General features: G+C 30.3%; 74 protein-coding genes and 2 pseudogenes (1 of these 76 running past the window's edge). 11 read left to right on the top strand and 65 right to left on the bottom strand.

The window, feature by feature from the left end; genetic code table 11:
• From L3B96_RS04630 to L3B96_RS04615, 4 genes are all read right to left on the bottom strand, one after another.
• A protein-coding gene (locus L3B96_RS04630; RefSeq protein ID WP_077831685.1) for a nicotinate phosphoribosyltransferase crosses the window boundary here: on the bottom strand, positions 1–1428 show its 5' portion. The gene continues 42 nt to the left of window position 1, outside the view; 1428 of the gene's 1470 nt are visible here — the first part of the coding sequence; the start codon lies at positions 1426–1428; its stop codon lies beyond the left edge, outside the window.
• An 11-nt stretch (positions 1429–1439) separates the two neighbouring features.
• A complete protein-coding gene (locus L3B96_RS04625) occupies positions 1440–1979 on the bottom strand; it encodes an isochorismatase family cysteine hydrolase (protein WP_238859003.1) in 540 nt (179 codons plus the stop codon).
• A gap of 446 nt (positions 1980–2425) precedes the next feature.
• Positions 2426–3226 (bottom strand): ribose-phosphate pyrophosphokinase, encoded by an 801-nt coding sequence (locus L3B96_RS04620; RefSeq protein WP_238859002.1) that lies wholly within the window; start codon positions 3224–3226, stop codon positions 2426–2428.
• 69 nt (positions 3227–3295) lie between these two features.
• Positions 3296–4189: an NUDIX domain-containing protein gene (locus L3B96_RS04615; RefSeq protein WP_238859001.1), complete on the bottom strand. Its 894-nt coding sequence runs from the start codon at positions 4187–4189 to the stop codon at positions 3296–3298.
• A 754-nt stretch (positions 4190–4943) separates the two neighbouring features.
• Between L3B96_RS04615 and L3B96_RS04610 the strand changes: the two genes are divergently transcribed.
• Positions 4944–5807, top strand: coding sequence for an SAM-dependent methyltransferase (locus L3B96_RS04610; RefSeq protein ID WP_238859000.1), 864 nt, complete (start codon positions 4944–4946; stop codon positions 5805–5807).
• Positions 5808–6589: 782 nt separating this feature from the next.
• Here L3B96_RS04610 and L3B96_RS04605 read toward each other — a convergent pair.
• Positions 6590–7924 carry an ATP-binding protein gene (locus L3B96_RS04605; protein ID WP_238858999.1) on the bottom strand — a complete coding sequence of 445 codons (1335 nt, stop codon included), beginning with the start codon at positions 7922–7924 and terminating at the stop codon, positions 6590–6592.
• Between the two features lie 381 nt (positions 7925–8305).
• Here L3B96_RS04605 and L3B96_RS04600 point away from each other — a divergent pair, with 381 nt between their 5' ends.
• From L3B96_RS04600 to L3B96_RS04585, 4 genes and pseudogenes are all read left to right on the top strand, one after another.
• Complete coding sequence (locus tag L3B96_RS04600) at positions 8306–9160, top strand: ABC transporter substrate-binding protein (RefSeq protein ID WP_238858998.1); 855 nt, start codon at positions 8306–8308, stop codon at positions 9158–9160.
• A 192-nt stretch (positions 9161–9352) separates the two neighbouring features.
• Positions 9353–9655, top strand: a complete 303-nt coding sequence (locus tag L3B96_RS04595) for a spore coat associated protein CotJA (RefSeq protein ID WP_077831691.1) — start codon at positions 9353–9355, stop codon at positions 9653–9655.
• A gap of 9 nt (positions 9656–9664) precedes the next feature.
• Positions 9665–9928 (top strand): spore coat protein CotJB, encoded by a 264-nt coding sequence (locus L3B96_RS04590; protein ID WP_039771905.1) that lies wholly within the window; start codon positions 9665–9667, stop codon positions 9926–9928.
• 6 nt (positions 9929–9934) lie between these two features.
• A pseudogene (locus tag L3B96_RS04585) lies at positions 9935–10126 on the top strand (manganese catalase family protein); the annotation flags it as partial.
• A 585-nt stretch (positions 10127–10711) separates the two neighbouring features.
• Here L3B96_RS04585 and L3B96_RS04580 read toward each other — a convergent pair.
• Both L3B96_RS04580 and L3B96_RS04575 read right to left on the bottom strand, forming a co-directional pair.
• Positions 10712–11158, bottom strand: a complete 447-nt coding sequence (locus tag L3B96_RS04580) for a hypothetical protein (RefSeq protein ID WP_238858997.1) — start codon at positions 11156–11158, stop codon at positions 10712–10714.
• Between the two features lie 354 nt (positions 11159–11512).
• Positions 11513–11692, bottom strand: a complete 180-nt coding sequence (locus tag L3B96_RS04575) for a hypothetical protein (protein ID WP_236894696.1) — start codon at positions 11690–11692, stop codon at positions 11513–11515.
• 598 nt (positions 11693–12290) lie between these two features.
• Here L3B96_RS04575 and L3B96_RS04570 point away from each other — a divergent pair.
• Entirely contained in the window at positions 12291–13022 is a 732-nt protein-coding gene (locus L3B96_RS04570; protein ID WP_238858996.1) for an NPCBM/NEW2 domain-containing protein, read from the top strand.
• A gap of 40 nt (positions 13023–13062) precedes the next feature.
• On the opposite strand, the gene L3B96_RS04565 is transcribed toward L3B96_RS04570, so the two are convergent.
• The 42 genes from L3B96_RS04565 to L3B96_RS04365 all read right to left on the bottom strand — a co-directional run bounded on the left by L3B96_RS04565 (position 13063) and on the right by L3B96_RS04365 (position 43037).
• On the bottom strand, positions 13063–13749 hold the full coding sequence (locus tag L3B96_RS04565; protein WP_238858995.1) for a hypothetical protein: 687 nt from the start codon (positions 13747–13749) through the stop codon (positions 13063–13065).
• 4 nt (positions 13750–13753) lie between these two features.
• Positions 13754–14134 (bottom strand): hypothetical protein, encoded by a 381-nt coding sequence (locus L3B96_RS04560; protein ID WP_238858994.1) that lies wholly within the window; start codon positions 14132–14134, stop codon positions 13754–13756.
• Entirely contained in the window at positions 14131–14970 is an 840-nt protein-coding gene (locus L3B96_RS04555; RefSeq protein ID WP_238858993.1) for an AAA family ATPase, read from the bottom strand. The genes L3B96_RS04560 and L3B96_RS04555 overlap by 4 nt, the downstream gene beginning before the upstream one ends.
• Positions 14971–15135: 165 nt before the next feature.
• Positions 15136–15921: a GH25 family lysozyme gene (locus tag L3B96_RS04550; RefSeq protein WP_238858992.1), complete on the bottom strand. Its 786-nt coding sequence runs from the start codon at positions 15919–15921 to the stop codon at positions 15136–15138.
• A gap of 59 nt (positions 15922–15980) precedes the next feature.
• Positions 15981–16421 (bottom strand): hypothetical protein, encoded by a 441-nt coding sequence (locus tag L3B96_RS04545; RefSeq protein WP_238858991.1) that lies wholly within the window; start codon positions 16419–16421, stop codon positions 15981–15983.
• Between the two features lie 15 nt (positions 16422–16436).
• Positions 16437–16673 carry a hemolysin XhlA family protein gene (locus tag L3B96_RS04540; protein WP_077853697.1) on the bottom strand — a complete coding sequence of 79 codons (237 nt, stop codon included), beginning with the start codon at positions 16671–16673 and terminating at the stop codon, positions 16437–16439.
• Between the two features lie 77 nt (positions 16674–16750).
• Positions 16751–16900, bottom strand: a complete 150-nt coding sequence (locus L3B96_RS04535; RefSeq protein WP_238858990.1) for a hypothetical protein — start codon at positions 16898–16900, stop codon at positions 16751–16753.
• Between the two features lie 44 nt (positions 16901–16944).
• Positions 16945–17487, bottom strand: coding sequence for a hypothetical protein (locus tag L3B96_RS04530; RefSeq protein ID WP_238858989.1), 543 nt, complete (start codon positions 17485–17487; stop codon positions 16945–16947).
• A gap of 126 nt (positions 17488–17613) precedes the next feature.
• Positions 17614–17787, bottom strand: coding sequence for a hypothetical protein (locus L3B96_RS04525; RefSeq protein WP_238858988.1), 174 nt, complete (start codon positions 17785–17787; stop codon positions 17614–17616).
• Positions 17788–17821: 34 nt separating this feature from the next.
• Positions 17822–18103: a hypothetical protein gene (locus L3B96_RS04520; protein ID WP_238858987.1), complete on the bottom strand. Its 282-nt coding sequence runs from the start codon at positions 18101–18103 to the stop codon at positions 17822–17824.
• A gap of 14 nt (positions 18104–18117) precedes the next feature.
• Positions 18118–19569: a phage tail protein gene (locus L3B96_RS04515; protein WP_238858986.1), complete on the bottom strand. Its 1452-nt coding sequence runs from the start codon at positions 19567–19569 to the stop codon at positions 18118–18120.
• Positions 19569–20183: a putative phage tail protein gene (locus tag L3B96_RS04510; RefSeq protein ID WP_238858985.1), complete on the bottom strand. Its 615-nt coding sequence runs from the start codon at positions 20181–20183 to the stop codon at positions 19569–19571. Before L3B96_RS04510 ends, L3B96_RS04515 begins: the two co-directional genes overlap by 1 nt.
• Positions 20173–21228: a baseplate J/gp47 family protein gene (locus L3B96_RS04505; RefSeq protein WP_238858984.1), complete on the bottom strand. Its 1056-nt coding sequence runs from the start codon at positions 21226–21228 to the stop codon at positions 20173–20175. Before L3B96_RS04505 ends, L3B96_RS04510 begins: the two co-directional genes overlap by 11 nt.
• Before the next feature lie 43 nt (positions 21229–21271).
• Entirely contained in the window at positions 21272–21709 is a 438-nt protein-coding gene (locus L3B96_RS04500; protein WP_238858983.1) for a DUF2634 domain-containing protein, read from the bottom strand.
• Positions 21709–22050: a DUF2577 family protein gene (locus L3B96_RS04495; RefSeq protein WP_238858982.1), complete on the bottom strand. Its 342-nt coding sequence runs from the start codon at positions 22048–22050 to the stop codon at positions 21709–21711. The genes L3B96_RS04500 and L3B96_RS04495 overlap by 1 nt, the downstream gene beginning before the upstream one ends.
• Positions 22051–22062: 12 nt before the next feature.
• Entirely contained in the window at positions 22063–24102 is a 2040-nt protein-coding gene (locus L3B96_RS04490) for an NlpC/P60 family protein (RefSeq protein ID WP_238858981.1), read from the bottom strand.
• A 10-nt stretch (positions 24103–24112) separates the two neighbouring features.
• Positions 24113–24739: a LysM domain-containing protein gene (locus L3B96_RS27405; protein WP_238858980.1), complete on the bottom strand. Its 627-nt coding sequence runs from the start codon at positions 24737–24739 to the stop codon at positions 24113–24115.
• Between the two features lie 14 nt (positions 24740–24753).
• Positions 24754–26577: a hypothetical protein gene (locus L3B96_RS04480; protein ID WP_238858979.1), complete on the bottom strand. Its 1824-nt coding sequence runs from the start codon at positions 26575–26577 to the stop codon at positions 24754–24756.
• 11 nt (positions 26578–26588) lie between these two features.
• Positions 26589–26744, bottom strand: coding sequence for a hypothetical protein (locus tag L3B96_RS04475; protein WP_238858978.1), 156 nt, complete (start codon positions 26742–26744; stop codon positions 26589–26591).
• Between the two features lie 23 nt (positions 26745–26767).
• A complete protein-coding gene (locus tag L3B96_RS04470; RefSeq protein ID WP_238858977.1) occupies positions 26768–27169 on the bottom strand; it encodes a hypothetical protein in 402 nt (133 codons plus the stop codon).
• Positions 27170–27185: 16 nt separating this feature from the next.
• Positions 27186–27611: a phage tail tube protein gene (locus tag L3B96_RS04465; RefSeq protein WP_077845006.1), complete on the bottom strand. Its 426-nt coding sequence runs from the start codon at positions 27609–27611 to the stop codon at positions 27186–27188.
• Between the two features lie 16 nt (positions 27612–27627).
• Positions 27628–28713 (bottom strand): phage tail sheath C-terminal domain-containing protein, encoded by a 1086-nt coding sequence (locus tag L3B96_RS04460; RefSeq protein ID WP_238858976.1) that lies wholly within the window; start codon positions 28711–28713, stop codon positions 27628–27630.
• Positions 28714–29148 carry a DUF6838 family protein gene (locus L3B96_RS04455; protein ID WP_238858975.1) on the bottom strand — a complete coding sequence of 145 codons (435 nt, stop codon included), beginning with the start codon at positions 29146–29148 and terminating at the stop codon, positions 28714–28716.
• A complete protein-coding gene (locus tag L3B96_RS04450; protein ID WP_238858974.1) occupies positions 29145–29549 on the bottom strand; it encodes an HK97 gp10 family phage protein in 405 nt (134 codons plus the stop codon). The genes L3B96_RS04455 and L3B96_RS04450 overlap by 4 nt, the downstream gene beginning before the upstream one ends.
• On the bottom strand, positions 29549–29887 hold the full coding sequence (locus L3B96_RS04445) for a hypothetical protein (protein WP_238858973.1): 339 nt from the start codon (positions 29885–29887) through the stop codon (positions 29549–29551). The genes L3B96_RS04450 and L3B96_RS04445 overlap by 1 nt, the downstream gene beginning before the upstream one ends.
• A gap of 12 nt (positions 29888–29899) precedes the next feature.
• Positions 29900–30229, bottom strand: coding sequence for a head-tail connector protein (locus L3B96_RS04440; protein WP_238858972.1), 330 nt, complete (start codon positions 30227–30229; stop codon positions 29900–29902).
• Positions 30229–30351, bottom strand: coding sequence for a hypothetical protein (locus L3B96_RS27170; RefSeq protein ID WP_275297093.1), 123 nt, complete (start codon positions 30349–30351; stop codon positions 30229–30231). The genes L3B96_RS04440 and L3B96_RS27170 overlap by 1 nt, the downstream gene beginning before the upstream one ends.
• A 43-nt stretch (positions 30352–30394) precedes the next feature.
• The gene (locus L3B96_RS04435; RefSeq protein ID WP_238858971.1) at positions 30395–31348 is read right to left on the bottom strand and encodes a hypothetical protein; all 954 of its coding nucleotides are present in this window, start codon (positions 31346–31348) and stop codon (positions 30395–30397) included.
• A gap of 36 nt (positions 31349–31384) precedes the next feature.
• On the bottom strand, positions 31385–31975 hold the full coding sequence (locus L3B96_RS04430) for a DUF4355 domain-containing protein (protein ID WP_238858970.1): 591 nt from the start codon (positions 31973–31975) through the stop codon (positions 31385–31387).
• Positions 31976–32122: 147 nt separating this feature from the next.
• Positions 32123–32503 (bottom strand): ABC transporter ATPase, encoded by a 381-nt coding sequence (locus tag L3B96_RS04425; protein WP_238858969.1) that lies wholly within the window; start codon positions 32501–32503, stop codon positions 32123–32125.
• Positions 32504–32530: 27 nt separating this feature from the next.
• Positions 32531–32695: a hypothetical protein gene (locus L3B96_RS04420; protein WP_238858968.1), complete on the bottom strand. Its 165-nt coding sequence runs from the start codon at positions 32693–32695 to the stop codon at positions 32531–32533.
• Between the two features lie 24 nt (positions 32696–32719).
• Positions 32720–33040 carry a hypothetical protein gene (locus tag L3B96_RS04415; RefSeq protein ID WP_238858967.1) on the bottom strand — a complete coding sequence of 107 codons (321 nt, stop codon included), beginning with the start codon at positions 33038–33040 and terminating at the stop codon, positions 32720–32722.
• A 38-nt stretch (positions 33041–33078) separates the two neighbouring features.
• Positions 33079–33333 carry a hypothetical protein gene (locus tag L3B96_RS04410; RefSeq protein WP_052482812.1) on the bottom strand — a complete coding sequence of 85 codons (255 nt, stop codon included), beginning with the start codon at positions 33331–33333 and terminating at the stop codon, positions 33079–33081.
• A gap of 5 nt (positions 33334–33338) precedes the next feature.
• Positions 33339–34619 carry a minor capsid protein gene (locus L3B96_RS04405; protein ID WP_238858966.1) on the bottom strand — a complete coding sequence of 427 codons (1281 nt, stop codon included), beginning with the start codon at positions 34617–34619 and terminating at the stop codon, positions 33339–33341.
• Positions 34612–35937 (bottom strand): phage portal protein, encoded by a 1326-nt coding sequence (locus L3B96_RS04400; RefSeq protein ID WP_238858965.1) that lies wholly within the window; start codon positions 35935–35937, stop codon positions 34612–34614. The genes L3B96_RS04405 and L3B96_RS04400 overlap by 8 nt, the downstream gene beginning before the upstream one ends.
• A gap of 14 nt (positions 35938–35951) precedes the next feature.
• Entirely contained in the window at positions 35952–37745 is a 1794-nt protein-coding gene (locus tag L3B96_RS04395; RefSeq protein WP_238858964.1) for a terminase, read from the bottom strand.
• 59 nt (positions 37746–37804) lie between these two features.
• Positions 37805–38473 carry a hypothetical protein gene (locus tag L3B96_RS04390; protein WP_238858963.1) on the bottom strand — a complete coding sequence of 223 codons (669 nt, stop codon included), beginning with the start codon at positions 38471–38473 and terminating at the stop codon, positions 37805–37807.
• A 482-nt stretch (positions 38474–38955) separates the two neighbouring features.
• Positions 38956–39504 (bottom strand): terminase small subunit, encoded by a 549-nt coding sequence (locus L3B96_RS04385; protein WP_238858962.1) that lies wholly within the window; start codon positions 39502–39504, stop codon positions 38956–38958.
• Between the two features lie 17 nt (positions 39505–39521).
• Positions 39522–40232 carry a hypothetical protein gene (locus tag L3B96_RS04380; protein ID WP_238858961.1) on the bottom strand — a complete coding sequence of 237 codons (711 nt, stop codon included), beginning with the start codon at positions 40230–40232 and terminating at the stop codon, positions 39522–39524.
• A gap of 270 nt (positions 40233–40502) precedes the next feature.
• Positions 40503–40949 carry a hypothetical protein gene (locus tag L3B96_RS04375; RefSeq protein ID WP_238858960.1) on the bottom strand — a complete coding sequence of 149 codons (447 nt, stop codon included), beginning with the start codon at positions 40947–40949 and terminating at the stop codon, positions 40503–40505.
• An 8-nt stretch (positions 40950–40957) separates the two neighbouring features.
• A complete protein-coding gene (locus L3B96_RS04370) occupies positions 40958–41308 on the bottom strand; it encodes a hypothetical protein (RefSeq protein WP_238858959.1) in 351 nt (116 codons plus the stop codon).
• 346 nt (positions 41309–41654) lie between these two features.
• Positions 41655–43037, bottom strand: coding sequence for a DEAD/DEAH box helicase (locus L3B96_RS04365; RefSeq protein ID WP_238858958.1), 1383 nt, complete (start codon positions 43035–43037; stop codon positions 41655–41657).
• 107 nt (positions 43038–43144) lie between these two features.
• On the opposite strand from L3B96_RS04365, the gene L3B96_RS04360 reads away from it, so the two are divergent.
• Entirely contained in the window at positions 43145–43504 is a 360-nt protein-coding gene (locus tag L3B96_RS04360) for a hypothetical protein (RefSeq protein WP_238858957.1), read from the top strand.
• Here L3B96_RS04360 and L3B96_RS04355 read toward each other — a convergent pair.
• The 16 genes from L3B96_RS04355 to L3B96_RS04280 all read right to left on the bottom strand — a co-directional run bounded on the left by L3B96_RS04355 (position 43501) and on the right by L3B96_RS04280 (position 53864).
• Positions 43501–43785: a VRR-NUC domain-containing protein gene (locus tag L3B96_RS04355; protein WP_238858956.1), complete on the bottom strand. Its 285-nt coding sequence runs from the start codon at positions 43783–43785 to the stop codon at positions 43501–43503. The genes L3B96_RS04360 and L3B96_RS04355 overlap by 4 nt on opposite strands.
• 2 nt (positions 43786–43787) lie before the next feature.
• Positions 43788–46214 carry a virulence-associated E family protein gene (locus L3B96_RS04350; protein WP_275297092.1) on the bottom strand — a complete coding sequence of 809 codons (2427 nt, stop codon included), beginning with the start codon at positions 46212–46214 and terminating at the stop codon, positions 43788–43790.
• Positions 46215–46288: 74 nt separating this feature from the next.
• Positions 46289–46435, bottom strand: coding sequence for a hypothetical protein (locus tag L3B96_RS04345; RefSeq protein WP_170816451.1), 147 nt, complete (start codon positions 46433–46435; stop codon positions 46289–46291).
• Between the two features lie 44 nt (positions 46436–46479).
• Positions 46480–46785: a hypothetical protein gene (locus L3B96_RS04340; protein WP_238858955.1), complete on the bottom strand. Its 306-nt coding sequence runs from the start codon at positions 46783–46785 to the stop codon at positions 46480–46482.
• A gap of 10 nt (positions 46786–46795) precedes the next feature.
• The gene (locus L3B96_RS04335) at positions 46796–47053 is read right to left on the bottom strand and encodes a hypothetical protein (protein WP_238858954.1); all 258 of its coding nucleotides are present in this window, start codon (positions 47051–47053) and stop codon (positions 46796–46798) included.
• A 1-nt stretch (position 47054) separates the two neighbouring features.
• Positions 47055–49022, bottom strand: coding sequence for a DNA polymerase (locus tag L3B96_RS04330; protein WP_238858953.1), 1968 nt, complete (start codon positions 49020–49022; stop codon positions 47055–47057).
• 4 nt (positions 49023–49026) lie between these two features.
• Positions 49027–49584 (bottom strand): DUF2815 family protein, encoded by a 558-nt coding sequence (locus L3B96_RS04325; protein ID WP_238859189.1) that lies wholly within the window; start codon positions 49582–49584, stop codon positions 49027–49029.
• A 200-nt stretch (positions 49585–49784) separates the two neighbouring features.
• On the bottom strand, positions 49785–50936 hold the full coding sequence (locus L3B96_RS04320) for a DUF2800 domain-containing protein (RefSeq protein ID WP_238858952.1): 1152 nt from the start codon (positions 50934–50936) through the stop codon (positions 49785–49787).
• Positions 50936–51412: a hypothetical protein gene (locus L3B96_RS04315; protein ID WP_238858951.1), complete on the bottom strand. Its 477-nt coding sequence runs from the start codon at positions 51410–51412 to the stop codon at positions 50936–50938. Before L3B96_RS04315 ends, L3B96_RS04320 begins: the two co-directional genes overlap by 1 nt.
• A 42-nt stretch (positions 51413–51454) precedes the next feature.
• Positions 51455–51751: a hypothetical protein gene (locus tag L3B96_RS04310; RefSeq protein ID WP_238858950.1), complete on the bottom strand. Its 297-nt coding sequence runs from the start codon at positions 51749–51751 to the stop codon at positions 51455–51457.
• Positions 51751–52014: a hypothetical protein gene (locus L3B96_RS04305; RefSeq protein ID WP_238858949.1), complete on the bottom strand. Its 264-nt coding sequence runs from the start codon at positions 52012–52014 to the stop codon at positions 51751–51753. Before L3B96_RS04305 ends, L3B96_RS04310 begins: the two co-directional genes overlap by 1 nt.
• 34 nt (positions 52015–52048) lie before the next feature.
• Positions 52049–52276, bottom strand: a complete 228-nt coding sequence (locus L3B96_RS04300; protein ID WP_238858948.1) for a hypothetical protein — start codon at positions 52274–52276, stop codon at positions 52049–52051.
• A 12-nt stretch (positions 52277–52288) separates the two neighbouring features.
• Positions 52289–53074, bottom strand: coding sequence for an ORF6N domain-containing protein (locus L3B96_RS04295; protein ID WP_238858947.1), 786 nt, complete (start codon positions 53072–53074; stop codon positions 52289–52291).
• Complete coding sequence (locus tag L3B96_RS04290; RefSeq protein WP_238858946.1) at positions 53067–53234, bottom strand: hypothetical protein; 168 nt, start codon at positions 53232–53234, stop codon at positions 53067–53069. The genes L3B96_RS04295 and L3B96_RS04290 overlap by 8 nt, the downstream gene beginning before the upstream one ends.
• A 142-nt stretch (positions 53235–53376) precedes the next feature.
• Positions 53377–53628 (bottom strand): hypothetical protein, encoded by a 252-nt coding sequence (locus L3B96_RS04285; protein ID WP_041896193.1) that lies wholly within the window; start codon positions 53626–53628, stop codon positions 53377–53379.
• The gene (locus L3B96_RS04280) at positions 53625–53864 is read right to left on the bottom strand and encodes a helix-turn-helix transcriptional regulator (RefSeq protein ID WP_041896191.1); all 240 of its coding nucleotides are present in this window, start codon (positions 53862–53864) and stop codon (positions 53625–53627) included. Before L3B96_RS04280 ends, L3B96_RS04285 begins: the two co-directional genes overlap by 4 nt.
• A 236-nt stretch (positions 53865–54100) precedes the next feature.
• Here L3B96_RS04280 and L3B96_RS04275 point away from each other — a divergent pair, with 236 nt between their 5' ends.
• The 4 genes and pseudogenes from L3B96_RS04275 to L3B96_RS04260 all read left to right on the top strand — a co-directional run.
• Positions 54101–54643: a helix-turn-helix transcriptional regulator gene (locus L3B96_RS04275; RefSeq protein WP_238858945.1), complete on the top strand. Its 543-nt coding sequence runs from the start codon at positions 54101–54103 to the stop codon at positions 54641–54643.
• 25 nt (positions 54644–54668) lie between these two features.
• Positions 54669–55133, top strand: a complete 465-nt coding sequence (locus tag L3B96_RS04270; protein ID WP_238858944.1) for an ImmA/IrrE family metallo-endopeptidase — start codon at positions 54669–54671, stop codon at positions 55131–55133.
• Positions 55134–55160: 27 nt separating this feature from the next.
• On the top strand, positions 55161–56840 hold the full coding sequence (locus tag L3B96_RS04265) for a recombinase family protein (protein ID WP_238858943.1): 1680 nt from the start codon (positions 55161–55163) through the stop codon (positions 56838–56840).
• Positions 56816–56977: pseudogene (locus L3B96_RS04260) on the top strand (manganese catalase family protein); the annotation flags it as partial. The gene L3B96_RS04265 and the pseudogene L3B96_RS04260, both read left to right, overlap by 25 nt.
• Positions 56978–57038: the final 61 nt, after the last annotated feature.

Here is a 57038-nt window from a genome sequence, read left to right as displayed (position 1 = left end):
ATAATCTTTAATCAAGTTTCCATCCTTAAAAACAACTTCTAATAAATTGTCTTTATACTCCTCCTGCTCTTTTAAAGTAAGCTCGTCCTTATAAAGGATATCCTCTCCCTCCTTGTATACATAGCACATTCCTTTTTGAGATTTTTTAAAGTTTCCTGTGTCAGTTTTAGGATCTTTAAATATGAATTTTTCTTCTCCATTTATTACTGCATGAGTTGCTTTAAGAGCAAATCCAAAGGTATCACGAGTATTATATTGATAGGTGTAAGAGCCAATTCCAAAAGTACAATTGCTTACTGCAAATCCTTTTTGTGCAAGGCATCTGCAGATTTCTTCGCACCTTTCAACTGTGATGCTATCACCATAAATTGTTCCTATATGTGAATCTAAAACTTTATATCCTTTTGAATTAATTTCCCCACCAAATATATCCCACAAAAGTTCAACAGTTCCTTTATATGCTGGACTATTATGTGGTGCTTCACTATCACCACAGATTATTTTAACTGGATCTCCACTATCTCCTCTGATTACTACCTTTCCATCTCTATTTAATATATCCTCTTTTAATATTGGAAGGATATTAGTAATGAGGTTCCAATAATCGTAGGTATCTGAAACTATACTTATAACACCGCTTGGAAATACTTCATTAATTAATCTCTTATAAGCTTTAAGTTCATCAGTTCCATAAGTGCACATTACACTATGCTCAGTTGATGGGGTTCCAAGTCCAACTATTTCATTGTCAATATTACAGTTATAATAATTTTCTAGATAAAGTATTGATGATATTGTTGCAGTTAAGTCAAATGAAAGTAAATGCCCTGCACTGCTAACCTGTGCACTTTCAATTGAGCTAAATCCTCTCATGCTAAAGTCACCGCAAGCTTTTTTTACATCACCATTTTCAACAGTTAGATCAAAATACTTTAAAGCAATTTCTCTATATCTATATGCTATTGTTGCACTTGTCATAGGCTGCCATATATTACAGCTCATGAAAGTCTCCAAATAATTCACAAGCCAAGCAAATTCATCGTGAGTATTAGTGATTTCAATCATAGGTGTTTTTATATTTACTCTTGTTCCTTCTTGGACTGCTTTTATTTGTATAGGCAAATAACCTAAATCATGCAATTTTTCTATGTGAGCTGTATCTGCTGCGATGCTTCCCATTGTTCTAGATATCACTCTCTTATATTCACTAATAATTTCATCCTTAGGAATGGCGAAAAAATTTTCATCAAAATATTCTATTAAATATTTTTTTATAAAAGATTGAAGCCCAAACATAACTACTTTATCCATGTTTTCTTTTCTAGACATTCTTGGAGTCCAATAGCTTACAAGCTTTGTCATTCCTTCTGCATAGCACATATGATGTATTGTCTTATAAAAATCAGTTAATAATAATGGATCTATCATCTATATCCCTCCTATCTTGTAACTTTAACCCCTAGTGATTCAATTACATCTAATGCTTTGTCATGAAGACTATCATCAAAACTTGCACATAAGGTTCCATCTACACTTAAGTCTGCATTTATATACTGAGATTGAAATGTGACCACATTACTTATTACACAAATGTTCGTTACAACTCCAACTAACTCTATTTCATCTATATCATCACCAACATCCTTTGATATCTTTAACATGTCTGCTGGCGCTATTCCAAAAGAGTTTTTATCATAATGAAAAGTATTCTCTACGCCCACAAATTCTTTTAACTTTCCATAAAGCTCATGACCTTCAGTATTTATATAACAATGAGGTACAGGCAGACTCTTTCCTTCCCTTGTTTCTAAATAATTCTCAAAATGAGTATCATAAGTGAATAAAACCTTATCGCCATTTTTCAAATATTTTTTTGCTTTATCATAAATGCCTTGTTCTAAAGTTTCTGCTTTCTTAAATCCTAAAGCTCCATCAACAAAATCTTTTTGATAATCTATAACCACTAATAATTTATTCATAATCGTCTCCCCAGTCTCTATAATTTAATTTTAAAAATAATCTGATTATTTTTATGTTGCAATTCACAATTCACAATTACGGCTAAAATTCTTGCAACATTTTTAGAATTATCCTGAAGAATTATTTTTGCAATATATATCACACTGAAAACACCGCAAATTGTTAACTTTTTATATTTTTTTCTTTAAAAATATTTTCACTTTTAACTCCTTAAGCTTTTTCATTGTTAAAAATGTAAATTCTTAAATTCTTATATTCCTTTATTCTTAAGTTCTTAAGTTCTTACATTCTTATATTCTTTCATTTTTAACTTTATTTTAGATAAAGAACTTAAGAATTTTATTTATACTTTGCACTAAATATCATAATAGAAAGTAGAAACATTTTCATAGTCCTGTGAAATAACAATGTTTCTCCTTTCGGTGGATTATTGTATAAGTCTAAGTTATACAATAGAGGATATTTCAAGCTTCTCATGCTCTTTAGATAAAATGCTGTTAGTAGTAAATACCTTAGTAATTAAATCAGTCTTTAAAATTTCTCCATTAAAAATTGTATCTTCACAATGTGTTACTACCAAATAAATCTCAGAAGCCCCCATTTCTTTAAGCTTTTTAGCTGTTAAAATAAATGTTCCACCCTTAGAGCATAGATCATCTACAATAATAGCTTTAAATTTTTTACTTTCTACAGTTCCGTTTATTTCAAGCTTATTTATAAACCCTGTTTTAAAATCTCTTTCTTTGTTTGCAGTTAATATTTTTTCATATTGAATTTGTTTACCATATCTTTTAGCTGCACCTGCATCTGGATAAACTAAGTAAACTGAATCTTTCTTATCATCTACTTTTTCTAATAAATTTTTTGCTAATATTGCGGACATATTTATAACTTTAACTCTATCGAGCAATGCCACACATACATCTGAATGTGGTTCATAAATTGATACTTCTTCAAAATTTAAATTATTAATAAGTCTGCATAAATGCTTTAGGGTAAATACAGTAAACCCTTCTGTTCTATCCATTCTGCTATAAGGCATATAAGGAATTATAAGATTACATTTAATATTTAATTCATCCAAATGATCCTTTAAAAATATCAAATGAGTTATATCATTATCACTTTCAAATTTGAGTTTAATGTTATTTACCCATTCTTTAATGTTTAACTCTTGGCTGTTTATTAAACTTTCCCCATTAGGAAACTTTTTAACCTCTATTTCTTTGTCATTTAAAAAAATCATTTAATTATCCCCTCTCATATAAAATCTCAATTCTCTATCATTAAATTTTATTAATAACTTACATTTAGTCTAAAAATTGTGCTCCCAGTTTTCATTAAACTTAAATACTTTAGCCGGTCTAAAAGGTTTCCCCTCTATTTTTTCATCAGTTTCTATAATCATATCTTCCATTTTTCTTCTAAAATTCAAGATTTCTCTTCCCATTATTGCTTCATATACATTTTGAAGTTCCTTAACTGTAAATAATCTAGGCAAAAGATTTAGTGCAATTGGCGTATATTCTATTTTATTTCTAATTCTGTCTACTGCATAATCTATTATTTTATAATGATCAAAAGCTAATTCATTATTACTTTCATTTAACGTCTTATAACTATTTTCCTTTTTCCTAAAAATAGTTCTTTCTATTTTTTCTATTATTTCATAATTAAATTTTATTTCTTCATCTTCACTTTCAAATTTTAGAATATATTTATTTATGGTATGCGTCTCATCTTTTTTAGAATCAACTAAATTTTTTTCTACCCAAAACCACTTTGATTCTTTCCTATCTTTATAATCACCAAATCTAATATCTTCTTTCGATATTAATGCTATATTTCCTATACTTATTACTCTCGTTCTTGGATCTCTATTAACTTCTCCAAAAGTGTATAATTGCTCAGTATATACATTATCAATTCCTGTTTCTTCCTTTAGTTTCCTTAACGCCCCCTCTTCCAAACTTTCATCATTTTTAACAAAGCCTCCTGGAATTGCCCACTTTCCTTTATAAGGATAATCATCTCTTTTAATTAATAAAACTTGCATTCCCTTCTTTGGTACTTTTCTTGAATTCTCTTCTATCTTATCACCAGTTGTAAATATAATAATATCATTTGTAACACTTGGCCTGTCATAAATATTTACATCATATTCACTTAAAAATTCTCTTTCATTTTTATCTAATAGTTCTTTATTCAACTTACCCACCTCTATATATTAGAAAATTTATTTTACTTACTATTTATCATTTAGATAATATCAATTTGATTCTATGTATTAATATTAACTCCATTAACTTTATTTGTAAATACCTTTTTGAAAAATAATTATGGATAAACAATGTATAACTTAGACTTATGCAATAATCCGCCGAAAGTAGAAACTTTGTTATTTCACAGGACTATGAAAATTTCGCTGAAAGTACTAAATTGCAGGTTGCACCACTAATGCTTGCTCCCAATTTCATTGTGACAAGCATTAGTTGAACAACCTACAATTAAGAGCTTTTAACAGCTCATTTTCAATGCCTGTTGCATAAAAATATTTCTACTTTCTAGTATGGTATTTATTGCAAAGTATAGATCAAATTCTTAAGTTGTTTATCTATATAGATACCCCAACTTGGACCCGAACTTATGCATATAAATTACCAAAATCATAAATATTTTGATTCCGAAAAGCAATGTAGCACACTCGTATATCAAAATAAAAGACTTAAAAATAGAGAGCAGATGTATGTATTCTTGAGTGATATTTTGTAACTTATGTTATAATAAGTGCTATTAAAAAACTATAGTCTAACAAATAATAGTAATCTACTATTACGTCATTATTACATAAAATGAAAGAAAAATTAGCATCATAGTATTAATTGATAATAACTTTTAAATCTTTAAAGCAATTTCACTAAATAAAATCATAGTGCTTTATTAAGTATAAGGAGGTGCATATTATGGCAAAAGCAGCAGGTAAAACAGGTTCAGGCCCAATATCAATTGTAGCTATAGAACAATATTTTCCACAAGAGGAACGCATTATCGTGGATAACTTGGCACATCGATTAATACCTTCTGGCGGAGTCTTTTTAAAGATAATGCGTATTAATTCAGTCAGGAATTGGATGGTTAGAATAACCGAAAAAACATTCCCAGGTCTCTGGAGTTGCATGATGTGTAGAAAGAAATATATAGATGAAAAATTAATAGATTCAGTTAATGATATCGAAGCGGTAGTGAATTTAGGCGCTGGATTTGATACTCGATCATTTAGATTACAAGAACTGTCACACGTTCCTGTTTGGGAACTAGACCAGCCTAAAAACATTGAAACTAAGAAAACCCAGCTTGATAAGATATTCGCAAGCATTCCGTCAAATATAAAACTCGTATCAATAGACTTCGACCATGAAGATATAAGTACCATATTGTCTTCTTATGGATACTCAATATATAAGAAGACATTTTTTATATGGGAAGGTGTTACGCAATATTTAACTGAAGATGGAATTAGAGCAACTTTTGACTTTCTTGCTAAATCTGCACCAGGTAGCCGTCTTGCTTTCACTTATGTTCTTAAAGATTTTATAGAAGGCCGCAATATGTATGGATGGGATAAGATGTATAAAGATTATGTAACAAATAATATCTGGCTTTTTGGCATGGAGCCAGAAACATGGCCAAATTTTCTTAAAGAGTATGGTTGGCAAGTAATTGAGGATATAAGTTACGAGGAAATAGCTCAGAAATATGTTAAACCTACTGGCCGTAAGCTTGCTTCAACTCCAGTAGAGAGAATGATTTATGTAGAAAAGTTATAATGGTTTTCTACTAAATTTAGCCACTAAACTTTTGATGATTTTTAAGGCTATATCTCAACATTATATTGAAATATAGCCTTATAGGTAATTCAACTTATTAGATGAATATATTTACAAAGTTACTAAGACTTAAAGTCGTATCTTCACTAGAAATCATAAATATATTTGTGGAGAAAACATTTGAAAGTGAGCTGTTAAAGGTTCTTAGCTTTTCGGAATCAAAATATTTATGATTTCGGTAAGTTACCACATAAGTCTAGTGTTAAAGTTGGATATCCATATTTAAGAAATAAAAATGAAAAAAACTTTTTTACAAGTTTTATTATACTTACAATACCTTAACATTAGCTTAATGAAATTCCAAAAATATTATCATCATATAGGTTGCAAAAATAATTCTTAATCATAGTTCTAAAAATCTTGCAATAATTTTAACCATAATTGTGAATTGTGAAATGTGCATTGCTACAGATACTTTCTAATTATGTAGTTAATTTACTTATCACAGAATAATAAATAAATGTATAAATTAAACCCGTAAGGGCAATAAATCCTAAAAAGTACTTTATTAATTTCAATACTTTTGACATAAATCTAATCCTTTCACTTTGTTATTATTTTAGTGATACACAAAATATCGTTTTACTATTATTTTAATGATACATCAAAATACCGTTAGTTTCAGAAAATGTTAAACTTTATTTATAAATTTATTCAAACATTTTTTATAGCATTCTAATTTTATCTAAGTCAATATAGCACTATATGAAAACTTAATTTAATTAAATCAACTCGAACTGTTTAACTGATATATTTTCAACATTTCTTGTTATTGGTAGCTTCATAAAAAATGTTGTTCCCTTACCTAGCTCTGTGTCAAACCATATTTTACCCTTATGAATATTAGTAATTGTATGATAGACCATAAACAAGCCAAGTCCTGTTCCTCCACTTCTTCTAAAAGAAAAAGGTTCAAATAAAGTCTCATTTATTTCCTCTGGAATTCCCCCAGCTGTATCTTTAATTATAATGAGTATGGAATTTTTATATTTTTCAGTTGTAACTTCAATTGACCCACCAATATCCATTGCTTGAATTGCATTGTTTATAAGATTCTCTATTGCCCTCTTTAAAAGCTTCTTTGATATGTTCGCATATTCATCTACATTATCTACCAATGATAACTTTATATTTTTATGATTGCAAATAGGCTGAAAAGAGTTTAAAACATCTTTTATTAGAGGAGTTACCTTCTGTGGTGTGAGCTCTTCTGGTTTAAATATACTTAAAAGTTCCATTACCATATCATTCATTTCGTCAACTTGATTAATTATTCTATTAAAATAATTGTCCATCCTAGCTTTATCTGAAGTTGCTATGCCAAGCTGACCTAATCCTCTAACTACAGATAGTGGATTTTTAAGATCGTGAACAGCTGTTGCAATTAATTCACTTGTTGCAGCTAAATTGATTCCAGTTGATGTGTTACTAAATTTATCATTAATATATTTCATGGCTGTCTCAATTGAATTTATACAAGCTATAAAAGAGTGTAATTTTACCGGATTCATATGTTCAACTGGAACACTTATTCCAATTGCCCCTATGACATTTTCATTATTTATAATTGGCACGCCTATACATCCACACTTACAATCAGGCATACCATAGTGTTCTGCCCCATAAACCAAAATTGGCTGACCCATTGCCAATGCAGTGCCTATTCCATTATTCCCAATATTTTCTTCTGACCAATTTACCCCAAGAGAAAAACCTTCTATTATTCCACCCAGTTCTTCAGTCTTTTCTCTAAACTCAATGATCCATCCATCATTATCTGATAAAGCAATTATGTGTGGAATATTTGCTAAACTCATAGATAGTGAATCCATATACAAGTTTGATATTTCTGTTAATTTAGAGTTTTCCTTTTTCTTTTTTTCAACATCTCTACTTGATAAAAACTCAAATTTCACTTCCTTAGGATTCATTCCTAACTTCTCGCATCTTTTCCATGACTCTAATGTAATTTGTCTCGCTGTTGGATTTTCATTTATAGTCGATATAAAATCATCCCAAGATGAGAAATCATTGCTTATTTCTACTAGACATTTCATTCGGACTTTCACCCCATATATTTATTGTTTGACTATAAGTCAAATCTATTATTATTTATTATTCGCTAATCAGATTTAAATTCCTCTTTTTCAACAAAATAATACATTATAAGATAAATAATTTCCTAGAGTTATGATTTGTTTATCTATATCATAACTATTTATTGAGATTTTTACCACCCTTTATTATACCTTCTTTTTCTTAACATAACCTTAATTACAAAAAATCTTTTGATTTAATATATATTCCAAAAATATTTAAAGACTCTTAGTCTTAATCGTGAATTATACATTTTAAATTGCAGCATATATATTATAAGTCTCTTTAATGAATAAATTTATATTAAGTTAAGATAATAATAAAAAGGAGAAATTTAGTATATGAAAATTCGTAAAAAATTGCTTGTTCTTGTTATGTTATTAATGATTATTATTCAATTAATATTTTGTGGCGCTAATATACCGAATAATGAAGTATCAAAAGATAGATTAGAAATAATAAAAGAAAAAGGTGTACTGGTTGTTGCATCTTCAAATGATATTCCATTTGCCTTCATAGATCCAAGAACTAAAGAATTTACTGGAATTGATGCAGAAATAATAAGAGAAGCTGCTAAAAGGCTTGGAATAAACAAAGTAGAAATGAAGCAAATTCCATTTAACGATTTATTAAAACAATTAAATGCAGATGATAGCATAGATATAGTAGCCGATGGAATGTATGTTACAGATGAACGAAAAAACGAAGCATTGTTTACAAACATATTGTATAAAGAATCTGAAGCAATAATCACCCCTAAAGTATCAAAAATTGTCTTTAAGGAAGATTTTAAAAATGTTGTAATAGGTGCACAAGTAGGAACAGCTTTTTTAGATCTAGCCAATAAATGGAAGGTAGAAGGTGTTGTCAAAGATGTAGTTTCATTTAAAAATCAAAATGATCTATTATCAGCAGTAAGTACTAAAAAAATAGATGCCGCAATAACTGATTCTATTTTTGCTTCATATATGATCTCTCAAAATAATTTATATTTGAAAGTATTACCTCCAACAGATTATACTCCTGAATCCCCTGGTAAGATAGCTGCCGCTGTTAGGAAAAATGATATTACTTTAGCAAAAGCAATAAATGAAAAAATAGATGAAATGAAATATGATAAAACAATTCCTGAAATACTCGAAAAATACGGTTTAAATAGCGATTACTTTGTTTCAATTAAAGATAGTCATATTTAACTAAAAGAAGAATAAGGCAGTGATTAGTTTTTTCTAACTATTGCCTTTATTTTTATACCATGATTCTTCATAAACATTTTAAGACAATAAGTATCAAAAATTCAAAATATATTTTATAAATTATCACATTATTTCATAATACGCATAAGATACTTATATAAATGAACAACAAATGAAGGAGTGTTAACCCTTATGTACAGACGCGACGATGATGACTGTATGTGTAAATCAAAAGAATACTCAAAAGAATATTCCAAAGAGTATTCAAAAAAATACGAATATGCACGCGCATATATATTACCTCAAAAATATGAAAATTTGTATTCTTGCAAAGAAGGGTTTGTAAAAGGAACAATATTTAAAGACCTTTACAGACCATATAAAAAACAACATGATCATAAAGCCTATGATTGTGACCATGATCATCATGAACATGAGCATGAACATGAAAATGAATATGAATTTGAATACAAGAAAATCAAATACGAGAGGTGATATAATATTATGAACCAACGAGACATGCTAAATAGTATAAGAGTTTATCAGTTTTGTGCTGTAGAGCTAAACCTATTCCTCGACAATTTTCCTGAAGATAAAAACGCTAAAGAAGATTACAACAAGGTATCTTGTAAGTTAACTGAACTAATTAGCGCATACGAAAAAAACTTTGGTCCATTAACAAACTTTGGATCTGCATATGTAGAAAATCCAAAAGCTTGGGTAAGTACACCATGGCCTTGGGAAAATTGTAGCAGGGAGGAGGAATAAGAGTTTATGTGGTATTATGTAAAAACATTAGAATATCCAGTAAATCTAAAATGCAAAGATCTTAATATGGCAAAATTATTGGTAACCCAATATGGTGGTCCTGATGGAGAATTAAGTGCTGCCTTGAGATATTTAGATCAACGCTATACTATGCCAACTGGAAAATCAAAAGGATTATTAACAGATATAGGAACAGATGCTCCTATTACCTAAATGCAAAAATATAAATCTTATCATTCCTAAAAGAAAAAAGATAAGTACATACTTAGCAAGATAATACATGTAAACAATGTTAACATAATTTCTCTATATATGTATATACGCGTATTAGGCATATATGTATATACGTATATATGCCTATTTATATAAATAATAATATATAATATAATTATGTTCACATTGTACACAACAACACTTTAATGATTGATATGACTTATCTTGAAGTGTGAACAAAGGAGTGAACAACTCAAAAAATTTTGTTTACATTGTTCACTCTCATATTAATGTGTTAAATGTTTTTCTGTTCACACTAAAAAAGCTAAATTTTATTTTTAAATTTTTTTTGATCTTAGTTCTTCATTATAAGTCCAATAATTGTTTCTTTCTGTACAATAGCGCATCTAATGCGGATCTTCATAAATTTTATCCTCTTTAGTTTTCATCCCTAATAGATAAAATAAACTTTCTAGAATGAAATCATCTTTCCCCACTTGTGTGGAAAACTTAATTCTTTGATAAATCCATTTATTCTATCTCACATTACGTATTTAATATGTTCTTTTCTTATTTCACATCTATACTTAGTATTTCATATTTCTCTCCACCATTATAAAATTTTATTCCTACTGCCCATGTTTTTCTAACCATAGCTCCCATATAATTTTGAGAATCAACATAACCTCCTACTACCCAAGTCGTTCCCTCTTCATCTTCACTATATAATTCTGATTTGATATCTTCTGAGTTAAATATAAAACTTGGAAACTTTGCAGTAGATGGTGAACTCAAATATTTTTCAACTTCTTTTTCCGAATACTTTATGGCTTTCATCCTCGTTACCTCCATCATAATTTTGCCATAATTCATAAAAATAGAACCTAAAATACCTATGCAAAATATGAATACTAAAACAATATTTCTGATACTTTTATACTTTTTCTTCTTATTTGTTTTTACTTTTGTTGACTTTCTCCAATCTTCTTTTGACATCATTTCTATTTGATTTCCCATAGCATTACTACCCCCTGCCCTTTTTATATAATAATTGTATATTATTTGGTATCTTTGTCAAATATAATAAGAAATAAATTATGAGGTGTAGTATGAAAGAAAGTTGTATTCGAATGGATTTAGCAGTAATTTTAATGTTATTATTCATTAGCTTTAATATATATTTTTTAATGTTGTCCAAATAATATGATTGCTCAAACCTAGAAATTATACACACAAAAAGAGATAGCACTCTCATTATTTTTGCTATCTCTTTTTATATTTATTTTTACTCTTGAATTAAACATTCCTTATAGGTATAATAAAATTGCAAAATGGACTGGTGGTGACTTAGGTCGCTGCCTTTTTTATGTTCTATAACTCTTTTCTTCTTTCTTCTATTAAATTTTCTAATTCCTCAATATCTTCTAACGTTGCTTGCTTTTTGATAAAGCTTCTAGCCGTAGATCTATTCCTTAGATACCTAGCTTTCTCTCTATTTTCTTCTTGCCAACGTTTATTCGCTTCTGTTTGTGGGTTCTTCTTTTCTTCCAATTATAAATACCTCCTTATTTATATAATAATATTATCAACGTTACTAAACTTATTCCTATACTTATAATGCTTAATGCTAGAGTCAACTTTTGAATTTTATTCATATTCTCTACCTCCTTAATATTATTTATGCTATAATTATTAAGAAGAAACTTTGGGAGCGGAAGGGCTTTACCCTTCCTAGTGTTTACTTGTGTAATGCAATTACTAGATTTATTATAGCTATCACTAAGTTTGTCAAGACTGTTATTAGCTGTATTAAATCTTTTGCATCTAGTCCCTTAGGTTTCTTCTTTTTTCTTGCCATTTCCTCACCCCTTTCTATACTTTTATTATACTATCGATAGTATAATAAGTCAACGTATTTTTGTATTTTTTTCATAAATTTAGGAAATAAATTTGTAAAAAAATAAAAGATAGACCAAGTATCTTTACCTAATCTACCTTTATTGGTGTTTTCTAATAATATAATGGATATAATTATAATAACATGCCATTATAGAATAATCCATATTAATTGCATTTTTCCTCCTATTGTATATAAAGGTAAAACATTGTAAAATTTAAGTAAGTTAATAATTTTATAGGGGGATTTAAATTGAAAAAGTTAATTATTAAAAGCTTAATTTCTATTTTTATTACAACGAGTATAATAGGTATGTTACAAACTTCTGCAAGCGCTGCTTGGAAACAAGATAATACCGGATGGTGGTATACTACATTTACCACACCTTACTATGCTTTAGGTTGGAAACAAATTGATAATAAATGGTACCATTTTGATTCTAATGGTTATATGGCTCACGATACTATAGTTGATGGATATCCAATTGACAGTACTGGTGCTAGACAGGCAAAAACTTCTGGAATTTGTTATTGGGGCGCTGATTTGTTACATATGGATTTCCATTCTAATCTATCAGGATCATATCGATATTCTGACCCAATATTTAATATTGTTAATCCTCAGTACTTTCCAGATACAGTACTTGACAACTTGAATAATGAATATACTAATTTTCTAACTTTGTACGCTACTACAAATGATTCATATTCTTATATTGAGTTTCCTTTAAATGGTCAATACAAAAAATTTAATGCTAAATTAGGTCTTACTAAAGATTATCAAAGTAATTTGGAAGATGGTTTAGTTAAAATATCTGTTGATGATAAGGACATTTATAAAACAGATATTTCATCTGGAGATATGTTAAAAGATGTGTCAATAGATCTTACTGGTAAGCAAAAAATCAGATTTTACTTCCAGTTAAATAAAGTCCACATTTATGGAGCTCAAATTGGATTCTTTAATGGTCAATTTATAAAATAATCAAAAAAAATAAGTAGTAGTTGGATTTCTCCTGCTACTACTACTTTTCTATTTCATTTATTTTATTTTTAAAATGTTTAAATAAATTATTTCCAATTAAGAATTCCAACTGCATATATTGTCTGTAATATAGTGAATCAATTTTGTAGATATCTACATCTATACTAAATTTCACTATTTTAATTAATAACGTTTTAATCTTTAGTATCAACTTTTTCAGGTTTTTTTCATTCATTTCATCAGATTCAAGTATATCTTTATAAAATAAATATACCGATACATTAGATCTCAAATTGCTATGCACATAATCACATGCAATTGAATACTCTCCTTTTATATAGGCAATAAACTCTTTATTATTATTGTTAATGTTATATTTATCTTCAAACAGTTTAAATATAGCATTAACTCCAGTTTCATCGTTATCTTGCAAATCTAGCATTGCTCTAATATAATTCTCTATAAAAGAACGGTATAATTGATAAAAATTAATTACTGAATTATTCGTTAAAGAATGAATAATCATCAATAAATCATATATCATATGATTTTTATAATACATATTAACTGAATCGCATTTGATAAAAAACTGTTTATTAAATAATATCAGTTTAATAATATAAATCAAATCATTTTCTAATGGCAATTGTTTCTTTGAATTTAAGAGTGATATATATTTTTTATATTCTTCTTTGATTTTATTTATTTCATCATATTCATTTAACATATATCTACAATCCCTTTAACCAAATATTTAATTTATCATTTGCATTTTTCTTTTTATTTTTATTTGCTTGTCCAGAATCACTTATAATTGGCTTTAAATATTTAATTAAATTAATTCTCATCTCATTCGCTTGCTCATTGTCGAGTTTCAAAACATATTTAGCAATTTTGGCAGATAGTAAAGTTCTTGAATTTAATACATATTGTAGATATTTAAATCCAAACACTTCCTCTAAGAAAGGATTTATATCTCTATTGTAGTGGAAAATTTCTTTTGAATGAATAATACAATACACTATCCCAATAAATTCAGAATGCTCTAAGTTGCGACTCTCTAATTTAAGTAGTACTTCTTTTATGTTTAAAGGATTTACTATACTGTTCATTTTATCTCTATCCTTTCTAAAAATTCATCACATATAACTTCGATATCTTCTCTTGATTTTTTATATTTTGAAGCTATATTTCCTTGCAAACCAACCAATAAGTCTCTTACCCATGTTGTCTTTCCTCTGAAAAGACCAATATTGTTAACTATATCATTATCTTCAAATGCTTCTTTCAATAAAGTAGTCTTACGGCTTTCGTCACTAACCATCGTATACACAATTCCTAATGGCTTAATCCCCAAATCATTATCACTTTCTAGTCTATCAATTACTTGCTTTAAAAGCTTTATTCCTAACATAGAGTATCTATCTATTCTATTCGGTACTAAATAAAAGTCTGATGCTATAAGCGCTGAATCTGTATATAGAGATATTGTTGGTGGACAATCGATTAAAATAAAGTCATATTTTTCTCTTAATTTATTATCTTTAATAAATTTTTTTAACCTTCTTACTTTCCCACCATCTCTATTTGTATCTTCAAAAATAAGATTAATTGTTCCTGGTATTATGTCTATATTATCATCTAGTTTCACTATAACCTCTTCTGGTCCAGGTAACACTGGTTTTTCTGCAATTGTATTTGGAGTTTCAAAAATCTTTCTTACATTTTTTGTTTTATAATATTCATTTAAATATACCTCTCCCAGATTATATTCATCCATTAAAGATTGTGTTGTATTAAATTGAGGATCCATATCTATATATAATATTTTTTTATTATATTTCTCTTCATGAGCAAGATATTCTCCAATACCTAAGCATAATGTAGTTTTCGCAACTCCACCTTTCATATTTATAAAAGAGATTATTTTTCCTGATTTAGTACACATAATATTTAACTCCTTAGTATTATTTTATTAATTAAAATTAATTTTGAAAACAGATTTTCTCTATTAATTTCTTCTTATATAAATTATTAATTCTCTCCAAAAGCTATTTTTCCTTTATTTTAGACAAAAAATAAAGGGCATAGGATTACTCCCATGCCCTAAAAACTATTTTATATCAAAAAACCAACTTCCTAGTATATCTTTTAACTCCAAGCATTTGCTCATAGGTAAGTTTTGAGTTTCAATCCAAATTCCCTTTTCATTTGAATTTGCATAAATACGAATATCTTTAAAATATTCTTGCACATATTCCATATCTACACCGATAAAACTTCCATCCCCTCTATATCCGTTTGGAAGATAAGTAGTTCTTACATATCCAGTAGTTTTATTTAATATTCCTTCATTAAACTCATTCATATCGCAATCAGTACTTATTCCAATTACTGATCCTGTTTCAGAATATTGGTGCCCCACTCTATTAGTAAAGAAATTAGAATTTAATTTCCATGGAGTATTGTTATAGTTTGCTTCCCATAGTGGGTAGCCAGCGATTCTGTTATCTAAGTTATCCATAAAGCTAGTGTAAGTGTAGATGCCAATTTGCATATTAGACAACTCTTTGAATTTAGCAATAAATCTTAATACATAATCCATTAGTCCATCAAAATTAGTTTCTACATCTAGCATCGGAATGAGATCACTAGCTTTATCCTTTATAGCATTATAAAAACTGTTAGCCTGAGTTTCTGGCTCACTAGTTCCAACTAGAAAATGATAAAATCCTGTTTTTAATCCTGCATAATGTGCATTTGAATAATTAGTATCTAAATAACTATCTGTAAATGTTGTTCCTTCTGTAGCTTTAATATAAACAGCCTCTACTCCTGCTGCCTTTACTTGGTTAAAATTTATGTTTCCATTATGATTACTTACATCTATGCCTTTCATTCATATCTTCCTTTCTATAATAAAAAAATAAGCACAACCTCTAAAGGCCACTCTAAAAACTACGCTATTGTTTGTACTGCATCTGTACTTCCTGGTGTAACAACTAAAGCTTGTACTTTGCTTAATTGTTCTGTTAATACTGCTAATTCAGCTTTTAAATTCATGTTGTCATCTTGTAATTGCTTAATTAGTTCAGAATTATCTACAACTGCAGCTTTCCCTTGATTTATTTCACCTGCTATTGCTTGCCTAATTTCTGCTACATCATCTTGGCTTAGCTCTGGAAACTTAGCTAATAACAATTTATCAAATTCATCTGCCTTAGATAATACTTTTTCTTCTACAGTTTTGCTTATTCTAAAATTCTCATCTACTATGTTCCAAATAGCCTTACCTACAGTAATATAATTTTTATTCTTTAATATTACTTCTTCCACTCCACTTTTAACTAATTTACTCTCTAATACCTTAATAATTAACTTTAATGCTGTTCTTATCATTTTACATACCTCCAATTACTTATTAAATATTCCTGTTTGGACTGCGTAAAAAAAGAAGCTTATTAAGGCTCCTCCAATTGCAGTTATAAACCACTTCATCATACTGGTTAAGTTTTTAAGATTTTCACATAAGTTCTTAAGCTCTGTCTTTAGTTCTCTTCCATCCTGTTCAAGCTTATCAAGCCTATCTCCATGATTATTAAGCCTTTTGTCATGAGTTTCTATTTCATGCCTGATTAATTCTTCATTCATATTACACCTGCCTTATTTCAGAATTCTAATATAGGAAATGACAATAATTAAAGACTTTCAGTAAGTCTTTTTCATGATTATTTAATATCTCTAAATTTTATTTTTTTACCGAGTTTATTTTCAATTTGTTTCTTAAAATACAATTTTCCAGAAACGTCATTCCATACAATCATTAACAGCAAGGTTATTGCAATTGTTACAATCATTGTAATAAATATCTCTAACACTCAGTTACCTCCATAATAAAAAGCATTCTTATTGAAGAATGCCTCTAAAATTCTTTTATTAATTTTTTTATCTTTTTATTTCTGTGATTAATTCCCGTAAAGTAGGCTTTTTTTACGCCAACAAATTCATTAATAATTTCTCTATCAATATCTCCATCAACATTGAATTCAATTATTTGTTTTGGGGGAATATTAATAATTGTTATATCTTTAGTTGATGTATGAAATTGTGTACGTTCTGTTAATTCTGAATTATGCAAATTTAAACATATTACTTTACTTTCTAATTCAAATTCTATACTAACATCCCTTAATATCTTCATAATTTCTGAATTGTTATAAAGTTGCATTCTCATTTTAAAATTACCATATTCGGCTTTAGCCGCATCTTCTATAACCTCCATATCATATTCTTCTTGATTATACCTATGATATTTAATCTCATAATCATAAAAATAAAATTGGATTTTACCGAGATTTTTTATTAGCTGTGTTGTAATAAGAGTTGTAATTACACCAAATATAGAACCTAGTAATGTTCCAAATATTCCTTGAAATTTTGAAATAAAAGCAATTAAGTCATCCATATTCTTACCACCTCATTACCTTTATTTCGATATAAATTTCTGATACCCTTTTTAAGCAACCTAAAATAACCCTAAAATTCCTGCTTCCTGATCACATTTCAAATTTATTTACTACTTCCTATTTTCCTATGATGCAGTGCTTTCTGTAGTTGAATCTTCCATAGCTCCCATATCTACAAGAACTAATTTCACTTGTTCTTGTAGATTTAAAAGATTAGGAACATCCTTATATTCGTAAGTGCCACCTACTATTAATGTTACCCATACTTTTACGCATCCACTGTTTTTATTAAATTGCATTCTAAACACTCTCCCTAAAATTAAATTTATTGTACTAAGCATTAGTAGTTTCCATAGTTGCTACTATGCTTGTTAATTCTGCATTTGCTTGTATTAAACTTTCTATTTGTTCTTGTAATTTTTCTATGTCTGTTTTAGGAGCATCTTGAATTATTGCTACAGGTGGATTAGCACTAGTATCAAGACCTGATAGTGTTTTACCATCAGGCACTTCTACTACAAGACTATGTAGCTCACCTTCAGGTATTTTAAAATCAGTCCCAGTCATTTGTACAAATACATTATTTAAATTATCATAAATTATTAATCCTTTCATATTATCCCTCCTCATTAATAGATAGCAAAATAATAAACAGTCCCATTGCTAACGATAGTTTTAATTGTAAAACCAGTGGTAGTTGCATCTAAAAAATCACCATAATCCCCCCTAGCTCTTGTAATCCAACTGTCGTGTGCTACGCTTGGCGCAGATACTTCTCCACCCATATAGGCGTTTAAATTCGGCAATACAATTCTCATTTGTGCCATAGCACCCGATTGATTATTAGGTACAAACCATCCCACATAATAAAGTGGTTGATACCCTAAACTCACACTAATTTCAGAGCTTATAAAGCTAGTGTCTTTGCCAGATATATTTATAACGTAAGTTCCTACACTAAATTTGTAACCACCTAAACTTTGTATTGTTGCTTGTCCTACTAAATTAATTCCACTTGCACTACTAAATACTTTGCCTGACACGACATCATTAATTGTGGCATTTCCTGTTACTGGCGCTATAGTTTGGACTCCACTTAAGTATTGTCCACTTGCAATTGTTTGTGCAATTGTACTAGGATTATAGGTTTGTGCGGATTTTGTAGTTATGCTTTGTGTTATTTTTCCTCCAGTAGTATAACCTAACGGAATAGTAAAACTCCCATTTATAGGCATACTATAATTTATAGCTCCATTATTAGGCATTGTTCCGACTAATCCTGTATCATTATCATTACTGAATTTTTTAGTTGCTAGTACATGAGAAACATCAGCGTCACCCTCTGCACTAGCTTTGATAAAAAAACAATCACTTATCGAGTTATACCATACAGTATATGCTTTATCTTTAATAAAATTTGGTGGTGTAGTTGTTCCAGGTTTGTATACTGATTTTCCATTTATTTTAGTGGCAACTCCACCATTACTTCCACTTGCTATAAAAGTTATTGGATATCCATTTACTAGCGATCCTCTAATTGTAAGTGTTAGTGCTGTAGCCGTTCCACCTGCTATTTGATACACCATATCTGACAATTGTGTATTAATATCTGCTCTTAGTTGCTCAACTTCTGACTTCTTAGCAAATATTATTGTTGGATCTACTTTGAGACTAACAGTGCTAGTATTCGAAATTGCTAATACCAAGTTTAAAAGTAATTCCTTTGTTGAGCCATCTGCAATCACAGGTTTATAAGTTTCAGCACACTTACATATTCCTAACATATTTCCTTCTTCATCAAAGGCCCCATATTCCCGTATAGTAAATCCTCCGACTGTTGAAGGTATCATCACCTCAATATTTATCCAATTTGAGTTCTCCTCATCAATTTCAACATGATTTATATTACCTTGCCAAACAACATTTTTTAAATCTGTTTGATCTTCAGTAGGATCGTAGTATGAGCCTCCGCCATCACCTACCTTCATTATCGAAAAATTAATTTTTGTTCCAAGCCCAACACTATTAGCAATTTTTGCTTTTCCTATATTAGTCAGCAAGCTATAGAATTTCTCTGACATTAAATCGCCTCCTTAGGATATGTTTTTATTTTCTCTAAACTAGAAGGCTGGAATGTTGGAACATAATAGTCTAGTTTAGATTCTATGTCATTCGGTGTCCATGGATATGTTTTAATAATTTCTCCTGAAAATCCAGCTAATGCAATATACATATTAGATTGAGTTACGGCCATCAAATTATATGCTACTCCTAAATGAGCTGGTTTTAATTCTTCAATAATCTCCATAAGATCCTGTAAATAATTATGAAATCCACTATAACTTTTTAACAATAAGTCAAAATAGTACTGTGGACCATATTCTGTAATTGTTGTTTTATCAACAAAGCTATTACATATACCTCTAATTACTTCTTTTGTTGTTGTTCTTGTGCCTCGTTTCTTAGCTCTAATTCTATTTCTTCTATTTTCATAAGTATCGTCTATTACTGTTTTAAGTCCGTATTCCTCTTCCCATATTGATAAGCTCCATGTGGCAGTATCTATAAAGCATTGATTTATTAAATCTTGTATATCATTATTTATGCCATCAACTTTTTCTTGTTGTGTTGAATATATTCTGCTAAATATTTTTTCATTACACAAAACTGGTGGTACATATTCTCTAAGTAACATTAAACATCACCTCACCTAATACAGGTAACTGATTATCAGCTATAGGAATATTTACAGTTGAAGAATTTATGGATACACTTGTACAATCATCTACTCCAGTAGCACTTAGAATTAATGCTCCTATCTTCATTATACTTATCTCTTTTAATTTCTTAGGTGACGACACAACGTTCTTTAAATAATCAGATACTATACTTGATATATTATTTTTTAAAGTATTAGAATCATAAGTAGACGAATCAAACTCGATTTTCGCACAAATATTTAATATAAGCTCCTCTGCTGAAACTACAGTTACTATCGGACCTATAGGTCTTTCTTCTTCAATATGATCATATACAGCCTTTATCAAATCAGCACTTGCAGCTCTATAATTACTATTTGTAATAATCACTTTAACAGTACCATTACCATTTAATCCATTGCTTTTATCCCATAGTGGAATAACATCAGCACTGCCAACACCAGTTACCTCAAGAGCCCAATTTTTGTAGTGATATTTATTTCCACTGGTAGCTGGAGTTTGTACCTTAGTTAAATATCTCTGATATAATGCTTCATAGGTTTCATCATCATAACCATTATCAATTTTTGATTCATTAGTAACTCCATATATCCCTTCATATTTAACTGGTAATAAGCTAACATCTCCAACATTAGCATTATATTTGCTTCCCTTATCACTTGCTATAATTCCTGTATATCCTATGCCGTCAGAATTGATTATTACATCTGATTGAGTTAAATATGTTATTCCGAGTGCTGTTGAAACTAATACTCCACTTGGAAGTCTTGAATTTATTTTCCCAGTAATTTTAATAGTTCCAGTAGCTGTAGTAGCAAGCTTTTGCTCTATCCCCATTTCTAAGCATCTATTTTTTAAATCATCATAATAACCATTTTCTAGCGCACTTTTAGCAAATACTCTTTTAGTAACTTCATCTAGCATTAAAGATTGATAAGATAATTCATAACATGCTGGCATAAGAGCTGCATATATAAGACTATGTTCCGATGTATCAACGTCTGTTATTGTACTCGTCATTTCTTTATAATAATCTTCTGCACTTTTATAGAAGGGCATTTTATCACCAACTTTCTTCCTTATTATAGGAACCATAGATAGAGTTTATTGTAAATTCTGTTGTAAATATATCTCCATTTTGTTCAACACTTATATTATTTATGGATGTTACATACATGCCATCAACTAATGCCTCATTTAATATTGATTGAATATTTTTATTTACGTAAGTAATATCTTTTCCCATTAAACTTTTAAGGTTATTGCCTTCATTAGGATAAATCAAATACCTTCCCTTTTGAATTTTTAATGCTAACCAGCACCTAACTTTTACAGCTTCAATTCCGTCAACTATATAGAACTTTCCTTTTTCATCAGTTAAAATTTCACCACTATCAAAATCAATCGCATATTCTTTTAACAAAGGTAGAGATTCTGATTTAGTTATTACATTTTTGCTTTTATTGCTTGCTTGATTATAATCACTTGGGAAAATACTCATTACATTCCTCCTATCTTACATAAAACTAAATATTTCTTTTTATTTAGTTTTACTAGTGCAACTAAATCATCTTGATTTAATTCCGTTTTTAAAAAAATAGAGCCATTAGAAATAGTAGTTGTACTACCTCCAATAGTTCCTGTTAAAACATGAAATTCTCTTGTATGATCTAATAAATTAGGATTTATGTATAAATTATCTTTGAACAAAGATAATTCTCCATTTATAATCTCTAACGGATTTACTGAAACAATTCTTCCTATCTCTATCTCTTTTACATCAATAGCATTTTGGGATGCTTTTTCAACATGTTTTATCCATTTTTCTTCCCATTTAACCACTTAACCATCTCCTTAATGTGTACTATCATATACTCCGTCAAAAAACATTCTAACTCTCGCAGCACATCTTTTTGTTAGCCCATCGGATACCGAACCATTTGCGTGATTCCAACTTAAAATATGGTTTGCAATAGTATTTTTATCTTCGCCATTAATGATGGAATTCCATGTATTGCCTCCTATCAAATCCCCTGTTCCATTGTTATATCCTATATCTAACAAACAATCAAATTGATTTTGTGGCAATGATACATTATCTTTATCCAGTGCATTTTTAATTGTTTTAGCACATTTATTCACTTCTTCAGTCAACCATTTAGTCGCTTCTTCTTCCGTACAAGTTCCTTGTGCAACGGCACCTGGATTAGCTTTCTGAGTAGTCCCATATCCTATAGTTAAGTTTCCATACCCATCATCTTCAGCTGGAGATACAAACTGTTCCCATCCCTTAATAAATTCAATAAGATTACTTGATGCAAGATCACTAGCCGCACCATCTGAACTTGATTCAGTCTTCCACGCACTATCTGGAACAACTCTTATTACTTTAGCAATTTTATTTCTATTCAAATCAGATATTTTTACAACATCCCCTGTTTGTGGAGAGTGTATAACCTTGCCATTACCTATATAGGCTTGAACGTGGCCTTTATGCGGAAATACGATATCACATGCTCTAAGATTATCAGGAAAATCACTAGTCACATCCTTTCCTTCGGTCATCATGATTTCTGTTTGTGGATATAAATTACCATCACCTGACTTTATTTCAAGCTCACTTGCAAATTGATTATAAACATAAGCTATATATCCAGAACAGTCCATACCACCATCAGCTGGAGATTTTCCCGCCCATTTATAAGCTAAACCTAAATGTCTCTTTAACTCAACAATAATTCTATTTACTAAATCACTTGATGTGCCAATATTATTGGAATTACTATCTTGTTTCTCTTCAATATCTGTCCACTCAGTTAAATTTTGATTTTTACTTGGTGATAGAGTTAATTTACTTATAAATTTAAATTCTTTATCAAATTTGCTATTCTTAGCCCAGCTCCATTCACTTGAAACTATATACATGAACTTATCATAATAATTAGTCCCTGGAATCTTTACCATTACTCCATAAGCTACTTGATATCCTATATCACCTATGCAAGTGACTTCAAGATCTTCTGATGGTTTACCTTGTACATTTAACTTTTGGTTCCCTTCCGCTTGTGCTTTTATTGCTTTTGTATCATCATCATCTACCTCAATATTTTCCTGAATGGTGCCAAATCTCTTGATATCGTCATCAGGTAAAGATATTGCTCCACCTTTCCCAATCTCACTGTATACTTCACCATTGGTCTTATGAAATTCAATAGTTGTAATCATGTTTTGCATTGATTCGCTTATTTCATAATCAATCAAATTACCATCTGCTGAATTCTTAGATGTTGGAGATTGTATTGTTAATCCACTATAATACTTATCTGCCTCAGTAATAGTAAGTGTTGATCCATCACCCTCTGTATGCATGTAATAATAAACACCAGATTTAGCCTTAGTAACTTCGCTATATATTGCATACAAAACCTTTGAAGCTGGTTTATTTTTAACCAAATGACTATCTATAATAATATTTCCATTATCACCAAGCTCACTATCGATTTGATAACTTGCTCCAAGAGACTTATAAATATCTATTAATGCATCCCTAACTGATATTTTACTAAAATTTCTAGTTATATTAGATTTACAAACCCACCATGTATAGTCATAGCAGTTTACTGATAATGTTTGAGCTTTACCTTTTAGATTTGTATCAATAACTTTTCCATTAAAGATTTGAGTTTCTTTATAAAATAAAGTTACTAAATCTCCCATCTCAATATTTAAAGCCAATAATGAGGCTGATAATGTTGCATATGGTACTTCAAAACTCAACTCTGCAGCAATTTGGCTAAAACTATTAGATAATTTTATTGACGTACAATAATCTTGTATATAATGATAATTCGCTGTATCATTCCACTTCCGTACTTGTAATTTTAGATCATTCATAATACAAACCTCACAATTTCAAACTTTGTCCAGCAGTTATATCTAATGGATTCTTAAGATTATTATTATTCATTAAATAACTCCACTTTGTACTATCCCCATATATCTTTGCAGCAATAGTTATTAAGGTATCTCCTTCAGCTACATAATAAGTATCACTTCCATAGCTAGCTGCAATTGCAGCACTATTAACAGAACCTTGGTATTCTACGTTTAATTCTTTATGTTCTCTAAAATACAATGTATAATAAACATTCTTACTTCCATTCCTTTCTTCATGATCAAAGCCTACTATTTTGCAGTAATATGCATTTAAAGTTTTGCTAGCAGTATAATATTGAAATTCAAGTACCTGCTCCTGTTTCATCCACCTAGACAAAACTTCAACATAATATTCTGGAGCATACTTTATATAAGAAACATCAAAACTATAATTATTATTTTCATATGGGAAAAAGCTCTCACATGTCCAAGTATCTAACTTAACATTTGATCCTGAATCTATTTCCCCAAATCCAAATAACTCTTGAACGTTAGTGGACATACTTTCTTTAAATTTAGGAAAAGGCGTGATAGGTAATACAATTTCTAGATTTTCAGCAAAACTTTTAATCCATACCCTTCTTAAATCACTCACATTCTCACACCTTTCTAATCATCTAAGTTATTTCTTATTTGTGAATGTTTATCTATTCTCTTTACTGCTTCCTCCATGAATTCATCAATATCGGCAGTTTTTTCAACTTTATTAATATTAAAATTAACCTCAGTTTTATTATTAGATTGATTACTAGCATTTGTTTTTGTTATAGCTCCACTTTTCATCAAATCACCTGCAGTAGCAAACTTGACATTCGAATTATCAGTTATTAATGTTTTACCATCCTTACCTCCATACCACTTCAAGGTGCTTGGATCAACATTTTCATCTTGCTTATTAAATATATCGTCTGGGCTTTTAATTCCTAGTATTAACTCCCAACCTTTTTTGGCCTCATTAAAGAATTCCGCTAAAGCATTTGAATTCTCATCCCAGCCTTTTTGCAATTCTTCTCCGAAAACAGGAATTTTACCTATTAACCAGCTAAGACCTCTGTTTAACATTCCATCTGGAGAAAGTAATGATTTTAGCACTAAAAATCCACCAGCCGTTGCTAAAACACATGGATTTATTCTAACTAGTAATGTTCCCAAAGATTCAAGTGCTCCATCTTTTCCAAATTCTTTAATTAAACTGCCAACATTACTTACTGTACCTGCTACTTTCCCTAATCCCCACATACCTATACTAAGTTTTATCAAACTCGATGCAATTTCCGGATGCTCCATTAAGTAACCAAATCCAGTTGAAATTGCTCCACCTATATCTCCAAGAGCATTTGAAATTTTATTAAAGTTTTCACTTCCAGCAAATGAATCCATTTTGCTAATAAAATTTTGCATTCCATTTATAAATTTCTCAAATAATGATCCACTCTTAACACTTCCATCCTCAGCAATACCAACTAATTCGGCTAAAGACTTCTTTAGATTTCCAGTCATAGTAGATAACTTTCCACTGGCAGTTTGACTTAACTTATCTGTCATTCCAGTATAATTTTTATCTTTCATATACTGTCCAAATACTTTTGCTAATGCATCCTTGTCTGTAATTTGTCCTTGCTTATTATCAAAAGCCTTCATACCATTATCTTTTGCAAACTTATCTAACGTTTCACGTTTAATTCCAAATTGGGTCATACGTTCCCATTGGCCATTTATCATATCTGCATAAGCCTCTGTGGCTGTATCCATGTTTTGCCCCATAGATTTAAATGTTGCTCCTAAATCTGACATCATAGTCATCATTTTTTTACTATCATCTAATCCATAAGCTTTCATTTTAACTAGAGATCCAACTGTTTCAGATTCTTCCCAAGGTGTTTCATTCGCAAAATCTGTTGCCATTTTAAACTTTTCTCCACCTTTAGCGGCACTCCCATACAATGTATCAAGAGTCATCCTGCTATCCTGAAATTCCATAGCAGTTTTAAAACCTTCACCTAATCCTTCTTTAGCAGCTTTTAAAGAAATAAGGCCTCCTGTTATTTTAGCCACCATTCCTAACGTGGAATTACTAAAAGCTTGCATTTTATTTCCTATCCCTGTGAATGCATCAACACCAACTTGTTTTATACGTCCAAAAGCATCAACCCACAAATTACCGCTCTTCGGAGCTTCTCTGGAAATTTCACTTGTAGCCTTTCTGAGTGCCTGCCCCATGGTATAACCTTCTTTAGTATAAGTCTGTGAAAGTTGAGCAATTTGGCTTTTCATATTTTGAGTAGCTAACCTATTTACTCTTTCACTTTGACCTATTGAACTAGTAAACATTTTAAATCCATTCGATGCTTTAGAAACAGAATTATCAAACTGATTAAATGTATTTGAAAAAGCATCTTTAATTAACAGGCTCCCTCCAAAGAAATCCTCCATAATTACTCACCTCACTTTTTCTTTATAAATGGATTCAATGATATTTTCTCATCTAAATCTTCTTCATGATTTAATTCCATACTTGCTATATAAAACAGTGTTTCATAATAAGAAAGACCAAGTAATTCTTTGATTTCATGTCCTCTATCTATGTAATAAGAAATCATTCTGAATTCTCGGTCTTTTTTTATTACTTTTTTATCTTTTCAATTACTTCACTTGCATCTCTACCAACACCACTTAATGCTGATATTTCATCTGAAACTGCTTTAACTTCACTTGGATCTAAAAAGTGGTTAACAATCCCATGAGGATTGGTTTTACATCCATATCCCTCATGCAATTTTTTATCTTTTAAATTTGGCTCAACTATACCTTTATAGCATGCAATTATACTCGATTTATACATATCGCCTTTTGCTTCCCTAATGGCGCTTTGTATTGTATCCATATCTAATGATTTAATTATTATTTTGCCATCTCCGATTCCGTTTTCCTTTAAAGACTTAATTGTTAATTCCTTCGTCTTTTCACTTATCTTCTCATCTAAAATACCTTTATTCTTAAGTAGGTCCTCTATTTTAATTGCCATATCAATATCATCCTTTCTATTCGTATGTTACTTTACATGGATCATAAGAAAAGTCATAGGTGCTCTCTAACATTTTAGTTATATCAGCATCTATGACTTTGAACTTGGTTAGTGTGCAATCCTCTATCATAACTCTTTCAACACCATCTTGGCTTGGATCATTTAATTCTGAAATTAAATCAAAATTAAACGGTAACCCCGCCTTAATTTTATCATTGATTCTACTTGGCAAATCGCTAAAGACTTTATGGAATGTTATTGTACCTGTTCCTTCTGCGCCAGTTACAACTGTCCCATTTCCCAACTGACCAGCTATAGGAATCTTTTCGGTTGTTAGTGATGATTCTGCTGAAGCTGCTTTTACTTCTGCATACATATCACCATCTAGCCATAATGAGAAAAACTTGCCATTAATGACGTCCTTAGCTTCAAACTTTTCCATCTAATCACTTCCTCTACTAATAATTTAAGATAAGATCTAAATCTTCCATAGCATCAACAACATAAACTCTTCCTTTAACAAATACTTTTTCATCTGTATCACATGCTAGTATTTCTTCATCTTTCATGTTTGAGCAATCATAACCCTTTTGATCTTCTAAATAATCCTTCTGTGCTTCCACATCTAGCCAAGTTTCAGACGTTTCACCATCATTTAGGGCCCCTTGCTTAACCATGGTCCTCATATATGAATTAAAAGCTGATACGAGTAGTCTTTTTTTGCTTAAAGAATTATTAACTTTACCTTGGTAACTCTTCTTGAAAGTTACTTTAAGATCATCTCTAATCATATCGAAAATATCAACTACTCTAATTTTTTTTAGTGAGTCCTTTTCATCAGCTCCAATAGTTACTTTAGAATTAACACCCTTAGACAAAACTACTGATTCTAAATCATTATCATAGAATAAGAATAGCTTTCCTTCATCAACTAAAGTATCTAAATCATCACCAACAACATCAACTGATTTAACTCCATCTACTACCATATTAGTAAGTGAACTATCTAAACCACAATTAGCAGCTAAACAAGCAATGTCAACTGTAAATTCTAATCCTGTATAAGTTGTTGTTCCATCTGACATATTTATTTTATTATTTATAAAATTAATAAGCCCCTCATAATCACCAGCGTAATCATGAAGGACCGCTTTTACTAATATATTATTATTCTTTCTTTGATCCTTAATAAACTGAGCAATTTTCAATTTATCATTATTATCCGATACTGTAGGACACGCCATGTAATTAAATTTAACATCATTTAATATTGTAAGTGCCTTTTCTATAGTCTCTGGAGTTTGAGCCGCTGAATTAAAGCATGCTACTTTTAGATTCTTAACACCTCTATCACTAAAACACCTAGTAATTATAGCTTTATTATCTGCTGAGTATTCTTCCTTTACATTTCGTAATCTTGTGTAAGTATGCAATCCAGTTACCTTAGGATCATCTAATATTAAACACACAATCCCTCTTTTACTTCTACTGGATCCACTTTCAGCAAGTGCTTTAAGCAAAATCAGAATTTTTTGCATCGCCATCTATTTATCACCCTCCCTGTATATTAATTCTTCCATTAATTTAGTGTACTTTTCTTGATCCGGAATAGTAGTTTTGTCATCTAAGTAATTTAACGTCAATATTAATGTGACAAACTCATCAGCTTTATTAAATTTCTTCTTACCAAATACCAGTTTTCTACTTCCTATGTCCAAGTATATATCAAATAATTCGTTTAATTGGTCCTGCATATCAAGCAATTGCTCCTCGGTAACTACTTTGTCAGTAAAAGTTATAGAGATATTAACAAGTTTCTCATTATATCTTAAATAAGGATCAGTTGTTAAAGGTGTTACCGATACAAAAAATGTAGGGATCTTTACTTCCTGTTCATTCTTTTTAATTGAAATTTTATACCCAAAAGTTTTTTTAAGTAAAACAGTTGTATTATATAAAAGCTCAACATATTTAATCATTTAAACACCTCATTTCTAATTCTATCTTTAATACTTTTCTGAAGCTCTCTTTGATAAATTTCTATACTATCACCAATCATATGTCTCCCAGGTACAAAGCTTTTTACTAATTTTTTGCCAATAGCAGGAACATACCTTCCTACTTCTTGAAAATGCCCTTCTTCAACTGCTTGAGCATACGGAAGAGCACTCCCTATTCTAATTTTATAAGTCTTAAATTTAACTATTTCTACCTTGCCATGACTCATTGATCTTCTTAAATTACCACTTTTTACAGGTGTTCTACTTTGAATCTCACCGATACACATGGTTGACTTTTCTTCCATTTCTTCAATAATTATTCCGCTGACTCTACTAAACTTTGTCATCATTTTTTTCTTAAAGTCATTAAAACTCAACATTACTGCTCACCATTTTCTACAATTATCACATCTTTTTTCTCTAGCAGCATAACATCCAAGTAATCATCATCCCAAGGGATCCCAGTAATTTCATAAAATTTATCCTGATACTTTATAATGCAATCTTCCGTAATCTCTGGCATAATGTCACAAAACATTCTTCTTGTACACTCAATATCATATCCATAATCTTTCTTAGCTTTTTCAGTACTATAAGGCTGTATATCTACCATAATTGGATCCTGCGTTATTAATAATTTATAACCTGTCCTGCTTATTCCATGTTCATCATCATGATCTCCATAAATATAAATTTGAATTTCTTTATCATAGAGCATAACGCCACCTGCTTAATAATACAATTTTACATATGGAATAGGTAACAAGGCTTTAATATCGTCATTTATGCAAAAAGCTTTATCTTCACCATACGTTACACTTCTAGCCCCTTGCGTAATTGATTTTACATTTCCACCGTTTCCATTCTTTTTACACTCATATGCATTTGTTACTATTAAAGTTATTGCAGTACTATAGTTATCCTTTATATATTGATCATCTAACAAATCATTGTTTAAATAATTTTTAATAAGAGTTATAGCCATGCTAATGTATATATTCAACTTAGAATCTTCTTTATCTGTAGTTAATCCAATTAATGTTTTGATATCTTCTAACATTACTTTTTGCCCTTATCATCTATTTTTTCCTCTAATATTTTAAATCCATTAGCAATTAGCTTATCTTTTTCATTTTCGGCTTCAACAACTTTAACCACATTTAATTTTTTTAATTTATACAAAACAATCATCCTTCCTTAAAGAAAAAGCCAGGAATAAAATTTCCTAGCTTAATGCTTCCTTAATATTTATTCTGCAAAGTTTTAGAGCTTCATCCATTATCCATAAATCATGATACTTTCTATAATCCAATTTCCATGCATCCGCATCTTGATTTGTATCAGGATCAAAAATTCTAACCTTATCGGTCTTATTTACTGCAATTGGTGCTGTTAACGGGGTTATCATCCAGTTAATATTTTTAGCAGTAGCAGAAACTTTAAATCCACCTGCAGTTTGACCAGATGTCTTACCATCATAAAACTCATATGCTGTTTTTAATCTCGCACTTGGAACTTTTATTATTGGAATATTATCAATAGATTGAACTTTAGTTTGAATATCTCCCTTTTGGAAATCGCAAGAACAAATGTATTTGTTAAACTTATCGCTTTGATCTAAAATTGATGAAATTAAAGCAGACATAGATATAACTAAAGGAACATCTCCACCAACAATATCTTGAATAGCAGCAATATCAGCTTTTAGCAACTCAAGTACATTTGATGTAGTTATTGTATTTCCGCCAGTTGCTAATACACTTGTAGAACCTTCAGCAACTGTCGCTTCAATAGCCAAACTTGCAATCTTAGAGTATCTGAAAGAATCAATTTCCGGAACAACCTTAGTTGCTTGAAATTGTCCCATTACATTAGTAGCATTAGCAACAAAGTTAGATTCATTGACATCCATACTATCTAACATAAATGTTCTGCCTCTATCCATTGTCATAGTCTTAGTTTCATATTCTAAAACTATTGCACCATCTGCAAAACCTTTTGATCTGTCGTAATCTCCTAATCCATCCATAGATATCTTAGGAATTTTTACTTCTTTACCACCATTGTAAATTACCTGACCTGCATTAGCATCCATCCATCCTGATGTTAATTTAGCTACTGCTTGTTTATCTAATGCTTCTTGAAATAAAGTTGCATATGCAATTGTGTTAACTGCCATAAAATATCACTCTCCAATTTTTATAATTTATTATTTTTACATCATCATTTTTACTAAATCATCTGCGGTTAATTCACCAGCACCATTTTCACCTGGTGGAGTATAATTGCCATCAGCTATTGCCTTTTTTACACCACTGCTAACCATTTCATCAATTATACTTTTAAAGTTTCCAATGCTAGCTTCAACATTTTCCACGTTGCTAGTATTAAAGAACTCGATAGTCTTTGTAGGGTCAAAACCAGACTGTGTTAACAAATCTTTAATTTTAGATTGATTTGCTAAATTCTGTGCTTCAACTTCTTTCTCATTAAATTTTCTTTCCAGCTCTTCAATCTTAATTTGTTCTGGAGTCTTTTTCTTGCCAGTAGCCTTAAGAACTTCATCGTTAATAAGTGTTGGTAAATTGTTAGTCTTCCAAGTTTCTAGTGCTTTATTAGCATGTGTATCTTTTTCTGAATCAATAAAAGATTTAAAAGCTTTATCGCTTTCTAACTTGGCCTTAAAGGCATCTAAAGTCGGCTCAACTTTAAAAGTTGATTCGATATCAGTCCCCTTTAATAGATCATTAATATCATCTTCATCTTTTGATGCTTCAACTTTCTTTAATAACTCTGCTTTTTTCATGTTATATTCCTCCTATCCCCTAGACCATGTGAGACACGCCCTAGAACATAAATATTTTCTAATTTTGTATATATTTATTATTTGAAATTTTCAGCCTTTTCTCGCCATGCTAAGGGCAAAATAAAAAGCCTTATTTCTAAGACTTAATTACTTTTCATTTTTACCAAGAACATTTCTTTCTATCCTGTCTTCAACTCTTCTATTCATCCACATTAAAGCCTCTTCAATATGAGTTAATGCACATGCATTTTCTCTACTTTCAAATGGTCCAGCTTGAAATGACTTTAATCTGTCTCTTACTATTTCTAATAGGTCAGTGTCAATTACACCATGAGTCGAATCTTCTTCTTTTCTTGGTCCTTTTTGAAATTGTATCTTTGAAATAATATGAGTCTCTTTAGATTTTCCAACGGGAAACAATTCATATTGAATTCTATATTCATGATGCGCACCTCCTGGGCCTTCTCCATCTGCTGCAAAAACTTGATTTAACTTTTCCCTCTTTTGGATTGTACTTAATTCTTTCATATTCTTAGTTCCTCCTAAAATTTAATCTTATTTATTTAATATTTCATACGCTTCTTGTAATAATGCTTGCTGTTTTTCGGAACGTGTTTTATTATCTCCAGATAAAAGATTTTTGTCTTCATATTCCAATAGAGCAATGCCATAAAGGCTTCTAATTATTGATTTTACTTTTTCTAAATCATCATTTTTCACTTTAAATTCCTCCTAAAATAAAACTTATTCATTCATGTATTTTATAAATTTTTCATTATCGGCTAATATACACATATAAATATTCCAAATAACAATAATTAAATTTACTACTGGTATGAAACTTGCAACAATTAACCTTACGTAAATAAACCATTTTTCTTTACTTTCTTTAGAATTTATCTGTTTCTTATTAGCTAATACTCTAAGCATGAATACCATCAAAGAAAAACAATATAACCCTATTGATAAAAAATAGTAATTAATCATTTCAACATCTCCTAAAATAAAAATAAGCCTTAACGCTGGCTTTGCGAGATATTTGATCACCACCTTAATTTTAGGCATAAAAATAGCACCTACCTATTCAACTTAAGTAAGTGCTTCTAAATTAATTTGTATTTTGGTATGACAGAATCAACATCATCAACATTTATTACTTGTTTCAATGTATCATCTATTTTTACCCTGCTAATATGTTCAATAGATTTGCATTCATTGCACCAAACATCCAAATAACCCATATTATTAACTTCATCTACTAATACATATGCATAATCTGTATTTCTACTATTACATTTTGGGCATTTCCCTGATTTTCCTGTATCATGTATTGATTTTATACATTCCATCCATTTCACATACATCACCCCTTCTTCTTATATTCATTATACCATTCTTCTTCAATTTTATAAGCCTCTTCTTCAAATTTATTTCTATTTTCCATTACATATTGACCACCATATTTTTTGTACTGTTCAACATGTACTTTTTCATGCACTATAGTTCTTAACAATTCATCTCTATTTTTAAAAGCACCAGGGAATAAATCTATTCTACCAACATCTTTAGGATCTGCTGAAGCAAAAAAAGGTAAGTCAATTAAACTCTTATCTCTTTGTATTTTTATCTTTATTCCTTCTAAATCAATTTTAGCTTCTTTGCAGACTGATCTAATATGTTTTAATTGCATTGGCTCTTCAAGTTTTGCAAATTCGCCAATATTGCTAGTCCTTCTTTTCATCTTTAAATGTTCAGCACCTGGACCATTAGCCCATTCTTGATAACTTTGCCAATTAATATTTTGCTTAGTTTCATTATCAAGTCGCATTTTAGGATGCCAATCTTTATCCAGTAATGATATATAAACACATCTACAAAATGGATGCTGCGGTATTTGTACAGGCTTTTTATCAATATCGAATACTTTAGTATCATACTGAGCACACTTTGAGCAGACTTTACCATCAAGAGTAGCCATATACATAACTTTCTTTATTCCATGCTCATGTTGCCATACATCATTAGCACCCTCTTGAACTCTACATATATTATCTTGAACTAATCTCTTTGTTTCATATGCATTCTCATTATATTTTTTCTTTATTTTATTTTCTATTTCATTTACATTAGTTTCACCATTAAGAAATTTTTTAATTTCATTTCTTAATAACTTACTCATATCATTTTTATTATTATATAACCTATTTGACCAAAGTTTATCCTCAACTTTAGTATTAATAATATTTTCTAACACTTTATCGTCAATTTGGGTGAGTTTAAAATCAGTACCGAGGCTATAAAGATAATTATTTGTACTATATTTACTTTTACCAACGTCGTATAATATATTCTTAGTTAAATTAGTTTCAAAATCTAATTCTGATTTGAATTTATCAATAATTAAGTTGCTTAACTCTGAATACAAATTCTTCTTTTCTTCTGGGCCTAATTTCATTATATTATCCAAAATATTATACGATAATAGTATCTTCGCTATTTTATTTAAAAGATCATCTCTATTTCCCTTCTGTACCTTATATGCTTCATTGATTTTGTTATCATTTTGATCGTATAGCTCTTTAGCAAACTCCAATGTTTTATCATTAAAAAATTCTTGCTCTGGAGTGAGCTCTTTCTTATCCATTATTGTTAATTACCTTATCCAAATCTACTTCATGATTCAGTTCCTTTTGCTTTTCTGCATCAATAAGCTTTTGCTCTCTTTCAGAATTGAATATAAAACTAAACAATGTTCTCATTGTAGCTTTTGATAAAACACCATCTGGAATTTGGGATATAATTTGAGCTATTGTTAAATCATCCTGAGGAATATTTAATGTAAATTTGGTTTCTATATCTCTATAATCATAATTTAAATTTTCAAGTTTATTAAACAATTTAAACATAAAATATAGTCTGCCCTTAATTATATTCTTCATTGACCCTTCAGAGTTCTTTATTCTTTGTTCAAGTCCTATAAGTCTATTTCTAAGAGCAGAACCACTGAGATTTGATTGCATTTTTTCATTTGTATCAATATGATTAGATAATTCATACATTGTTTTCTTCAATGTATTTAGAGTATTTTGAACAGCTGTATCATTAATTTCTTTAGTTACAAATGACACTTTTCCATTTGCATCAACAGAAATTGCCCCTTTTTCTTTTAGGTAATCAAGTTGTGTTTTTCCATCTTCGTCTTTACTTTTCACATCTATTTGACAACCAGAAAAGAGTAAATAAGCTAACCTATAGTCGGATATTTCATTTACAATATCACTTAAATTCGTACAAAAAGCATCCTGTAAATCCTTTAACTCATTAAATAAAGTATCCTGTTCTTTATATTTACTCACTACACCAACTCTTACAGGAACCTCTCCAAATCTATTAGGAGTAGGTTCATCAATCTTATTAAAACTTTCATCAACATGATAAATATAATCTGGTGTGTAAATATCTATATATTGCGTTGTATCAAATTTCTTTTTATAAAATCTTAAGAACATTGATATATTCCCGAAATCATCTTCAAGAATATAGCCATCACGAGGACTTATTACTTTTGCATTGAAAAAGAGTTCATTATTTTTTTCAGTTGTATAATATAATTCGTAGACACTGCCAAATGATAACATATCCCTAAGAACGTTCTCTTCATGATTCTCATCCCAATGAGCCGTCTTATGTTCAATGTAATCAATTATATCTTTATTATCACTTTTGCTACCATAAGTGATTTTGTTACTAACTAAATAAGCGACTTCTTCCATAATAAACTTTTTGATGAAGTTAACTTTAATTTTTAAATTACTTCTTTTTGGATTTCGCTTATACTTTTTATATGCATCTGTTTCTCCCACTATGCAATAATCATACATCTTATCGTATAGTATTTTTCTACTTCGAAAATCACTCAGGACATGACTTAATAATTCTGAGTTGTCCTGTATATATCCCACATTAACACCTCCTCCTAAAATAATGAATTTCTATCGAATATTTCAACTTTACTAACTACTTTTATTTCTTTTAAAGCATTTTCACCCTCTGAAATCATATCTATAAAATCATCATGAGGAGTATATTTTTGACCTTGGAACTCTAATACTTGTTTAACTGCTGCTGAACTATCCTCACAATCAGAATTTATAACTATCTGTCCATTATTTACCGGATCCATAACAGTACTTATTTTTTCATCCTTGTTTGTTTTCTGCATTTTATTAATAAATTCAAGGCGCCTACTCTTTAATTTAGGTTCTTTATCAATTAATTCTTGTATTTTAAGAACATCAGCACCCATGAATGTATTTTTCTCAATAACAATATGAGTAATATCTTCATGTCTTCTAATAAAATCAACGGCCTTTTCGCAATAGTCATTATATCCAAGTCTTTTCATTAGCAAATCACGAACATAAGTAAAGTCATTAGTTGCTTTACTCATCACTCCCATAGCAGTATAGTCATTTTTCTTACTTGTGCTTGCTGCCGGATCTATAACTAAAGCTGTTTTGATAAATTTGTGGTTTTCTATCTCCTCACTAGTTCTAGTAGCAATAGATTTAAACCACTTTTCGCCTATAGCTGTAGCATCGTTCATAAGCTCAGACATAAATGCAGCTCTATCTTCCCAGTATTTAATCGCTAAATCATTAAAGCAATCCCATTTTTCGGGCCACCAGGTTTCAAATTGCATTTCTTCCTTGTGATCCTCATAGAATTGCTTAGCTTTTTCTTTTCTTTCTTCTTTATTTAGTTTTTCATCGAAGTATATATCATGACATTGTAGCCACAAATCATTTTCGAAAATATCTTCAACAGTCTGGTCAGTTTCAAGAATTATTGCACGCCTTAAAATAGTATAATAATCACCATTTCTGCTTAGCTTAGACATTAGGCAATCAATATGTAATACTGTTCCAATAGCAATTATCTTAGTCGCGGCTTTTATTTTTTTACCATTTCTATAAACTGCTTTGTCTCCAACTTCTTCAACTTCTTTTGTCCATTTACTATATTGTTTTTCTCTTGCTGCATCTGTTAAAATATTCTTTTCATCTTGAAAGTCATCGCCTATAAATACAGTAGGTCTAATTCCTCCCCAGTTCGAACCTCTAACAGATGTTCCAGAACCAACGGTCCTAATATAAGTTCCATTAGTAAACTCAACTTCATTGGCATTAACTGTATATCTTTCCCCATTTGCTTTTACAGCCTTAATGTCAATCAGTTTACCAAAATTTTCAATAATCTTCTGATTCTCATTAAATACTTTCTTAATCGAATCCAAGAATTGAGTTGCATCTGTATCAGTTTTGGCTCCAAGTAGAGTAAAGAGAGATTTTTTGTAGCAATGTAAATATACACTAACAGCCATATCAAAAATTGTAGTTTTTGCGTATCCTCTTGGTTCTATGATTGCTGCTTTATCTCTTTTATCTTCTACAAATATTTCATTTGCAATATCCCACAACTCATAATGACCTTTAGAAAGTTGTCTAGCTACATTTGGTATATGATCCACTGGATAACTTCCATCATCATTCATTCCTTTAGGTACAAAAGTATCACTCATGAAATACAAACAGAAAAATTCGATGTCTTTGTCACTTAGTGCCTTTGCGAGTCTATCTAAATCCCTGCTATTAGTCTTTAAAAGCTTATCCGCAGTACCTGAATCATAATGTTTGGTGAGGTATTTATTTAACAGATATACCTCGTATTTAAGTTCTGTATCAAATTTTAAGTTGTCAAAGTATATCATGCTATTCCTCCTTTTTGTGAATAATAAAAGAACCCTATTTTTAGGGTTCTTGAAATTTTTTAAAGTTCAGTTATATCAACTTTTTCATTTTCATATATCTCAAAGCTACTATATCCTTGTAATTTTATAACTTTTAAATAGTGCTCATACTTTCTTTTCCTATACACATCTACATACTCTATTATAATTGGAATATATGTATCTTTGTTTAATTCCTTTGCTATATTTTGTATTTCACCAATTCTTATTATAAAATTAGTGTTTTCATTTGCCCCCAAATCAAACATATTTATTACTTTTCCTCTGTTTGTTACATAATTATTATTAAATTTTATCTTTATATCTCTGGCTGTTCCTACACCTATATTTTTAATTTTCAACTTTACATCTTCTTTTATATTACCAAACTCCGTTATATTATCAGCATCTAACACAAAGTCGTATTGTTGACTATTTAAATCCTTGCATATTTTTAATATAGGCATTACAGCATTTAATTTAGTATCTTCATAGTCTTTTTTGCTATTAATTATTGTTATATATAAAATAACCAATGAAGTCATAGACCCTAAAATTGCACCTCCAAAAGATGCAGTATACCCTAAGAAATCATTAATTTTCAATTGTTCACCATAAGCTCCAAATCGAAAACATAATGCTATAACTATAGCAATTAAGCTTAGCGCTCCAACAAACTGTAAAAGCATATTAGTAAATTTTTTATCCATTTTATTAACCACCTTCCATATAATGAATTATACGAAAATTGGCATATTCCTGCTAAAAATTACAATTCGCAACCATATTTTTCTTTTAATTCAGCCTTAGTTTCCTTAATTTCTTTTAATAGACCTTCCATTTTGTCATTATTTCTTTCGAGTTTAAAAATTATAGAGAAATTTTATGGAGCTTGTCGACCCACTTTTCTCATTTTCAAAAATAGAAGGTACCCCACCCATAGATTTATGCTATAATATCAATACACTTACGCCATGAATATCGGGAAATAATTATTAATATTTATTCGATAATAAATGCATATTTCATAGTTTATACACTTATTATTCACTTGTTTTATGCATTTCCTTATACATAATTACTGTACCCTATCTAAAACAAGTATTTAAGCCATTCCTTAATATTTCACTTTCTTTAATTATTTCGCTAAACTGCAACTTTGCGAAATAATTTCAAGTCTTTATATATTTTCTTATTTTTTAATTTGGGAAATATCTTCTATATCATTATCCTCTTTTATTTCATTAAGCATATCATCTATGTTAACATCAACCTTAGTATTATCTTTGCTAATCTCAATTTTATCTTTGAACATTCCTAGATGTCTTCCAATAAGTTCTAAAGCTTTTAATCTATCATGAAGCTTAACTTCTATTCCATTAGCTCCTTGCTTTATACTTGCTATAGCTCCAATCTTATCTTCTGGAATATCCTTGGTTGACACGATATTAACCCTCTTATATTGGCCCATATCTTCAATTTCAAAGAAATCCGTTGGCTTTGCAAGTGCTATCTTTCTTAGTTCCTCTAATACCACATCTTGAGTTATCTCGGTACGTCTTTCCCTATCCTTCATTCGTTTATCTATATGCTCTTTTATCTCAGGCTTTTCCAATAATAAAAAAGCCTTTTTATTTGCATATGAATTACTGTATCCTGCCCTTATAGCTGCTTGTGTGACATTAAGGTCTATTAAATATTCATCACAAAACAGTTTTTGCTTCTCTGTTAACTTGGCCATTAATGCCACCTCTCTTTCTATATAGTCATTGATAATCTTTTTAAAACTTTTTTATATTTTACATCATACAATTTGCATATAAAATCAACATGTTTCACTATTTCGTTATTCTTTTTTCTTATCATTTCCACTCTCAATTCACCTATAGATTTATTATTCAGAGCGGCAGTCATTGAATAATCACTAAAATCTCTCGTTTTAATACTATTTAGTTCTTGTTCTAACTCCAAATAAGCTTTGTATGAATTAATTATTGCATCAAAGCCCAGCCCAATGTTTTCATACATCTCATCCTTTAACATTGGTCTTAATTGAGCTAAATCTTTTATATAATTTGGATCTATAAATATCTTCCTTGGCCCACACGCATCAACCTCAAGTGAAACTTCCTGGAAATCTCCATATCCTAAATTACTTCTTTGAGCTTCTTTATATTTTTCAAATGCTCTTTCTAATTGTACATATAAATTGAGCATTGCTTTCTTGTTTTCATCTTTATCTTTTTGGTACTTCTGCTTTTCTTGTAATATTATAGTTGCTGATATAGTAGCTACAACACCTAAAAAGCTTCCAACAAATTGCAAGTATCCGTATGCATTTTCTCTCGTATGGAAAGTTTTTAATGCAAATGTTTTAACACAATCAATCTGCAAAAAGATAATAGGAAGTACAATTGACAAAAGACTCAACCCTATTGTCAAATATAAAAATCTATTTAGTTTATTCATTACTTACACACCTTCTCTCATATAATTAACATTATACAAAAGTTGGCATATTCCTTCTAAATGCTCCAATAAAATAAACCAGTAGATACTATATATTCTCAAGCCATGGAGGGATTCCACTTCCTTTCGAAATATATTTTTTGTTTCTACTGATTTATTTATAATCATGTAATTAGGAGGGCTTAAATTCCTCTTTCGTTTTATTATCGTTATAACTCAATTATATCATATACCTTGTCAAATTCTAGGACATAAAACGGACATTTAAGTCTATGCTCCTATAACCTTGATACCAAATACCTCAATAGCAAATGCTCTTAGAGCTTCTTGCTTTAACCGCCTTATGTGTCTATCCGAATAGTTAAAGTCTTTCATCAATTGCTCTTCTGTATATTGATCAATGAAATATCCTTTTAATACTTTGTGATAAGTTTTATTATTATTCTCAAAATTATTAAGCACTTTATCTATTCTGTTTACTGTCTTAAGTGTTGATTTATATTCACTCTCAGCTCTACCTAATCTAAACATTTTATTAACTAATTCATCATCAGCATTAATGCAACTACTTCCTTTTGGCATATCTGAATATGGGATTGCTTTTATAGATTTTATATCAACCTTAAGCTCTAATATCTCATCCTTTAGATTATCTAATGCTGATTTTAATTTGTCATAGTTCTTTAAATATTCGACTGCCTCTCTTTTATAATCCATATATACACCTACTCCTTTACATCAATTTCGATTCCTGTTTCTATGGTCCACTGTCTTTCACTTATTAGTTTGTCTTTATGTTCAATGTTAATATCTTTAATCAATAAAGGTTCATCAATATTCAAAGCTTTTCTATGGCAACGCCATAAAATCAAAATGCACATCTGAATTAAATCAAAGGTTTCTCTTATGATCTCTTTTAGGTTAACTTGTGTTTTATTAGTTTCATAATTTTCTAAAGCTTCAATAACCTCGCTATACTCCTCAGTCAATTTAGCTGCTATTTGATTAAGTGACAATGCTGTATTATCTATTTTCAATCTATCGTTTTTCCTCAAAACATGCATCAATAATTTCATTCCTACATTTCCCCACCTTCACATTCATTTTTTTCATTCCAAGCCTATCTGCTTTTTAAGATGTGTACAATGTTAACACATTTTCTCTATATATACGTATACGCGTATTAGGCGTACGCGCGCGTATACATATATGCCTATTTATATAAATAATAATATATAATATATTTATGTTCACATTGTACACAGTAGCTTTCAAACCATTATGGTTATGACGTTTATTGCGTGAACAAAGTATGTGAACAAAGCAAAGAATTCAGTTCACGTTGTACACATTGGTATAAACTGTAAAAATTAATCTTGTACACACCTTTTCAGCCTAATTGCATTAATTTCAAAAGCTTAATTATTTTTGTTCACATTGTACACTTGTTATTTTTAATCGTGCTTTTACTGCTTCTAAAAGTACATTTTGATTAATTTCTTTACTACTTAATGCTTTTATTACATCTTCATCTACTGTATTTTTAGCTATAATATGATGAATAATAACTGTCTCCTTTTGACCTTGTCTGTGCAATCTGGCGTTGGCTTGTTGATAAAGCTCTAAGCTCCAAGGAAGTCCAAACCACACAACAATATTTCCACCATACTGAAGATTAAGACCATGACCAGCTGATGCAGGATGTAATAAAAGAATTGATATTTCTCCATTATTCCATTTCTTAATATCCTCTTGACCTTCTAATGCTTGACCTTTGAGTTTACTATCCTTCAATGTTTTCATAATCCTAGATAAGTCATGTTTAAATGAGTAGAATACTAAAACTGGTTTACCATTTGCTGCTTCAATAATATCTAGTAATGCATTTAGCTTTTGTTCATGAATCTCTACTACTTCATGATCTTCTGAATAAATTGCGCCATTAGCTATTTGAAGCAATTTACCTGTTAATACTGCAGCATTAGTTGCTGTTATATCTTCACCATCCAGTTGAATTATTAAGTCTTTTTCAAGCTCTTTATATTTCGCCTTAGCACTCTTAGGTAAATCTACATAAATCTTATTATCAATTCTTTCAGGTAAATCTAAATAATCCTTAGCCATCATTGAAATACATATATCAGATATTTTATTATGGATTGCATCTTCCGCACCTTCTTTAAGATTCCAGTTATAAACTATGTGCTGATTTCTATCACCTGGAACAAAGTATTGCTCTCTATAACCCGTAATTGTTCTGCCTAACCTTTGTCCACCATCAAGTAAATATAGTTGCGGCCATAAATCTATTAATGAATTTGGTGCAGGTGTTCCAGTAAGTCCTATAATCCTTTTAAAATATGGCCTCACTTTCTTTAAGGCTCTAAATCTCTTAGCCTTACTTGATTTAAAAGAACTTAATTCATCTATTATGCATGTGTCCCACTTCCAAGTTTTAAAATAATTATCAACTAACCAAACTACATTGTCTCTACTGGTAAAATAAATATCCGCATCTTTTCTAACTGCCTCATCCCTTTGTTTTGGAGTTCCCAAGATAATTGATATTCTTAAATTTTTTAAGTGGTCCCACTTTTCCACTTCTGTTGACCATGTATCTTCTGCAACTCTTTTTGGAGCTATAACAAGAACTTTATTTGTATCACCTAAGAATAATAAATTATCTATTGCAGTTAATGAGCTGACAGTCTTCCCCATACCCATGTCTAGAAATAAGCCTGCAGCATTATGATCTATTACATGGTTGATTGCATATTTTTGATAATCCCAAGGTTTAAATTTCATTTTATATTCACCTTTTTTCTACATTCAATTGTATATATTTTCATTCTATTCTATAATTAACATATCAGTTATTAACTGAACCAAAAAACTTAAGGGGGGAAATATACGTGGATGATATTTCATTAAAAAAAGCTACTATTAGCAGTTATTGTTCAATGCCTTCTACTGAAATTTTCGCTGACAATTCAATAATTGTAGTTACTGCCTATGGAATTATTACTGGTAAACCGTTATCTGATAACGAATCTGACATTAAAGCTAAAGCTATGAAAGGCCTCAACGACGGCATCTTGAATGCTTACAGAAAAAAAATAGATATTGCTGACGATAAACCAATACCTGGTAATGATGGATTTTTCACACTGAAAGATGCTTCAATAATATCTGGTTCTATAACAAGCAATATTGATCTTATTAATATATTTTATGATCAGGTAATTGCTGTCACACTAGGAAACATAGGCTAGTAATTTATACAAATTTTTTTTATAAGCAAATCGACTTTTTCAACTGCATCCAAGCATTCAACTTGAAAGCCTAAATTTTTAAGTTGTCTGGCTCTATACTCTTGAATTTTTCTAGCTCTTTTACCTGGTGCTTTAAGTTCTACAAATATTACTTTTCCACCAGGTAAGAGCACCATTCTATCTGGTACTCCTATTACTCCAGTTGGATTCCACTTATAAGCCTTACCGCCTACTTTTTCTACTTGCTTTTTTAGATAATTTTCAATTCTGCTTTCTTCCATCTTTATTCCCTCACAAAAGCTCTTTGGGTTCCATAAGTCTTCCCAAATCTTAATCGACCATCATAAGACTTCCACCCATCAATGCCTTTTAATATATCATTTATTTCTCTTGATGTAATTGGTGTAAGCATCTTAGGATCCCCATTGAATAGTTCACACCATATTTCCATTACACAAGTTTTAGTTCTAGTAATTGTACCTTCTTGGGCTTCTCCAAAATCTCCACCATGTATATAATTTCTCTTCTCTGCTATACCTAGGTTATACCAGTTCTCTGTAATAGGCTTATTTAAATATTCTTCAATAAGACCTGCTTTTGCACTTTCTTCTGAATGAGCTTCCTGCTGCTTTTTAGCTTCTTTTTCTTCTTCATAATTAAGGTACAAAGTTTCTCCATTATTGAATAGCTCTAAAGCTTCAGCCCATATTTGACCAATCTCATATTCTGTTAGATCTTCAAATACATTTCTATTAGGTTTATTTATAGCAATATCAACTGGCCAAAATCTTCTATTACCTGTTTTATCCCTTAAAAACTCACGTTCATTACTAGTCCCAATAAATATACATTGTCGTGGAAATCTGCTTGTACGTCTTCCATAAGCAACTCTATATATATCCTCAGTCTTACTTAAGAAATGTTTTGTTGCTTCGATATCGGCCTTTTTAGTTGCCATCATTTCAGCCATTTCTAGAATCCAAACTCCTTGTAATTGTTCATAAGCCTCTTTACCATTTACGGTTGTTAAACTATCGCTGTACCAATCCTGACCTAATTTTTTAATAATAGTACTTTTACCTACTCCCTGTTTACCACTTAAAATAAGCATATTATCAAACTTAATACCTGGTTTAAATACTCTTGCAACTGCTGCAGTTAATACTTTTCTTGTTACTATTCTTACATAATTGTTATCTTCAGCCCCGAGATAATCTATAAATAACTTGTCAATTCTCTTTTCACCATCCCATATAAGACCATTTAAATAATCTTTGATAGGATGGAATGAATGTTTTTCAAAACTTAAAGCTAATGCATCAGCACATTTTGCAGTACTTGAAATATGATAATATTTTTCTACAAACTCCCTAAGTCCAGAATCATCAGTGTCATTCCAATCTTCATTATTATTTTTATTTCTCCATGGGAGTTTACCTACAACTACAGCTCTATTTGAAAATTCATTGTAAGCAATCTTTCCTTTAAGTAACGGTTCATTCTCAATTATTAAAGAAAAATTGCTTATTGTGCTTGCAAGTTTACCATTTAAAGTATAAGTAAGGCTATCAAGCCATTCTGTACTCATTTCTTCATCAGGCACAATAACATCAAAGTCCTCTTGTGCCTTTTCCATACGTTCTCTGCCTATAGTTTCCTTAACCTTTTTATCATTAGCTGCAAACTCTGTCATTTTAGTAAATGAAGGTAATCTATTTGCTGGGGTATCTTCCTTTGCGTTATCATCTAATTCGCCAAACCTATGGATCCTTATTAGATCAAATGCATTACACAAAATACCTGAGGTTGGATCTGTACCATGATGTGAAAAGCTAAATTTATCATCATAAACTACAACTCCACCAGTTGTTGAACCTTCTAAATATGTGTATCTTGTATCATCTGCACCTGCAGCATAAACATCACTTAAAAATTCTTCTATTGCTTCACTAATACTGTAGGTCCTACAAAACGCACCTATAACACCTTTCTTTTCTAATGGATCCTCTTGTTTCTTAATAGCTGAATTTAATTTTGCTCTAGATCTTGAACTCTCTGGCCAATAACTTACATCCTTCCAGCCAAATGTATATCTTTCTAAGATTTCATCTGGATTAAGCCAAGGTAAGTCTTGTACTTTAAATACATATTCCCCATCACTTGAAGTTGATGGCCAATACATTAATCTACATGGTTCATATGTTGTATCATCAAACTGATCTATTCCTAAATCATCTGCAATCATTCTAGCTATAGCTTGATATTCATCTGGTAGAACTGGCCTACTTAAAGGGATCACAAGTCTTAATCTTTGGTTATCAGATGCATGAGTATGAGTTGAATACATGACCACTGAAAAATCCCATAGTAGCTCTACGCTTGACCATACATCACCATTAACATAATCTAAATCTAGTGTTAATAGAGTTCTATTAGCAACGTTCTCAGCTTTTCTACGGCCATTTTTTAATGAGCCTCCAACGAAACCTCCAACGTCTTTGATTCTATCTCTATCAGTCTTTGGCATCTTCTTATATTCTGCATAAGTTTCAGGTGTTCTAGTTGTATGGCTTAACTTTTCAACTAAGGCTGAGTAAAGCATATTTTTATTTTTCCATTGCTTTGATGTTTTATTTCTTCCAGTAGCCAATGTTATTTGGTCATCATATTTTATTTTTACTATTGGATTATCACTCAATATAGACTCCAAAGTATAATCCTCCTTTCTTGCATCTGTTATTGGTAGTATGAATTAAACTATTTGAACACTTATTTTTAAACCGCTTATAAATTAATTTTTAATTCTTCTTTTCCATCTGCTATTAATAATGGATTAAGTCTTTTAATTTGCTTTTTATAGATCCTATGGCTTCTTGCATGTATACCTATAATTAATAATTTGCAAACTAATCGTTTATTTTTATAATTCATCTATATTCCTCCAATTGCTTAATTACTTAGTATTGTTCTGCATTTTAGGTGGTAATAACTTTCTTGAAATTTTTCAGTTCTTCTAACTTTTTAATTACTGCCATAAGTCCATCACTTACAATCAAATTAATTTCTCTGTCTACAATGCTTTTAAATGCTAATTCCAAGTTAGGATGATAACTTATTGTTTTCCACTGAGGTTCTACTATTTCACCATCTTCTTTAGGCTTTGGAGTATATTTCTCTTTAACTACAACATTTAAAACATCTGCAGTTTCTATCCTATATTTATCATTAATTGGTATCCCAACTGGTTCCTCATTTAATCCTAAAAACTCTAGATCATCCATTTTTTATCCCTCACTTTCTAAATAGCCTACTGTCATTGAATATAAACTTTTGTCTTGGTCTACCTTTAAAATATAATTCTGGATTTCTAACTTTTAACATGTTTGATTCTTTTACTTGAAGAATAGCTATATACTCTCTTTTATAAGTTATATATGTGGACTTTCTTATACCTAATTTCTTATAATGTTGAATACTTTCCCTCTGCCATACTACATCCGGATTATCTCTAAAATATTGAAAGGTTAATTCCTTTTTAGTAATATTCATTTTAATCCTTCATGTAATAGCTGCATTCATAACCATCTGCTCTAAGTGGTAAGCCTTTTGCCCATTCAATTGATTCTCCGAATATATTGCATATTTCTTCAACACTACCTTTGTCTTTAGGTACATCCATAATAATTTCATCGTGTACATGCATTACAATGTCATATCCTGATGAAGTAACCTTAAACATTGCTTCAGCCAAACAATCTCTTGCAACAGCTTGAACAATATTTTCTACAAGTTTTGGTCCGTAAGTATCTAACCTTGTCCATTGCTTACTTGTTTGTTCCATACCTTCATATGTTATCTTGTCTCCACTAAAAGTCTCATGTGGTTCAATCTTTGGCCTTATATAGCTTAGCTTTCTTCCTGATGGTAATTGTATAAATAAGACTCCTGGATCATATATAAATTTAATCCCATGATGCAGTGTTACTGTTGTTTTTTCTCTAATGGCCTTTTTAGCTGCTTTATCACAATCCCACCAAAACTTAGTTATATTAGGGTTTGCATTTCTCCAATGTTGTACTAGTTCTGGAAGTTCTTCTTCTGGAATACTTTTAGCTTTATCCATTGACGCAAGAGCTCCAACACTTCCTCCATAACCAAGTGCAAGCTCTGCTATCTTTCCTTTTTGTCTTAAGTCAGAACCCTTTTTAATGCTCTCTATCGGCACATGAAACATTTGACTTGCTGAAGCTTCATATATCTTTCCATGTGTTTTAAAGACTTCTAACCTCCATTCTTCTCCTGCAATCCATGCAATAACTCTTGCTTCAATAGCACTAAAATCTGCAACTATAAACCTATTTCCTTCCCTTGGAATAAACGCTGTTCTTATGAGCTGACTTAATGTATCTGAAACGCTATCATATAAAAATTCAATTTGTTCAAAGTCACCGTTTATTAATAGCTTTCTAGCATCATCTAAGTCAGGTAAATGGTTTTGTGGAAGGTTTTGAACTTGTACTAATCTTCCCGCCCATCTTCCTGTTCTATTAGCTCCATAAAACTGTAATAATCCTCTTACTCTACCATCCTTGCATCTAGCTACTTGCATCGTCTGATATTTCTTAATTGAGGTTTTACCCATAAGCTGCCTTAGTTCTAATATTCTTTTTACTTCATCTTTTCCTTGAGTCTCTGCATCTTGTATCAATGTTGGCATAATATCCTTATTTATGCTGCCAACTGCATATCCTATTCTTTTACTTATCCATTCTTTTAATTGAGCTGGACTATTTGGATTAGATAGTCCTGTTAACTCTCTAGCTTCACTAATTAATCTTTCCTGGTATTGTTCATCACACTTAATAGCTTTTTTAATAAGTTCTATATCTACACCAACACCTCTATCATTAATGTGTTGGTCCAGTTCCCATAATTGCTGTTCTTTATCTAAAGTTTTATATTTACTTAACTTATTTCTTATATCTCTTTCAACTTCAACGTCTTGTTTACAATATAATTTAAAGGTTTCCCATTTATCTGGTGCATGTTCTGGTAAATTTCTAGTTCTTTGACCATTAGTTTTAGTAGGCTTACATGGCTTACAAAAGTACTTAATTAAGTCTTTACCTTCCTTCATTTTTTGCTTATCTTCTGCAAAATGAAGTGCCTTACCAACCATATCAAGTGATCCAGGTAATCCCATTGTTAAAGCTTTAATCATACTACACTGCCATTCCTCTGGTGGACACCACGTTTGCATAAAAAAATTTGATATTGCATTTCTTTCAAAATTAGCGTTGAATGCTGACTTAATAACATTAGGATCATCAAGAGCATCTATAACTCTAAAAGGTATATTTTCACGGTTTTTAAAATCTACAATTTCTACTGTTTCATCATTGAAAGCATATGCAAATAGCAATATTTCAAATGATGGGTGCTCACAATATTTATAAGCACCCACATCCTTAATATCTAAGTCACAATATGTTTCAACATCTATGCTTAGAATATCCATAATCTTAACCTAAGAAATCATCTTCTGCAGAACCTACTGCAGTAAAATCATCTTCTGCTCTTGTAAATCCTCCAAGTGGTTCACCATCTTCAAGCTTTTGAACATTACCAAGACCTGCAGCTACACCTTTATTTCCATTGGCATTGTAAGCATAAAAGTTAAGAGTTAATCTACCATAACAACCTGAATAAACTTCTGTTGCATCTAATACTGGTTGTACATTCTTATCCACTACACCAGGTTTATTCTTTGAATTTGCATTTAAGAAATAGCATCCTGCATAAGCTTCATCATCTGGCCTTTCTGCATCACCATCTCTTAAAGGTGTCTTTAGTGTTGGTGGTACTTTTCCTCCCCACTTACTAGCTCCATCCTTTTTCGCTTGTTCTGTAGCTTCCTTAATTGCTTTCAGTGTTTCAGTGTCAGTCTTTGGAATTATTACTGATACACTGTATTTAGGTTCATTTCCTTCTATTGCATGTGGCTCAAAAAGATGTGCATAACTTAATCTAACCTTTCCTGTAGTTACCTTTGTTCCTGTTCTTGTTGCTTTAACATTCATAATTTCATTCTCCTTTTTCTTTAATATATTTTTATTACTTTCATGTGTATTGTTTATTTTTCTTACTTCAAATCTCCACTTGTAAGCATCTTTGCCTATTTTCTTAAATAGCTTCTTTCGTGCTTTGTTCTTTGTTTCTTCGCAGATTCCAAATTGAAAAGCTTTAGCATAAGTATTATAGATACCATACATATAAATTCTTACCCCATAAAGTCTGCTTTAGCAGGGTTGTATGGCTCTCTTTTATCTGTTATAGGTGCTAGAGTTGGTTTGCCTGGTGGTTTCTCAATATATTCACCAAGTAATCTATTAACTTCTTTCTTACCTATTGCTGTCTCCATATTTGCAATACCTGTAAGCTTTTTAGTGTATATAATATTTTCTAAAAATCCTTGTTCCAGTAATATTTCTCCAACCTTCTTTTCATCTATCCACTTTCTATTACTCCTACCTTCAACAACTTTAAATCCCTCAAGGTTATCACCTTTTAATGCTTGTTCTAAAGCAAAGTTTTTTACATCTGTTACCCATTCAATAACTTTATCTGCAATAGTCAAAATATCTGATATCTCTGAATCACTTAAAAAATTAACATTAGTAAATTCATATTTAGCTATTTCTAAATTTTTATCAGCTCTAGCTTTACATACTGCTTTAGCTTTACAAAATTTACAGTGATCTCCTGCACAAAATTCTCCTTCGCCTTTTATTGCGAGTTCTGCTCTTGGCTTCACATATTCATCCGCCCATTTGATTAAATCTCCAACTGTCATTTCATCGGTACTTATCGAATCAAGTCTTGGTTGAATAATTGTCATTTTTACATTTTGAATGTCATATAGAAAACTAAATTCTGTTATTGCTCCTAATGCGTATAGTCTCATTTGTGAATTATCTATAGCTGATACTTGAACACCCTTGCCATACTTTAAATCACATATTTCCATAGTTCCATCTGCAATTATTACAAAGTCACCTGTTCCAAACCCGTCTGGAACCCATTGACTAAAATCTAACTTTTGCTCTACTATAGCTATTGCATCAGGAGTTGTTGCTTTTGCTACAGCAACTTTCTCAATACAGATATCTGTATAAATCTCAACATAATCTGGCATATCATTTGTGTATAACTCATTATTGGATATAAGCTTTTTCACCTTGCTATCATAAGTTCTTTTAGTTATTTCTCTGAGTTGATACCTTAGACTTAATTCACCAAGTTCATGTGCTAATGTTCCTTCTTCTGCAAATATACTTGTCTTATTTCCAAATCCTTTTTCTAGTTCAACACTAGGTGGACAGTTAAGCCACCTATGCGAAGAACTTGCGCTTAATATTGCATGTTTAGCCATTATAGCAACGCCTCCACATCCTTATATACATCTGCATAACATTCTTCTTTTAAATCAGGAATTTTAGCAGCACCATAATTGCTAACTATGTTTTTAACTTCTGCTGACTTACCTGCTTTTATAGCCTTTTGACATAATGCCCTTACCATTTCCTTAGTAATCTTAGCTTCTGGTTCATTATTATCTTCTGTTACTTCTGCATCTTTGGTTGCTTCTTTAGATTCTGTGTCAACTCTAGTAACCTCTGCCTCAACTTTAGGTGCCTCATCCTTTTTAATTTCTTCCTTCGGTGGTTCCTCTTTTTTAGTTTCAGCTTTATTCTTTTTAGTCTTTTCAGTTACAGGCTTAACATCTTCCTTAGGTTCTTCGACTGGCACCACTTGTCCTTGGCTAGCCACAATCTCTTTAGCAGCTCCAAACATTCCCACAAAACTTAATAATTCTTCTCTCGATTCAAATTCCACATTCATCTTCATAATATAATTCCTCCAAATTTAATTAATTTTTTAATTCTTATGTCATTCTCCTAAGAAATCATCTACATCAAATTTTTCTTCTTTAGGTTCTTGCTTCTCTTTTAATTTAGGATCTAACTTTTCAGTAGTACCAAAATATTTAAGCCTTAATTCAATTTTTAATTTTTCTATCCCATTGTTCCAGTCATGAAATATTTCTTTTGATGAATCCCCAACTGGTGAATACTTGTCACAAGGCTTATTGCAACTTCTTGTATGGTAAGGACAAATACCATCCGTACCGCCATATAGGAACGAGCAATTATTCATTTCCATTTTTATCTTTGTGCCATAACCCATTAATCAAAACCTCCTAAGAACATCTTTTCTTCAAAGGCTTTAATATCTGGATTAATATTTTTAACAATCCATTTCTCAGCTTTCTCCATATGAATTTTACTTTTAGAATACCTGCTAAATATACCTATACTGTAGGAGTTGCTAGTCGGAACAACTAATATGTCACCTTCAACTAAATCGTCCATATCGGTAAAGTACGAATATTCCTGGTCAAAGCTTCCTCTTGGAAATTTAATTAATGCTATATTTTTAATTGTAATCACCTCATTTTGTGATATAATAAACTTGATTATTTTGTTATGCCATTTGGACTACTTTGGTCGGTGTCCTTTGGCTTTTTTCTTTGTCTATTTTTAAAATTAGGTTTGCACAGCTTGTACATATATCAATAAATTTCTTAGGTCCTGTAGTCTTACCAAATCCAATTCTATTGAATTTAATATCTTGAACTGTTGCTGCTAATATATCCTTGAACTGTTCTTCTGTAACATTTGCTTTAAGCCATCTTAAAAATTTATAAACCATATCTTAGTCCTCCTACACTCCATATTTAATTGCAAGTTCTTTTACTATAGCTAGGAAACATTCTAAAATCTTTTTCTCTTCGCCTATGATGTCTAACTTATTTAGCTTGTCTCTCTTTGATTTACAAATACCTTCCTCTGCCATTCTTCTACGCTTATTAGTGAGTCTTATTTCTAATTGACAACTGGCTCTTCTCTCCAAGTCAGTGTAAATTTCCTTGTACACATCCTGTATAAATTGATTACCACCAAGTCTATGTGCTATTTTCACTATTAAGTTTTTAGAGTCATTTTTCCAATCTGTAGAATTAAGAGCAACTACTTCTTTAATTCCTTTTAACTTTTCCTTTGTTTCTTCAATATCTTCTTTCATTTTCTTTTGTTCTAACTCACTATTGGCTAATGCTTGAAACATTTTATTAAACATTTGAAGTTCTGGTGATAATTCGGAAGTATTTAACGTCTGTTTAGGATTAAAATAATTTTCTTCTAAAGCTTCATAAACTTCCCACGCTTCATCTGTATCAAGAATTTTTGCATGTCTTGCTGCCCCTCTATCTGTCCAAAGATATAGGCAATTTATTCTTAACATTGACGGTTCATCATTCAGATGATTCGTTTTAAAATCCTTTAGCACTGCACCCTCTAGCTTGTAATAATGTTTTCCCTCAATAAATCTGTCTATATTTCTATTGAAGTTGTTGCTGATTATTTTATCTTCGGTTCCAAATTCTTCAGCTAAAATCTTAGTCATAATAATCCTTTGATTTTTAAATTCTAATGGCATTAATTTATTCACATTTTTTACCTCCAACTAATACATGATTTTGATATTGTACCAAAGCTCTCATTAATTCAGCTGCTACAGCTTCATTAATGTCTTTTTCCTCTGGATTTGCTTCCGTATCACTTCTATACAATTGAATTTGATCTAATAGGTATACTGTATAATTATCCATATTTAAACCTCCTTAAATTTATTTTTCTGTTCCAATCCCTCACCATTAGCCTTTAACTAGTGTGGTTTGTTAAGACTCAACTATTAAATATTTATGTAATGACATATTACATAAGGCTATCTACTAGCCTACTATTCATTTGTTATTTACCTAATTTTATTTTTAATTCTTCCATAACTAATGCTAATCCATCTTCTCCTAATTGTTTTTCAGATATATCCAGCATTACCGCTCCTAGACTTTTAATATAGGCCTCTCTATCTTCTATTGGGCACATGATTACATTAATGGGTTCTTTATTCCTCTTACCAATTCTTTTATTCATAGCTTCACCTTTTATGAAATTATACAATTCATAATATTCAATAGCTCTAAATTTTGCTAATGAACTCATTCATTATTTATGTCTGTATTTACGACATTTTTAATTAAATTAAAATTGATATTTAATTTGTTAAAAATATTAATCAAAGTTCCTACACTCGGAGAATATCTCCCACTTTCTATGTCAGAAATATAAGTTCTAGACAAATAGCATTCATCAGCCAAATTCTGTTGTGTTTTATTTTTATTGATCCGAGCTTCTTTTATTATATTGCCTATCTTTTTTTTAGAACTCTCATTCATCATTAATTCCTCCTCTCTATTTACCATGCCCTTATTGTATTGTATTAACGACAATTAGTAAAGAATTAAATAACAGTATTTACGACCTTTATGGAGTAAAATACATGTTTTTTCTCTCATTTGCTAAATGTCGCTCCTTTTTACTTGTATTTACGACTTTGTTAGTATTGCCTTTACGTCACCATTGTTATATACTGTAAATATTAATAGTCGGAAATTACGACATGGAGGTATTTGAAATGGATGTAGGAACCAAAATAAAAGAACTAAGAAAGATGCAAAAATTGACTCAAGTTGACTTAGCAAAAAAAGCTTCAATATCACGATCTTATCTAGCCGATATTGAAAGGAATAGATACAATCCTAGTGTTGAAACTCTTTCTAATCTTTCAAAAGGATTAGGCTTAACTTTATCTCAACTTGTTGATGAAAATAAAAGTGATATTAAAATTGAAACAAAAAGAAACTATTTCATAGAACAATACCTGCTAAATCTAGGTTATGAAATCATATATGATCCTGAAGGTTATTTGATTCTAAATACAACAGATGCTGAATATGAAATATCTGAGAATGACATAATTGATTTACAAAAAAGTGCCGATTCATTTATAAAATTTAAAATATCGGAAATAACAAGTAAATGCAGAAAATCTTATAAAAATAATAGAGAACCTGAAATAGAAATCTTAGCTGCCCATAATGATAATATCAGTGATGATGCAAATGCTAGAAATATAGAAAAAATTAAAGCAAAATATAAAGAAATGCATAATAAATAGCTTTAAATAGATAGGTGGGGGATTAATGACTGCATATGAAAAGCTTATTGTTGAAGCTGAAAATATTGGCGCTGTTGTAGTTGAAATGGATTTAGAGGGTGAGTCAGGTTATTGTCTTAATGAAGTATTATTTATAAATAAGAATTTATGCGAAAAGCAAAAATACTGGATATTGTCAGAGGAAATAGGACACTTTAAAACCACATCAGGAGATATATTAAACCTAGATAGTATAATAAATAAGAAATTAGAAAATGCAGCAAGAGCTGAAAGTATTGAAAGAGTTTGCAGTCTAAAACAAATAGTAAGAGCTATTAAAAATGGTGCTAATGACAGATATGAGGTTGCTGAATATTTAACATTAACGGATAAGTTTTTTGATGAAGCTATTGAGTATCATAGACGCAAACATAGTATGTATAAAGAGTGTGAAAATATAATTCTTTATTTTGAACCAGGATTTGGAGTTTTAAGAAATGATATATTTTAATTCTTTTTTTGAATAGGAGTTGATTAGATGTCTAAAATTGCAATTTATTCTCGTAAAAGTAAATTTACAGAAGAGGGAGAATCTATAGAAAATCAGATTAATATGTGTATTAAATATGCCCAAAATGTTCTAAATATCGCAGAATATGAAGTATATGAGGATGAAGGCTTTTCTGGAGGCAATACAAACAGGCCTCAATTTCAAAAACTTATGAGAGATATTAAAAATAAATATTTTACCCATCTTATCTGTTATCGACTTGATAGAATTTCCAGAAATGTTGCAGACTTCACTAATACTCTTAATGTTTTAGATAAATTTGATGTCTCCTTCGTAAGTATTAAAGAGCAATTTGATACTTCTACTGCAATGGGAAGAGCTATGATGAATATATCTGCTACCTTTGCACAACTTGAAAGAGAAACCATAGCGGAACGTATACAAGACAATCTTAGAGAATTAAGTAAAACTGGTAGATGGCTAGGGGGACCTGCTCCTTTAGGCTATATATCTATTCAAGTTGAAAATAATGATTTAAGAGGAAAAAGTAGAAAAAAGCATATACTCCAAATTGAAGAAAACGACATTAAAACAGTGAAATTAGTATTTGAGTTATTTAAAAAATATAAAAGTTTTCAAAAAGTTAGTTTGACATTAGAAAATCAAGGTATTTACAGCCGTAAAGGACGCGTTTTTTCAAGAGAGCTCGTTAAGCAAATGATAAATAATCCAGTTTATGTTATAGCTGATAATTTAATTCTTGATTTCTTTAAAGATGAAGGTTGTGAAATTTATAGAAGAGAATATGCCAATGGTGTCAATGGCATAATGCCTTATAATCGAAGAAAAGAAAATGGCAGCTTTGCGCCTACAGAAGATTGGTTAATATCTATAGGTGATCATCCTGGAATAATATGCAGCCAGGATTGGATTAAATGTCAAGATATTTGTGAAGAAATTAAATTAAAAGCATCTAATAGGCAATATACTAGTATAAATGCACTTTTAAGTGGATTGGTCATTTGTGGGCATTGTGGTTCTAGTATGGCTCCTAGAAAGCAATTTAATAAACTTATTGATGGTACTGAAAGTATATACAGGTACTACACCTGCAATTTGAAGAATAAAGCCGGAAATAGATGTGATAACACTTCACTAAATGCATATGATGCTGAAGATTATGTTGTTAATAGAATTAAGAGTATGACTGAAGACGAGATTATGAACACCTATCTAGATTTTAAGCAAAGAGCTGCTGTAAAAACTAATAACAATGATTTAATAAATAAGTTAACTAAAAAAATATCTGAAAATAAAGAAATGATTAGTAATTTATCAAGGCGGGTCGCAAAATCGCACGAAGAAGAAATGATTGATACTTATGAGAATGAAATAAGACAACTGCGTAAAGAAAACAAAGAATTGGAAGATAATATTATTAAATTAAAAACAGAAAATGATACTATCCTTGATATAAAGAAAGATATTTCTGAAATACTTGATATATATGATAATTTTAAAAAATTCTATGATTTCACCCAAACTTTTGAAGATAAAAAAAGACTTATATCTAGTGTTGTTAAATTCGTAGTTTGGGATAGTGATAATAATTCTTTAACAGTAGTCCCAATCGGTTCTAGTCTTGAAAGAAAAGATTTCGGGAATTCTTCATTTAAGTCAACGGAACAGAAGAAATGGCCCATGTAGAAATAATTGCTACAATGGTATATCAACTTATGGAAAACGCAACTATAGAAGAGATAAAAAAAGCAGGACTTGCTGGGCATTATGCTGATCATAGAAAAGCAGTATTTTATACAGATGCAACAGGAAATCCATGGACACTCTAACTACATACAAAATTAATATGTTTGATTTTGGCAAAACCATAGGTGATAAGTTAAA

The organism is Clostridium sp. YIM B02569 (assembly GCF_022320765.1).
GTDB lineage: Bacteria > Bacillota > Clostridia > Clostridiales > Clostridiaceae > Clostridium > Clostridium beijerinckii.
The sequence above is the reverse complement of the archived record's forward strand: the minus strand, read 5'-3'. Positions and strand labels throughout refer to the sequence as shown.

What these genes read in the sequence shown, in the direction of transcription:
- L3B96_RS04490 (WP_238858981.1), bottom strand. Translation starts at nt 24,102, where the DNA reads ATGAATGATCTAAAATTACAAGTACGGAAGTGGAATGATACAGCGAAT.
- L3B96_RS04345 (WP_170816451.1), bottom strand. Translation starts at nt 46,435, where the DNA reads ATGAATTATAAAAATAAACGATTAGTTTGCAAATTATTAATTATAGGT.
- L3B96_RS04390 (WP_238858963.1), bottom strand. Translation starts at nt 38,473, where the DNA reads ATGGATAAAAAATTTACTAATATGCTTTTACAGTTTGTTGGAGCGCTA.
- L3B96_RS04580 (WP_238858997.1), bottom strand. Translation starts at nt 11,158, where the DNA reads ATGGGAAATCAAATAGAAATGATGTCAAAAGAAGATTGGAGAAAGTCA.
- L3B96_RS04380 (WP_238858961.1), bottom strand. Translation starts at nt 40,232, where the DNA reads ATGAATAAACTAAATAGATTTTTATATTTGACAATAGGGTTGAGTCTT.
- L3B96_RS04465 (WP_077845006.1), bottom strand. Translation starts at nt 27,611, where the DNA reads ATGGAAAAGTTTGAAGCTAAGGACGTCATTAATGGCAAGTTTTTCTCA.
- L3B96_RS04435 (WP_238858971.1), bottom strand. Translation starts at nt 31,348, where the DNA reads ATGGCAGTTAACACAATTGCATATGCAACTTTATTTCAAGAAGCATTA.
- L3B96_RS04620 (WP_238859002.1), bottom strand. Translation starts at nt 3,226, where the DNA reads ATGATTTTTTTAAATGACAAAGAAATAGAGGTTAAAAAGTTTCCTAAT.
- L3B96_RS04515 (WP_238858986.1), bottom strand. Translation starts at nt 19,569, where the DNA reads ATGTCAGAGAAATTCTATAGCTTGCTGACTAATATAGGAAAAGCAAAA.
- L3B96_RS04265 (WP_238858943.1), top strand. Translation starts at nt 55,161, where the DNA reads ATGTCTAAAATTGCAATTTATTCTCGTAAAAGTAAATTTACAGAAGAG.
- L3B96_RS04560 (WP_238858994.1), bottom strand. Translation starts at nt 14,134, where the DNA reads ATGAACAGTATAGTAAATCCTTTAAACATAAAAGAAGTACTACTTAAA.
- L3B96_RS04290 (WP_238858946.1), bottom strand. Translation starts at nt 53,234, where the DNA reads ATGGATAATTATACAGTATACCTATTAGATCAAATTCAATTGTATAGA.
- L3B96_RS04520 (WP_238858987.1), bottom strand. Translation starts at nt 18,103, where the DNA reads ATGAAAGGATTAATAATTTATGATAATTTAAATAATGTATTTGTACAA.
- L3B96_RS04370 (WP_238858959.1), bottom strand. Translation starts at nt 41,308, where the DNA reads ATGAAATTATTGATGCATGTTTTGAGGAAAAACGATAGATTGAAAATA.
- L3B96_RS04320 (WP_238858952.1), bottom strand. Translation starts at nt 50,936, where the DNA reads ATGGCTAAACATGCAATATTAAGCGCAAGTTCTTCGCATAGGTGGCTT.
- L3B96_RS04530 (WP_238858989.1), bottom strand. Translation starts at nt 17,487, where the DNA reads ATGGATGACTTAATTGCTTTTATTTCAAAATTTCAAGGAATATTTGGA.
- L3B96_RS04300 (WP_238858948.1), bottom strand. Translation starts at nt 52,276, where the DNA reads ATGGTTTATAAATTTTTAAGATGGCTTAAAGCAAATGTTACAGAAGAA.
- L3B96_RS04275 (WP_238858945.1), top strand. Translation starts at nt 54,101, where the DNA reads ATGGATGTAGGAACCAAAATAAAAGAACTAAGAAAGATGCAAAAATTG.
- L3B96_RS04325 (WP_238859189.1), bottom strand. Translation starts at nt 49,584, where the DNA reads ATGAATGTTAAAGCAACAAGAACAGGAACAAAGGTAACTACAGGAAAG.
- L3B96_RS04590 (WP_039771905.1), top strand. Translation starts at nt 9,665, where the DNA reads ATGAACCAACGAGACATGCTAAATAGTATAAGAGTTTATCAGTTTTGT.
- L3B96_RS04445 (WP_238858973.1), bottom strand. Translation starts at nt 29,887, where the DNA reads ATGCTCTATGATAAAGAAATTCAAATTTATATTTATGGAGATCATGAT.
- L3B96_RS04500 (WP_238858983.1), bottom strand. Translation starts at nt 21,709, where the DNA reads ATGAGTATTTTCCCAAGTGATTATAATCAAGCAAGCAATAAAAGCAAA.
- L3B96_RS04335 (WP_238858954.1), bottom strand. Translation starts at nt 47,053, where the DNA reads ATGAATATTACTAAAAAGGAATTAACCTTTCAATATTTTAGAGATAAT.
- L3B96_RS04505 (WP_238858984.1), bottom strand. Translation starts at nt 21,228, where the DNA reads ATGACGAGTACAATAACAGACGTTGATACATCGGAACATAGTCTTATA.
- L3B96_RS04440 (WP_238858972.1), bottom strand. Translation starts at nt 30,229, where the DNA reads ATGTTAGAAGATATCAAAACATTAATTGGATTAACTACAGATAAAGAA.
- L3B96_RS04450 (WP_238858974.1), bottom strand. Translation starts at nt 29,549, where the DNA reads ATGTTGAGTTTTAATGACTTTAAGAAAAAAATGATGACAAAGTTTAGT.
- L3B96_RS04425 (WP_238858969.1), bottom strand. Translation starts at nt 32,503, where the DNA reads ATGAAAGAATTAAGTACAATCCAAAAGAGGGAAAAGTTAAATCAAGTT.
- L3B96_RS04270 (WP_238858944.1), top strand. Translation starts at nt 54,669, where the DNA reads ATGACTGCATATGAAAAGCTTATTGTTGAAGCTGAAAATATTGGCGCT.
- L3B96_RS04375 (WP_238858960.1), bottom strand. Translation starts at nt 40,949, where the DNA reads ATGGATTATAAAAGAGAGGCAGTCGAATATTTAAAGAACTATGACAAA.
- L3B96_RS04610 (WP_238859000.1), top strand. Translation starts at nt 4,944, where the DNA reads ATGGCAAAAGCAGCAGGTAAAACAGGTTCAGGCCCAATATCAATTGTA.
- L3B96_RS04455 (WP_238858975.1), bottom strand. Translation starts at nt 29,148, where the DNA reads ATGATTAAATATGTTGAGCTTTTATATAATACAACTGTTTTACTTAAA.
- L3B96_RS04600 (WP_238858998.1), top strand. Translation starts at nt 8,306, where the DNA reads ATGAAAATTCGTAAAAAATTGCTTGTTCTTGTTATGTTATTAATGATT.
- L3B96_RS04565 (WP_238858995.1), bottom strand. Translation starts at nt 13,749, where the DNA reads ATGTTAAATGAATATGATGAAATAAATAAAATCAAAGAAGAATATAAA.
- L3B96_RS04385 (WP_238858962.1), bottom strand. Translation starts at nt 39,504, where the DNA reads ATGGCCAAGTTAACAGAGAAGCAAAAACTGTTTTGTGATGAATATTTA.
- L3B96_RS04310 (WP_238858950.1), bottom strand. Translation starts at nt 51,751, where the DNA reads ATGGGTTATGGCACAAAGATAAAAATGGAAATGAATAATTGCTCGTTC.
- L3B96_RS04555 (WP_238858993.1), bottom strand. Translation starts at nt 14,970, where the DNA reads ATGTGTACTAAATCAGGAAAAATAATCTCTTTTATAAATATGAAAGGT.
- L3B96_RS04545 (WP_238858991.1), bottom strand. Translation starts at nt 16,421, where the DNA reads ATGATAAGAACAGCATTAAAGTTAATTATTAAGGTATTAGAGAGTAAA.
- L3B96_RS04340 (WP_238858955.1), bottom strand. Translation starts at nt 46,785, where the DNA reads ATGGATGATCTAGAGTTTTTAGGATTAAATGAGGAACCAGTTGGGATA.
- L3B96_RS04315 (WP_238858951.1), bottom strand. Translation starts at nt 51,412, where the DNA reads ATGAAGATGAATGTGGAATTTGAATCGAGAGAAGAATTATTAAGTTTT.
- L3B96_RS04430 (WP_238858970.1), bottom strand. Translation starts at nt 31,975, where the DNA reads ATGAAAAAAGCAGAGTTATTAAAGAAAGTTGAAGCATCAAAAGATGAA.
- L3B96_RS04625 (WP_238859003.1), bottom strand. Translation starts at nt 1,979, where the DNA reads ATGAATAAATTATTAGTGGTTATAGATTATCAAAAAGATTTTGTTGAT.
- L3B96_RS04540 (WP_077853697.1), bottom strand. Translation starts at nt 16,673, where the DNA reads ATGAATGAAGAATTAATCAGGCATGAAATAGAAACTCATGACAAAAGG.
- L3B96_RS04460 (WP_238858976.1), bottom strand. Translation starts at nt 28,713, where the DNA reads ATGGCGATGCAAAAAATTCTGATTTTGCTTAAAGCACTTGCTGAAAGT.
- L3B96_RS04470 (WP_238858977.1), bottom strand. Translation starts at nt 27,169, where the DNA reads ATGGCAATTAAAATAGAGGACCTACTTAAGAATAAAGGTATTTTAGAT.
- L3B96_RS04475 (WP_238858978.1), bottom strand. Translation starts at nt 26,744, where the DNA reads ATGATTTCTTATTACATAGATAGAGGACATGAAATCAAAGAATTACTT.
- L3B96_RS04365 (WP_238858958.1), bottom strand. Translation starts at nt 43,037, where the DNA reads ATGAAATTTAAACCTTGGGATTATCAAAAATATGCAATCAACCATGTA.
- L3B96_RS04355 (WP_238858956.1), bottom strand. Translation starts at nt 43,785, where the DNA reads ATGGAAGAAAGCAGAATTGAAAATTATCTAAAAAAGCAAGTAGAAAAA.
- L3B96_RS04525 (WP_238858988.1), bottom strand. Translation starts at nt 17,787, where the DNA reads ATGCAATTTAATAAAAACAGTGGATGCGTAAAAGTATGGGTAACATTA.
- L3B96_RS04280 (WP_041896191.1), bottom strand. Translation starts at nt 53,864, where the DNA reads ATGATGAATGAGAGTTCTAAAAAAAAGATAGGCAATATAATAAAAGAA.
- L3B96_RS04510 (WP_238858985.1), bottom strand. Translation starts at nt 20,183, where the DNA reads ATGTTACTTAGAGAATATGTACCACCAGTTTTGTGTAATGAAAAAATA.
- L3B96_RS04550 (WP_238858992.1), bottom strand. Translation starts at nt 15,921, where the DNA reads ATGAAAGGCATAGATGTAAGTAATCATAATGGAAACATAAATTTTAAC.
- L3B96_RS04285 (WP_041896193.1), bottom strand. Translation starts at nt 53,628, where the DNA reads ATGAGTTCATTAGCAAAATTTAGAGCTATTGAATATTATGAATTGTAT.
- L3B96_RS04330 (WP_238858953.1), bottom strand. Translation starts at nt 49,022, where the DNA reads ATGGATATTCTAAGCATAGATGTTGAAACATATTGTGACTTAGATATT.
- L3B96_RS04415 (WP_238858967.1), bottom strand. Translation starts at nt 33,040, where the DNA reads ATGCCTAAAATTAAGGTGGTGATCAAATATCTCGCAAAGCCAGCGTTA.
- L3B96_RS04405 (WP_238858966.1), bottom strand. Translation starts at nt 34,619, where the DNA reads ATGGATAAGAAAGAGCTCACTCCAGAGCAAGAATTTTTTAATGATAAA.
- L3B96_RS04480 (WP_238858979.1), bottom strand. Translation starts at nt 26,577, where the DNA reads ATGGAGGATTTCTTTGGAGGGAGCCTGTTAATTAAAGATGCTTTTTCA.
- L3B96_RS04395 (WP_238858964.1), bottom strand. Translation starts at nt 37,745, where the DNA reads ATGATATACTTTGACAACTTAAAATTTGATACAGAACTTAAATACGAG.
- L3B96_RS04605 (WP_238858999.1), bottom strand. Translation starts at nt 7,924, where the DNA reads ATGAAATGTCTAGTAGAAATAAGCAATGATTTCTCATCTTGGGATGAT.
- L3B96_RS04595 (WP_077831691.1), top strand. Translation starts at nt 9,353, where the DNA reads ATGTACAGACGCGACGATGATGACTGTATGTGTAAATCAAAAGAATAC.